The sequence below is a fragment of the Xylanibacter rodentium genome (genome assembly GCF_013166575.1).
Classification (GTDB): domain Bacteria; phylum Bacteroidota; class Bacteroidia; order Bacteroidales; family Bacteroidaceae; genus Prevotella; species Prevotella rodentium.
Genome location: NZ_JABKKE010000012.1, coordinates 57,672 through 103,754 on the forward strand (window position 1 = coordinate 57,672; position 46,083 = coordinate 103,754).

A 46,083-nucleotide genomic window follows, 5' to 3' on the forward strand; every position below is an offset into this window, starting at 1 on the left:
GGAAGCCGGTTTCATGACAGGAGACATGCTTATAAATCTGGACAGTGAGGACGAAGGACAATTCTTTGTATCGTGTGCCGGAGGACGCAGCACTACTGCCGAATTCATATTCGAGCGTGATGAGGCTCCTTCGGACTATTTTTTCATGCAGGGTTCTATAAAGGGGCTTACAGGTGGCCACTCTGGTGATGATATTGAGAAGAAGCGTGCCAATGCGATAAAGATTCTTGCACGTTTCCTTTATAAGGAAATGGAGAAGTGTGACGTGCGTCTGGTCAGGTTTGATTCTGGAAAGATGCATAATGCCATTCCACGTGACGGCAGGTTCACCATTGCCGTACCAAACGACAAGAAAGAAGACATAAAGGTAGACTGGAATGTGTTTGTGAGTGAGGTAGAAGACGAGTTTCATGTCACAGACACCAATATGGTGTTTGCCTTGGAGAGTGCCGATAGGGAGCCGGTGTTGCCGTCTGAGGTAGCGGTTAGTTTTGTTCGAGCCTTGCAGGGAGTGGACAACGGTGTGTTTGCAATGTGTCAGGACGAGGCGATTGCCGATATGGTAGAGACCTCAAGCAATATTGCAAGCATTGTGACTGAGGATAAAAGGATAATTGTAGTGTCGTCACAGCGCAGCAATGTGATGAGTAATCTGGACAATCAGTGCAACACGGTGAAAGCTGTTTTTGAACTCGCCGGTGCCAAGGTTATGCAGAATGACGGTTATCCGGCATGGAAGATGAATCCCGACAGTATGCTTACCAAAATAGTGGCGGACACATATCGCAAGCTGTTTGGGAAGGAACCTGTTGTCAAAGGCATACATGCGGGATTGGAGTGCGGACTGTTCTCGGAGCGTTATCCCAACCTTGACATGGTGTCGTTCGGGCCAACATTGCGTTATGTTCATACACCGGAGGAAAGACTTCTTATACCTACCGTAGAAATGGTATGGAATCATTTATTGGAAATACTCAAGAATATTCCGGCAAAATAATGAAAAGAAAACTATTTATAAATATAACGATGTGTATGGTTATGCTGTTGTCCGTATCGTGCGGACAACAGCATGACGCTGAACATATCGTGAAAGAGTTCATGAAGGAAAATATGAAGGATGCAGCTGCAATGTCATCTTTGGATTTTGACAGAATGGATTCGACAAGATTGATAAACGATTCGATAATCACAAGTATACGTGCCCATGCCGGCGAATCAGGTATTTATAAGACAGAAATAAGCTATGGGAATGGAAAATCAGGCAAAGGAAAGAAGTTGTTTATACTTCGTGCAAGGTATCGTGTGGATGATGTAGATTGGTGCGATACATATTATTTGGATGCCGATTTGAAACGGGTAGTGGCTTTTAAGACCAACTAAACAATGTTTTTTGCTGTTTATATGAAAAAACTTCATTGAAAATTTGCAGGAATAAAAAAAAGGAACTACCTTTGCACCGCATTTGAGAGAAAGTGCTGCGGTAAGAAACCGGAAAGGAAGTTTGGGTGAGTGGCTGAAACCAGCAGTTTGCTAAACTGCCGTGCGTGTAAACGTACCGGGGGTTCGAATCCCCCAGCTTCCGCAGGTTTTCTTCTAGAATGAGATGGTCGATTCATCTAATGGTTAGGATACAAGATTCTCAATCTTGGCATAGGGGTTCGATTCCCCTATCGACTACAGAAACGGTCTCGGTAATATTTACCGAGACTGTTTCTTTTTTATATGTTTTCAATAGAGTATGATTTTGAAAATCCAGTGGTTAATATTCATTTCTTTATGTGCCATAAAAGGCAGAGTGTTCAAAATAGGAAGAGAAAAGGTGAGGCTTTGATAATATGCTCCAAATATAGAGTATACTACTAAAGCCTCACTTTTTCTCCTGCTATTATGGACGATACTTCTAAAAGCCTTTGATATTGCTTACTAACTTATTTATTTATTCTTGAAATAGTATTGTCCTCTCTTTTCCGTCCGCTTGCCATAGTTGATGGCGTGTACCGGACAATGGTGGTAGCATGCCAGACAACACGTGCAGCTTTCGTCGTGCTGCCATTCCGGTTTTTTCCCTTTTCCTCCGACGATGTCTCCCGTGGGGCATACCTCCGCGCATATTCCGCATTCGATGCAGGCGTCGTCTACTCGGAACGGCTTGTCGGTTATCATCCGGCGGTTGAAGTATTGTCCTATTACATATGAGTATAGCCTTGGTGTCGCTCCCTTTACGAGAGTGTCCGCTACATTCCTGTGCCCTTCTACATCCTTGGCAATCTTCTCGATAATCCTTTCCGCAGCCGCAATCTTCTCCTTTTCCCGCTCTTCTGTGTCTGTGTACATGAACGGCAGGCATACGTACGACTCCGGCATCACGATAGAGAACAGCCCTGTTGCTTTCATTCCACGCCGTCCGAGTTCCCTGTTGAGTATGGTCATCGTGTCGCCAACGGTGTCTCCGCATGTGCAGAGGGCGAAACAGTAGTGTCCCGCGGCATTGCTTACGGACATCTTTCTGATGAATTTGCGCACAATCTGCGGCGGCTGCCATCCATGTACGGGAAAACAGAATCCAATACGTTCGCCCTCGGCCAGAGTATAGCGACATTCGCCTTTCAGCTCTTCTGGTATGAACATCAGCTCTTCACCGGTTTTCCTGCTGATGGTCTCGGCAGCCCATCGGGTGTTTCCTGTCCCTGAGAAATAAAAGATCATATGTTCCGTTCTTTAAAAATACACGTCGTCAACAGCCGTCTTCTTGTTTTCCGTCGCTTCACCTTGATGCCGGTCGGAATGGGCGGGTGGGGGAGTTGCATTATTGTTGTCGGTGGCATACGGTTCCCCGCCATCGTTCTTTATCGTTTCCATATCAGGTGTGGCAATACTGTCTGAGGCAATGCTGTCGCTGTCTCTCCTTTGATAATAGCTTGCGCATGTATACATACCGTAGTCGACGTCAGCTCCCGGTCCACTGAACTTGCCGTGATATTTCTTGAAATCAGGGTCTCCCAGTACCGACTCGAAGAAATATCCGCATATAGGCAGAGCTGTGCGGCTTCCCTGTCCGAGTTGTCCTGTGCGGAAATGTATCGAGCGGTATTCGCCGCCCACCCAGGCACCGGCCACGAGTTTGGGACTTACTCCTACGAACCATGCGTCGGAGTGGTTGTTCGACGTTCCCGTCTTTCCGCCGAACTCCGTGTCGTTGTACTTGCCGACATATCGCCACAGGTTCATGCTCGTGCCTCCCGGCTCGCGCATGCCTCCCATGAGGAGTTTCTGTACAAGGAATGCGCTTTTGGCCGACAGTGCCTGACGTTGTTCCGTGGGAGCCTTGTATATCTCGTTTCCGTTGCGGTCCACTATCCTTGTCACGAGTACCGGCTCATGCATCTTTCCGTCGTTTGCAGCCGTGGCATATGCGTTTACGAGCTCGAGCAGGTTGACATCGCTTGCTCCGAGCGTCAGCGACGGTGTGGCGTCGAGCTTGCTCTTTATGCCCATGGCCTTGGCGGTGGTGATGATGTTTTCTATGCCGACTTCCTGTCCGAGTTTCACGGCAACGGAATTTATGCTCTGTGCGAAAGCAGCTTTCAATGGCATGGAGTCACCGGTAAAGTATCCGTTGGCATTGGTCGGTGCCCATATCACCTCTTTCTTTTTTCTGCTGTCATACACTTTCATGCTGAAATATGAGTCAACTCTCCTGTCGCATGGTGTCAGTCCCTGATTCATGGCTTCGGCATAGACAAATAGTTTGAATGTAGATCCAGGCTGTCTCATGGCTGTCACTTTGTCATATTTCCACGTCTCAAAGTCAATGTCGCCAACCCATGCTTTCACGTGTCCTGTTTCGGACTCCATTGCCACGAATCCACAGTGCATGAAACGCTCCATGTACCGTATGGAGTCCATCGTGCTCATCTCTTTCTCTACCGTTCCGTTTTCGTAGTCGAACAGTTTCACTGTGTGCGTTTTGTTCAGATAGAAGTCTACGGAGTCCGGACTGTCGGGATATTTCTGCGTCAGATACTTGTATACAGGCAATTTCTTTGCAAGGTTTTCTATGAAATCAGGTATCTCAACGTGGTGCTCATCCTGCCATGGATTGGTCTTTCCCCAATGGTTGTCGAAGTTGCGTTGTACCACTTTCATCTGCTTGCGGGCTGCTTCTTCGGCATACTTTTGCATTCGTGTGTCGATGGTTGTGTATATCTTCAGTCCGTCCCTGTATAGATCTTTTCCGTTTTCCTTCAGCCATTCTCTAAGTTCTCCGGCCACAGCCTCGCGGAAGTAGAGTGCCTGCCCGTCATAGTTGTTCTCAACGCTATAGTCCAGCTTTATCGGTACAGACTTCATTGTGTCGTACTGCGCTTTCGTGATAAATCCGTGGGTCATCATGTTGTTGAGCACGGTGTTGCGTCGCCTGAGGCTGTTTTTGGGGTTTATCTTGGGGTTGTAGAATGTCGTAGCCTTGAGCATACCCACAAGTACGGCAGCCTGTTCGGTTGTCATTTCTTTGGGGGTGTTGCCAAAGTATGTCTTGCAGGCCGTTTTGATACCGAAAGCATTTGAGCCGAAATCCACGGTGTTGGCATACATCGTCAGTATCTCTTTCTTGTCGAAATATAGTTCAATCTTTACTGCAGTAATCCATTCTTTCGTCTTCATTATCAGCAGTTTGAGTCCAGGCACCTTGCCGAGTGGTCCCACCGGATAGTCGGTACGTGCCTTGAGCATGTTCTTCACGAGTTGCTGTGTAATGGTCGATGCTCCGCGTGCGTCACGGTGCACTATGTAATCCTTTCCTGCGGCGACAATTCCTTTCAGATCCACTCCGAAGTGGCTGTAGAACCGTTCGTCTTCGGTGGATATGAGAGCCTGCCAGAATACAGGATTCACGTCTTCATATGCCACGGGGGTCCTGTTCTCGCTGAAGTATTTTCCTATCAGCACCCCGTCGGCGCTGTACAGTTCAGATGCTTCGCTTGTCTCGGCGGTCTTGATGTCTTCTATTGTCGGCGACTTGCCGAAGAGCCACAGGAAGTTGTTGTCCACGGCAATAAGATACAGGATGAACAATATGAATATCGAGCAGACACCGGAAACAATCTTTATATACCACGGGCGTCCACGGAAAAGATTCTTGTACCATGTACCTATATTACGTATTTTCTTCAACAAAAGGGCCGCCAGGTCTCCGGCTTTCCCTTTCCTGTCTTTATTGTCTGAATTGTTGTTCATAAGTTTTGGGAAATATAATCCATTATTTCTGTTCTGTCATCGGGACAGAACCATGCGATATCCTTGTCACGTTTGAACCATGTCAACTGTTTGCGGGCATAGCGTCTTGTGTCAGACTTGATGCGTTCTATCGCCTCGTCGAGCATGTATTTGCCTTCGATATATTCGAATATCTCTTTATATCCCACTGTGTTCAGCGAGTTTAGTTCTTTCTGCGGGTATAGTGCCAGTGCCTCTTCAACGAGTCCTTCTTCGATCATGCGGTCCACTCTGTTGTTTATACGTTCGTAGAGTTCTTCACGAGGTCTGTTGAGAGCTATTTTCATGATGTTGTCAAACGGCCGTGCTTTTTTCTCCCTTTTGCGGAAATGCGTGTATGTCAGACCTGTCTGATAACAAATTTCCAGTCCGTGTATCACGCGGCGCGGATTCTTCTTGTCCACTATCGCGTAGTATTCGGGGTCCATGAGCCGCAGTTCTTCGCACAGTCTTTCAAAACCGTCGCTTTCCAGTCGTTCTTTCAGCATTTGGCGAGTTTCGTCATTTATGGTCGGAATGTCGTCTATGCCGTTGCACACACTGTCTATGTACATCATCGAGCCGCCGCTCATCAGAGCCATGCCGTGTCTGCTTTCTGCAAACAATTGCGGCAGCAGACACGTCACGTCCTGTTCAAACATCGACGCGTTGTAGTATTCGGACAGGTCCAGTGAACCTACAAAATAGTGTTTCACCTCTGTTTGCTGTTCCGTCGTTGGAGCCGCCGTACCGATTCTCAATCCCCGGTAAATCTGTCTCGAGTCGGCATTTATTATCGGTATTCCGTACTGTCGTGCAATGTCCATGCACAGTTCGGTCTTCCCGACGGCCGTAGGCCCTGTGACCACTACGAGCGTTCTTTTCATCAGCGTATTATTCCGCGCTTTGAGTTTTCAATGAACGAACAGATGTATTCCACTTCCTTCACGCCCGGATATTTGGCTCTTGCCTCCTGTATGCCATCCTTTATTATGCCATTGGCATAGATGGTACGGTACGTGTCGTGAATTATATCAATCGTCTCGTTGCTGAATCCTCTGCGGCGCAGTCCTACGATGTTTATTCCGCAATACCTTGTAGGCTCCTTACCTGCGATGATGTACGGTGGTATGTCCTGACTGAAGCGGCTTCCGCCCTGTATCATTACATATCCGCCGATGCGGCAGAACTGGTGTGACAGCACCACAGCGCTTATTATGGCGTTGTCGTCCACGGTCACCTCACCGGCGAACTTGGTGGAGTTGCCTATTATCAATCCGTTGCCCAATACACAGTCGTGTGCCACGTGCATGTTTTCCATCAGCAGGTTGTTCGATCCGACAATGGTCGTCCCCTTGCTTGCCGTGCCCCGGCTGATGGTCACGTTCTCCCGCACACTGTTGTTGTCGCCAATCTCGCATAGTGTGTCCTCGCCGCGATATTTCAGGTCTTGCGGCTTGGTGCTTATGCTTGCTCCCGGAAAAAACTCGTTGTTGTTGCCTATACGGGCTCCTGCATGTACGGTGACACTGTTATAGAATTTGTTGTTGTCTCCGATGACGGTGTTTTTGTCGATATAGCAGAAAGGGCCGATGATGTTGTTGTCACCGAGCTTTGCCTCCGGATCGACAAATGCCATGGGGCTTATTTGATTCATGTCTATTGTTTTTTTATTACTTGTTCTTTACGATTTGGGCTGTAAATGTAGCCTCCGATACAACGTGGTCGCCTACGAATACGTATCCGCGCATAGACGATATGCCGTGGCGTACCGGTGCGAGCAGGTCGACTTTGAATATGAGCGTGTCGCCGGGAACCACTTTCTGCCGGAATTTTACATCGTCTATCCTCATGAAATATGTAGACCATCGTTCGGGTTCCTCCACTGTGTTCAATACGAGCAGTCCGCCGCACTGTGCCATGGCCTCTATCTGCAATACGCCGGGCATTACCGGTTCCTGCGGGAAATGTCCTTGGAAGAACGGCTCGTTGCTCGTGATGTTCTTCACGCCGACAATGCTTGTCGCTCCCAAAGCTATCACTTTGTCTACCAGCTGCATGGGGTAGCGGTGGGGCAGGAGTTCGCGGATGCGGTTGACGTCCATTATAGGTGCTTCGTTGGGATCGTAGATAGGTGCCTGCACGTCGTGCTTGCGTATCTCTTTGCGCATTTGTCTTGCAAACTTGTTGTTGATGGTGTGGCCGGGTCGTGTGGCGATGATGCGTCCCTTGATGGGCTTGCCTATGAGGGCGAGGTCGCCGACGATGTCAAGCAGTTTGTGGCGCGTGCACTCGTTTTCCCATACGAGCGCCTTGTTCTGGATGTATCCCAGTTCCGACGCATCATGGTGCGGAGCCTGAATCATGTCGGCCAGCTTGTCAAGCTGTTCCTGCGAAATCTGCTTTTCGTAGATGACGATGGCGTTGTCCAGGTCGCCGCCTTTTATCAGGTTGGCTTTGAGCAGGGGTTCGATGTCCCTTACGAACACGAACGTGCGTGCCGGTGCAATCTCGGTGGTGAAATGTTCGGCTTTGTCAAGTGATGCGAACTGGCTGTTGATGAACTTCGAGTTGAAGGAGCACATGGCTGTCAGACTGAACTCTTCATCTGGAAGTATTGTGATGCACGACCCTGTAGTTTCGTCTCTTACCTCTATCTTCTTCCTTATTATATACCAGTCTTTGGGTGCGTTCTGTTCTTCTATGCCCACTTCCTTGATTCTTTCCACGTATTGTATCGCGCTGCCGTCCAATATCGGAAATTCGGGGCCGTTCACCTGAATCAGACAGTTGTCTATGCCGAGAGCGTAGAGGGCTGCCAGTCCGTGTTCGACTGTCGAGACTCTTATGTCGCCCTTGCCAAGCACGGTGCCGCGCTGTGTGTCCACCACGTTTTCCGCTATGGCGTCTATTACCGGCATCCCGTCCAGGTCGATTCTCTGTATCTTGTAGCCTGTATTTTCGCCGGCCGGGTTAAACGTCACCGTGAGGCTCAGTCCTGTATGCAGACCTTTTCCGCAGAGGGAGAAGCTGCCTTTCAGTGTCTTTTGTTTCATTGAATGGTAAATTATGTTGTTTTTCTTCTTGTTCGTTTTGTCTATTCCGCCGTTCCATTGTTTTTGGCGGTCAGCTCGTCTACTTTCTTTTGCAATTCGTTGATTTGCTTGTAAAGTTCGGGTAACTTGCGGAATATGGCTTGTGACTTGAAGTATGCTTTAGGCTCCATCGGCGGTGTGCCGATGAGGGTGGTGTCGCCCTTTATGTTTCCGGGCACTCCCGATTGGGCTCCGAGGAATGTCTTGTCGCCTATATGTATGTGTCCGGCCAGCCCCACCTGTCCGCCGAACATGCACCACGAGCCCACCTTTGTACTTCCGGCTATGCCCACCTGAGCCGACATGACAGTGTTCTCGCCAATCTCAACGTTGTGGGCCACTTGCACCAGATTGTCCAGCTTCACGCCTTTCCTTATCGTAGTGCTGCCCATCGTCGAACGGTCTATGCATGTGTTGGCACCTATCTCTACATTGTCCTCTATGGTTACAATGCCTATTTGAGGTATTTTGTCATATCCTCCGGCATTGGGGGCGAACCCGAATCCGTCGGCACCGATAACCGTGCCCGAGTGCACTGTCACGTTGTTGCCCAGACGGCACCCCTCGTAGACGGTCACATTGGGATATATCTTGCAGTTGCAGCCTATGCTCACTCCGTCGCCGACAACGGCTCCCGGATATATCTGCGTGCCGTCACCGATGTGTACACCGTCACCGATGCAGGCAAACGGACCGATATATACGTCGGTGCCGAGTGTCGCCGATGCCGATATGCTGGCGAGCGGGTCGGTTCCTTTCTTCTTTGGTCTGGCCGCTTCGTACATCTGCAACAGTTTTGCCACGCATTCATAGGCGTTTTTCACCCTGATGAGTGTAGTCTTGACCGGGGCGTCCAGTTTCACATCGTCGTTGACGAGCACTATGCTCGACTCCGTATTGTAAACGTATTGTGTGTATTTCGGGTTTGAAAGAAACGATATCGCCCCGCTTTTGCCTTCTTCTATCTTTGCAAAGGTGTGGACTGTTGCGTCAGGGTTGCCTTCCACTCTGCCGCCTATAAACTCAGCTATCTGTTTCGCCGTAAATTCCATTTCTTGTATTGTTTGTTCATATTAATTTTGCAAATATAGCAAAATTTATTCATTTGAGCGGTTGATGGGGATATTTTTTTATATTTTCATATATTCGGGCATGTCTGACATGCAGTGATCTGTCTATGGAATAGAATCGGGGGCTGTCACCGTGCGGCCAGTTCGGCGGCCATTTCCTGCTGCAATTCGTGTGCGGCCTTCGCTGCGGCTTCGGCAAAATCGTCGCCTTGCGAGGCGTAGATGATGCCGCGGCTGCTGTTGACGAGCAGTCCGCAGTCGTCCGTCATGCCGTATCTGCACACTTCGTGCAGGCTCCCTCCTTGCGCCCCCACTCCCGGCACGAGCAGGAAGTGGTCGGGTACTATACGCCTGATGTCGCTGAACATCTTGCCCTGGGTGGCTCCCACGACGTACATCATGTTGTCGGCGTCGCCCCATTGCCGGCTCACGCGCAGCACCTTCTCAAACAGACGCTCGCCGCCGGCGTCGGCCGTGAGCTGGAAGTCGTGGCTGCCTTTGTTGCTTGTGAGTGCAAGCAGCACCACCCATTTGCCGTCGTAAGTGAGAAACGGGCTCACGCTGTCCTCGCCCATGTAGGGTGCTACGGTAAGAGCGTCGATGTCGTATTCTCCGAAGAACGTACGTGCATACATGGCAGAGGTGTTGCCGATGTCGCCGCGTTTGGCGTCGGCGATGACGAAGTGGTCAGGGCAGTGGGCCTTGAGGTAGTCTACGGTTTTCTCGAAAGCGACCATCCCCTTTATTCCGAAAGCCTCGTAGAAGGCCAGGTTGGGTTTGTATGCCACGCAATAGGGTGCCGTGGCGTCGATGACGGCCTTGTTGAAAGTGAATATCGGATCTTCGTCGTCCAGCAGATGCTGCGGTATTTTTTTCAGATCGGTGTCGAGTCCCACGCATAGGAAGCTCTTCTTTGTCTTTATCTGTTCTATAAGCTGTTGTCTGTTCATAATATTTATTTGTTATTTTTTTACTTGAATGGGAGAGATGGGGAATATGAGAGAAACGGGGGCTATATTCAACCTATCAATCTCCGTGGTTACCCCCCCCTTGACTCATCACTCTTACCTCTTCACTTAAAAACTACAGTTCGCTCTCTTTCATTCTCTCTGCGTTCTCGGCCACTGTCAGTGCGTCTATCATGTCCTGTATGTCCCCGCCGAGAAAGCCCTGCAGGTCGTGGGTGGTGAATCCTATACGGTGGTCTGTGACGCGGCCTTGGGGGAAGTTGTACGTCCTGATTTTTGCACTTCTGTCGCCGGTGGATACGAGCGTCTTGCGGCGGTTGGCTATGTCGTCCACATATTTCTGGTGCTCCTTGTCGTAAATGAATGTTCGCAGGCGCGACAGGGCACGCTCCTTGTTCTTGGGCTGGTCGCGTGTCTCGGTACATTCTATGAGTATTTCCTCGGTCTCGCCCGTGTTGGGATTCTTCCACATGTAGCGCAGACGTACGCCCGACTCGACCTTGTTCACGTTCTGTCCGCCGGCGCCCGAACTGCGGAATGTGTCCCATTTAATCTCGCCTTCGTTTATGCTCACTTCAAACTTGTCGGCTTCGGGCAGTACGGCCACTGTGGCCGCCGATGTCTGCATGCGGCCGTTCGATTCCGTCACCGGCACGCGCTGCACGCGGTGTACGCCTGATTCGTATTTCATCGTGCCGTATACGTTGTCGCCGCTGACGGCGAAGTCTATCTCCTTGAATCCTCCCACGGCACCCTCGCTGACGCTTGTTATAGACAACGTCCATCCCTTCGAGTCGCAGAAGCGCTTGTACATCTGGAACAGGTCGCCGGCAAACAGGCATGCCTCGTCGCCGCCGGTTCCGGCACGTATCTCCATCTGTACGTTCTTGGCGTCTTCCGGGTCTTTAGGCACAAGGGCTATCTTGATCTCTTCTTCGAGTCTTGGCTGCAGGTCTTCGTTGAGCACAAGTTCCTCACGCGCCATGTCTTTCATTTCCGGGTCGCTCTCGTTGGCCAGGATGTCCTTGGCTTCTTTTATGGCGTTGAGACAGTCTATGTAGCGCTTCCGGGCGTCCATGATGTCGCCAAGGTCTTTGTATTCGCGTGTCAGTTTGACATATCTTTCCTGGTCGCTTATCACGCTCGGGTCGGTAATCAGTGTCGACACTTCCTCATAGCGGCTTTCCAGTCCGTCAAGTTTTTCCAGTATGCTGTTGTTCTCCGGCATATTTGTGTATTATTATAAATTGTTTTAAATCTGACTGCAAAATTACTAATTTTATTTCATAAAACGTAAGAACAGGTATTACTAAATGAAAATGATGTGTTAAAAATGGAGGGAAGACTGTATGCGGCCCCAGCCGCTTACAATATGTAACTTGCTGTCGGAAAATGCACTTTTGCATCTTTCGGACAGATTCTCCAAAAAGCGGGTTCTGTTCTCCAAAACGGAAAATCCGGTATGGAAAAGGCGGTTTGAATTCTCCGTTTTATCGGTTTAACATATGTTAATGCGTACATCGGGCCTGCCAATTCTCCGTTTTTTCAAGAATGGTGTTGTGTTTTCTGCTGCAGTGCCACGTTGTTTTATCTCCACTGCAACTGCATGGTACAGCCGTGGCATATCCCGTCTAAGCACAGCCTTCACGGATGATTCAATGTGTGCCCCTCATGCGTATGTTGCAGCATAGAGTATCGTTCATGTCAATATAATTGGTGTGATTTCAAAGACGGAGAATCCGGAGAATTGGAAAACAAGGTATACATCATATACGATTTCCGCATAGTATATTATAATCTGTTATATATTATATTAATATAATATATAACAGATTATAATATAAAAATTTTAATTACAATATATAAGAACTGTTGTATATCCTGTTTTCGGAGATTCTCCGTTTTCATTTCTCCGAAAAAAGAGTGTTTTGTAAGAAAATCCCCTTTCCTGTATTCCCAATCTTTTAATATTTTACAGGGTATGGCAGGGTGTCTGCCGCTTTGTTATGTAAACATATTACGCAGTATGCAAAACGGAGCAAACGGAGAATTGGCAGTCCCGATGTATGCATTAACATATGTTAAACCGATAAAACGGAGAATTCAAACACTCTTTTCGTACCAGAAACACCTTTTGGGGAATCCGTTCCGCCGTCTTTTTTTGCCAGTTTTTATCAGGTGTAGGCATGGTCGTGTCGCGCAGAAATATATAAAAAGCATTGCCAAAAGTGCAAAAAACGTCATTCGACAATGAGATATTGCACTCAAAGCGGCACTTCCGCATTCCCAAAGCGGCACTTCCGCATCCTCAAAGCGGCACTTTCGCATTCCCAAAGCGGCACTTCCGCATCCTCAAAGCGGCACTTTCGCATTCCCAAAGCGGCACTTCCGCAATGCAATATTGACAGTATGGCTTGCGTGTTTTTGTGTGATTCGAGTTGACGTTCTCTTCTTTGTTTAAGAAATATGGCTTTTCGGGTGTTTCGGGGGCCTGGGCATACTCGTGTCTTGGACGCTTCCTGCTCGGGACGGACAGCCATTGGGGCAAATCGGCTTTGCGGCCGCGGGAACTCCCTTATAAAAACTTATAAATTCATAAAAACCTGTCCGCTATATTTGGGTGTTACGATAAAAAATATTATCTTTGTACTGTCTTAAATGAATACGTATTATGACGCTTGTTATCATATTGATAATGCTTGTCGGTTTTTTGCTGATAGCGACGGGACATATCACCAACGTGAACAAGGCCGCTGTGGCGATGTTTATAGGCACTGTAGGGTGGGTGCTGTATGTATGTTTCGGTACGGATTTCGTCATGAGCGAACATCCGCACGGCTACAGCCTTTTTCTTGCCGGTGACGCTCCGACAAGCGAGGCCGTGAAATACTACATTTACGACAATATCTTTCTGAAATATGTAGGCAAGGCCGCAGGGGTGGTGCTGTTCCTCTTTGCTACAATGGCCATAATAGAGATTCTCAACAGCAACGGCTGTTTCGACTTCATCAGCGAATGGATACGGACCCGCAACAGCCGGCGGCTGCTGTGGACAATCACCATCGCCACATTCATCATCTCGGCCAATCTCGACAACCTGACCACCACCACGATGATGCTTATGATAATGCACGGTATCGTAAAGAGCCGGCGGCAACGTATGCTGATAGGCAGTGCCATCGTGCTGGCAGCCACTGCGGGCGGCTGTTTCACCGTGATAGGCGACCCGGCGGGCGTGGTGCTGTGGGGTGGCGGAGCTGTTACGGCGACCAACTTTTCGGCCTACTTGTTGCTTCCGGCGCTGACGGCATGGGTCGTTCCCACACTGCTGATAAGGATGGAGCTGCCCGACCGGCTCGATGTGGAGTGGCCGGCCACTCCCTACCGTGGTGACGATACCAATCTGAACCGCTGGCAGCGCATGGTGATGTTTGTCGTGGGCATAGGCGGGCTGTGGTTCATACCGACGTTTCACAGTATCACCAAACTGAGCCCGTTCCTCGGGGCGTTGTGCGTGCTGTCGGTGCTGTGGATTGTGAACGAGGTTTTCAACCGCCGTCTGATGAATGCCGACCGCATGATTCAGCGCCGTATACCGCTGTCGTTGCAATATGGCAGCATGCAGCTTATTCTTTTTGTGATGGGCATCATGCTTGCCACGGGGGTGGTGCAGGAAACCGGCGTGTTCGGCCGTATGGCCCTTTGGCTTGACACCCATGTCCACAATGTGTGGATTGTCGGGCTGTCCAGTGGGCTGCTGAGCGGTATCACGGACACATTCTCGGTAGCCATGGCCAACATATCGATGTATCCCGTACTCGACGGTTCGATGTATCCCATGCTGTATGGCGACGGTATGCAGCGTTGGGGCGACACGGGGTATATGGCGTGCTTCGTACAGAACGGAGCTTTCTGGAAGATAACGGCCTACAGTACTGCCGTGGGCGGCTGTCTTCTGTGCTTTGCCAATTCGTGCGGACTGGCTCTGATGAAGATGGAGCGCATGCGTGTGGGATGGTATATGCGCCATTGCACGCTGAAAGTGCTGGCCGGATGGCTGGCCGGCGTGGCGGTGCTCTGGGCCGAGATATATATGATGGGATAACATTTTGGGCCCACCATACAAGCAGTAACAGGGAACGGAGAAAGAGAGGCCGGAAACTTGGCTTTCTTATCTCTTACATTAAAATATAACAAAACTTATTATGGCTAAAATCAAGACAATAGGTGTACTTACTTCCGGCGGTGATGCTCCGGGAATGAACGCTGCAATACGTGCCGTGACACGTGCCGGAATCTGCAACGGATTTAATATCAAGGGTATCTACCGTGGGTACGAAGGACTTATCAACGGCGAGATAAAGCCGTTTACTACAGAAAATGTCAGCGGTATAATCATGCAGGGCGGAACAATACTGAAGACGGCCCGCAGCAAGGAGTTCACCACTCCCGAAGGCATGCTCAAAGCCTACGAGACGATGCAGAAGGAAGAGATAGACGCGCTTGTGGTCATAGGCGGCAACGGCTCGCTCACCGGAGCGAAGATATTCGCAGCGGAATACGACGTCTGCTGTATCGGTCTGCCGGGAACCATCGACAACGACCTGTACGGTACCGACTCGACAATAGGATACGACACCACGATGAACACCATCGTGGAGTGTGTCGACCGCATACGCGACACGGCTCAGAGCCATGAGCGCATATTCTTCATAGAGGTTATGGGACGTGACGCCGGATTCCTCGCCCAAAACAGTGCCATCGCCAGCGGTGCGGAGGCGGCCATCATCCCTGAGGAATCGCTTGAGTTTGACCAGTTGGCACGCTTTATGGAGCGTGGCATACGCAAGTCGAAGAAGAGTTGTATCGTCATCGTGTCGGAAAGTCCCAAGTGCGGTGCCCTGTATTATGCCGACCGTGTGCGCAACGAGTTTCCGGATTACGATGTCCGTGTGTCTATCCTCGGCCATCTGCAGCGTGGAGGTCGCCCCACGGCACGCGACCGCATACTTGCCAGCCGTACGGGCGTGGGTGCCATCGAAGCCATCCTTCAAGGTCAGCGTAACGTGATGGTCGGTGTGCGCAACAACGAAGTGGTATACGTTCCGTTCAGTGATGCCATACGTACTGATAAACCGTTGGATATGAAGCTGATAAAGGTGCTCGATGAACTGAGCATTTAACTATATTATGACAGCATACATGAGACGTACCGGTCGTTTCTTTACGTATTGGCTATGGTGTATGATGCGTTGGACGGAATTGTATTTTTTAATTCTTTAAGAATAAAATCGGTAAAATATTGTTTCGTTTGAAATAAAATTTGGTAACTTTGCGGAGAATAAAGATAAAGCAATAAAAAAAACAAAATAAAATAACAACAACAGATTATGTCACAAATTATCGGACACATATCCCAGATTATCGGACCGGTAATCGATGTCTTCTTCGAGACAGACGGCCAGGATGCTGAGAAAGTGTTGCCAAAGATTCATGAGGCATTGAGAATAACACGCCCCGATGGACGTACACTCATTGCCGAGGTGCAGCAGCACATCGGTGAGACGACAGTGCGCTGTGTGGCCATGGACAATACCGACGGACTGCAGCGCGGCCTGGAGGCTGTGTCGATAGGCTCGCCCATCCTTATGCCTGCGGGTGACCAGATCAAAGGCCGCATGCTCAATGTCATCGGACAGCCTATCGACGGCATGAAGGATTTTGATATGGGCGGAGCGTATCCCATACACCGCGAGGCTCCTGCTTTCGACGAACTCTCTACGCGCAAGGAGATGCTTGCCACGGGTATCAAGGTGATCGACCTGCTCGAACCTTATATGAAAGGCGGAAAGATCGGTCTTTTCGGCGGTGCCGGTGTGGGCAAGACGGTACTCATCATGGAGCTTATCAACAACATCGCCAAGGGACACAACGGATATTCGGTGTTTGCCGGAGTGGGAGAGCGTACGCGTGAGGGCAACGACCTGATACGCGAGATGATAGAGTCGGGCGTCATCCGCTATGGCGACAAGTTCCGCAAGGCCATGGACGAAGGCAAATGGGACCTCTCGCTCGTCGACCCCGAGGAGTTGAAGAAGAGTCAGGCCACGCTCGTCTACGGTCAGATGAACGAACCGCCGGGAGCACGTGCTTCGGTAGCGTTGTCCGGACTGACGGTGGCCGAAGAATTCCGCGACAACGGAGGCAAGGACGGCGCTGCCGCCGACATACTGTTCTTCATCGACAACATTTTCCGGTTCACACAGGCAGGTTCGGAGGTATCGGCCCTGCTCGGACGTATGCCTTCGGCGGTAGGTTATCAGCCTACACTGGCCAGCGAGATGGGAACGATGCAGGAGCGAATAACATCTACGAAGAAAGGCTCGATCACGTCGGTACAGGCTGTGTATGTGCCTGCCGACGACTTGACAGACCCGGCGCCTGCGACTACGTTCACTCATCTTGATGCAACTACGGAGCTGAGCCGAAAGATTGCCGAGCTCGGTATATACCCGGCTGTAGATCCGCTGGGAAGTACGTCGCGCATACTCGATCCGCTTATCGTGGGCAAGGAACACTACGAGTGCGCGCAGAGGGTGAAGGAGATACTGCAGCGCTACAAGGAGCTTCAGGACATCATAGCCATTCTCGGTATGGACGAACTTTCGGACGAGGACAAACTCACGGTGAACCGTGCGCGCCGCGTACAGAGATTCCTCTCGCAGCCGTTTGCCGTGGCGGAGCAGTTTACGGGTCTGCCGGGTGTGATGGTGTCTATCGAGGACACTATCAAGGGCTTCAATGCCATTCTCGACGGTGAGGTGGACGACCTGCCTGAGCAGGCTTTCCTCAACGTGGGTACTATTGAGGATGCCAAGACAAAAGCCAAGAAACTGCTTGAGGCAGCCAAAGCTAACTGATTGATAACAACTGTTTTAATATACAAGCATGAGTCTAAGACTGAAAATCGTCACACCGGAGAGGGTGGCCTACGACGGAGACATCGTGAGTGTGAGTGTGCCGGGATCGTCCGGCTCGTTCGAGATACTCGAAAACCATGCCCCCATCATATCTGCGCTCGACCCGGGAACGGTGGAATACACTACGGCAGGTGGCAAACAAGAAATCCATATATCCGGAGGCTTCGTCGAGGTGAAGAAGAACGAGGTGAGCTTGTGTGTGGAACTATAGTATATGATGTATGGGCGGACTTGCACATGACGACAAGGACAACAACGTAGCCATGCTGAGCAGGCGCTACCTCAGGCAGAGCGTATGGCTGACGGCAGGGATGTTCATAGCCGGACTGCTGGTGATGAATGTCTTGAGGCTCGATGCCATGCTGACACCGCTTGTGGTGAGCGCAGTGTTCTCGATGGTGACGGACACGGCCGACGCCATGATATGGCGAAGGGTGGCGGAGCGCAACCCCGAGGGACTCACAACGTTCTACACAGCCGTATCAGGATTCAGGATGTTGCTGGCACTGGGGGTTATGATGGTCTGCTATCTGGTTGTGGGCCGTGACGCAATGACAGTGTTCTTTCTGGTGTTCATGTCGTTCTATGTGATGTTGTTGGTCCATCATGCTGTGTTTTTCGGAAAGGTATCAAACCGCTCATGACAGATAAACAAACATATTGCATATAAATGAAACGGATAAAGTATATATTGCTTCTGGCTGTGGTAGCCTTGCTTCCGCTCCGGATGTCTGCATCGGGCGGACACGGTGACGGCGGGCAGCTCAACATCCCGGAGATAGTACTCGAGCACTTGGCTGATGCTTATGAGTGGCACATCGCCACGTACGATGACAGACATATCAGCATCCCGTTGCCCATAATAGTGCGCAGCGCAAATACCGGCGAGTGGCACTTCTGCACGGCACACACACTGCCGGAGGGGTTCTTCTTCGATGCCGGACATCATGGCAAGATATACGAGAAGATGGCCGACGGCACGGCGGTGAGGCCGATAGATCTCAGCATGACCAAGAATGTGGTGCAGATATGGATAGTGGTGGCTGTGCTCATCACGGTGTTCCTGTCGTGTGCACGGTGGTACAGGAAGCGCGACGCAAAAAGCGCAGCCCCGCGTGGTTTTGTGGGAATGATGGAGATGCTGGTGATGTCGATAAACGACGATGTCATAAAGGCTTCTATCGGCGAAAAGCATTACCGTCGGTATGCCCCTTATCTGCTTACGGTGTTCTTCTTTATCTTCACATGTAATCTGATAGGACTCATTCCGATATTCCCCGGCGGTGCGAATGTGACGGGAAACATCAACATAACGCTCTTCCTTGCCGTATGCACGATGCTGGCCATCAACCTGTTCGGCAACAAGGAATATTGGAAAGAGATTTTCTGGCCGGATGTGCCGCTGTTCCTTAAGGCTTATCCTGTGCCTATAATGCCGGTGATAGAGCTTTTCGGAGTATTTACCAAACCGTTTGCGCTGATGATTCGTCTCTTTGCCAACATGATGGCGGGACATGCCGTGATACTGAGTTTCACATGTGTCATCTTCCTTGGATGGTCTATGGGTGCAGGTTTCGGAATGGGGCTCAACGTGTTCAGTGTGCTGATGATGCTGTTCATGAATTGTCTTGAGGTGCTTGTGGCTTTCGTGCAGGCTTATGTCTTCACGATGCTAAGTTCGGTGTTTATCGGATTGGCACATCAGGAGGGGCATCATGGAAATTAAGAATTGAAGATTAGGAAATCGGGATGTTGGACATTCTGTATCTTATTGGACATTTAATATTTAACATAAAAGAAGTAATAACAAATAAAAAACATTAACGATTATGATTATTTCAACATTATTGGCCGCTGAAGGTCTGGCTCAGCTGGGTTGCGGTCTCGGAGCAGGTATCGCAACTATCGGAGCAGGTTTGGGAATAGGTAAGATCGGCGGCAGCGCCATGGACGCCATCGCACGCCAGCCGGAGGCAACGGGAAAGATTCAGACCAACATGATTCTTACATCAGCCTTTGTGGAGGGTTGTGCATTGTTTGCCATCGCAGCCTGTGCATTCCTTATCAAATAATAAAGAGATTTCTCTTATAAGCAACAGCAAGATAAAGCAAATAGCAAATGGAACTGAATTTACCGGCAATTCTGACGCCCGATCTCGGTCTCCTCTTCTGGATGGCCATTGCGTTTCTGGTGGTCTTCGGTGTGCTTGCCAAGTTTGGCTTTCCCGCCATCATCAAGATGGTGGACGAGCGCAAGCAGTACATCGACGACAGCCTGCGCAAGGCTCATGAGGCCAACGAGAAACTGGCCAATATACAGAAGGAAGGTGAATCCATCTTGCAGGAGGCACGCGAGAGGCAGGCCCAGATACTGAAAGAGGCTACGGCTACACGCGATGCCATCGTGGAGAAAGCTCAGGAGAAAGCCCGTGAAGAGGGCGCCCGGCTGCTCAGCGAGGCGAAAGCCGAGATTGAGAGCGAGAAGCAGGCTGCCATCAGCGATATCCGCAGGCAAGTGGCTACGCTCAGTGTGGAGATTGCAGAGAAAGTGCTGCGGGAAAAACTCTCCACAGACAAGGCCCAGATGGATTTGATAGACCGAATGCTGGATGACGTTTCTTCTTCTGATAAAAGGTAAAAGGCTATGGAGATAGGAGTAATATCTGTTAGATATGCACGTGCGCTGCTTAAAGGCGCGACCGACGCCCACATCGAGGATGCCGTGTACCGTGACATGCAGACACTGGCGGCAAGTTTTGCCGCAGTGCCGCAGCTCATGCAGACGCTGGTAGCCCCCATGCTGTCGAAGGACAGCAAGCTGGCTCTTCTCACGACGGCATCGGGAGAGACTCCGGCAAAACTCACGGTGTCGTTTCTCGGCATAGTGCTCGATAATGGCCGTGAGGATATTGTACAGTTCATGGCCAACTCGTATATCACTCTTTACAGAAAGCAGAAGAACATCATTCGTGGCAGGCTCACCACAGCAGCTGCCGTGCATCCTGCCACCGAGCGGAAGATGCGCAGCATGGTGGAGAGCAAGACCAACGGTACTGTGGAGTTTGAGACCGAGGTGAATCCTGACATCATAGGCGGATTCATCCTCGAGTATGACACTTACAGGATGGACGCGAGCGTAAGGAACAGGCTCAACACCATTCTCACAGCGCTGAGATAACTGAAAATGGAGAATCATGAATAAGACGGTTGCTGCAACGCACGATAAATTCGTGATTCGCAATTCACAACAAATAAAATAACTATGTCAGATAAAATAAAACCAAGCGAAGTGTCACAGGTGCTGCTCGAACAGCTCAAGGGCATCGGATGCGGCGAGAAGTTTGACGAAGTGGGCACTGTGTTGCAGGTGAGCGACGGTGTGGCCCGCATCTACGGACTGCGCAACGCCGAGGCTAACGAACTTCTTGAGTTCGAGAACGGGACGATGGCCATCGTGATGAACCTTGAGGAAGACAACGTCGGTTGTGTGCTTCTCGGAACGACATCGGGCATCAAGGAGGGCATGGTGGTGAAGCGCACAAGGCGTATTGCCTCGATACGTGTCAATGACAATATGCTCGGGCGTGTCATAAACCCGTTGGGACAACCCGTGGACGGCAAGGGAGACATCGATTTGGGCAGTTCGTTCGAGATGCCTCTCGACCGCAAGGCTCCCGGTGTGATTTACCGCCAGCCGGTGAAAGAGCCGTTGCAGACGGGAATCAAGGCCGTTGACTCGATGATTCCCATCGGACGCGGACAGCGCGAACTTATCATCGGTGACCGTCAGACGGGAAAGACGGCCATAGCCGTGGACACTATCATCAATCAGAAGAGTTTCTATGAAGCGGGCAAACCCGTATACTGCATATATGTGGCAATAGGCCAGAAGGCAAGTACGGTGGCGGCACTTGTGTCGACGTTAAAGGAGCGTGGCGCCCTGCCATATACCATCGTTGTGGCTGCAACGGCAGCCGACCCTGCTGCCATGCAGTATTATGCTCCGTTTGCCGGTGCAGCCATAGGAGAGTATTTCCGCGACCGCGGTCATTCGGCGCTTGTGGTATATGACGATTTGTCGAAGCAGGCTGTGGCTTACCGTGAGGTGTCGCTGATACTGCGTCGTCCGTCAGGACGCGAGGCATATCCGGGCGATGTGTTCTATCTGCACAGCCGTCTGCTGGAGCGTGCCGCTAAGATTAACGACCAGCAGGAGGTGGCAGAGAAGATGAACGACCTGCCGGAGTGCATGAAAGGGCATGTCAGGGGCGGCGGCTCGCTTACGGCCCTGCCAATCATCGAGACTCAGGCGGGCGACGTATCGGCTTATATCCCTACAAACGTGATTTCAATCACTGACGGACAGATATATCTGGAGTCGGATCTATTCAATCAAGGTTTCCGGCCGGCTATCAACGTGGGTATATCGGTATCCCGCGTGGGAGGTTCGGCACAGATCAAGAGTATGAAGAAAGTGGCAGGTACGCTGAAAATCGACCAGGCACAGTATCGTGAGTTGGAGAGCTTCTCGAAGTTCTCAAGCGATATGGATGCAGTGACGGCAATGACGCTTGACCGCGGCCGTAAGAACAACCAGCTGCTCATACAGCCGCAATACAGCCCCATGCCTGTGGGCGAACAGATTGCTATCATCTATTGTGGTACGCATGGCCTTATGCACGATGTGCCGGTAGAGAAGGTCCGTGAGTGTCAGGACGCTTTCCTTGAGAAGATGCGTTCGGCTCATGCCGAGATTATTGCGACATTGGCATCAGGAAAGATTGATGACGAAGTGACGAAGGTCATAGAGTCTGTCATGGCTGATACAGCCGGTGCATATAAAAGCTGATAGCCTATGCCGTCACTGAAAGAAATAAAGACCCGTATAGCCAGTGTCAACAGCACACGCAAGATAACGAGTGCGATGAAGATGGTGGCGTCGTCGAAGTTGCATCATGCACAGGTGATGATAGAGAACATGCTTCCGTATGAGACCATGCTGGAGCATATACTGAAGACTTTTCTCGCGTCAGAGGCCGATGCGACGACGGTGTTCAGTGTGGACAGGCCGGTGAAGAGGATCGCATTTGTAGTCTTTGCATCAAACAGCAGTCTGTGCGGAGGGTTCAATGCCAACATCCTGAAACTGATGCAGCAGGCTGTCGACGAGTATTCCGATCTTGGCAAGGACAACATCGTCATTTATCCGATAGGCCGGAAGGTGGCCGAAAAGGTGGCGAAGCTCGGGTTGGAGTCGGCGGGTGACTTCACGGAACTGGCAGACAAGCCTAATGTAAAGCAGTGTATAGAGATGGCCCGGGACTTGGGCGGGAAGTTCATGAAAGGTGAGATTGATCGTGTAGAACTGATTTATCATCATTTCAAGAGTGCAGGTTCGCAGGTGCTTACACGTAAGGTGTTTCTGCCGATAGATGTGACAAGCGAATTGGAGCGTGATCACGAGCGCGACCTTTCCACAATGATTGTAACCCGTGAGGCTCAGGAATATCTGAAGAGAAAGCATAAGGAAGAGGCTGCAAAAAAGTCGGTCGAGGCAAAACCGCTCAATGACAACTTCATAGTGGAACCGGACATGAATACCGTTCTCGGACTGCTGATACCGAAACTTGCACATCTGATGCTATATACGGCACTGCTTGACAGCAATGCCAGTGAGCATGCTGCACGCATGGTGGCCATGCAGACGGCAACGGACAATGCCGACGAACTGTTGCGCGACTTGAACTTGCAGTACAACAAGAGCCGCCAGCAGGCTATCACAAACGAACTGCTCGACATTGTAGGAGGTTCGGTGAACAACTGACGGAGCAACCGGACAAATATTGGAATAAAGGTTCATACCGAAAGGTGATGAGCCTTTTTTCTTTTTACCGGTTTAAAAATATTTAGATAATCTGATGTGTATGCGGTTTTTTGCGTATCTTTGCAGATAAATTATTGTAATATGGGAATTTTCGGCTTTTTTAATAAGAAGAAAAAAGAGACGCTCGACAAAGGGTTGGAAAAGACCAAAGTGAGCGTATTTGACAAATTAGCCCGTGCTGTGGCCGGTAAGTCGAAGGTGGATGATGATGTGCTTGACAATCTGGAGGAAGTTCTTATAACGAGTGATGTCGGTGTAGATACTACGCTGAAGATTATACAGCGCATAGAGGAACGTGTGGCTCGCGACAAGTATGTGAGCACTTCGGAACTGAACGGCATACTGTGTGACGAGATAGCATCGTTGCTTGCAGAGAACAATGGCGACGACAACGACAATTGGGATTTGCCGTCGGGCCACAAGCCGTATGTCATACTCATAGTGGGTGTGAACGGAGTTGGCAAGACCACGACCATAGGCAAGTTGGCATATCAGTTCAAAAAAGCCGGAAAGAAAGTTTATCTCGGCGCGGCAGACACATTCCGTGCGGCAGCCGTGGAGCAACTTTGCATATGGGGTGAGAGAGTCGGGGTGCCCGTAGTCAAGCAGCAGATGGGCAGTGACCCCGCATCGGTGGCTTTCGACACGCTTAGCAGTGCTAAGGCTAACGGAGCTGATGTAGTGATAATAGACACGGCAGGACGTCTGCACAACAAGGTGGGACTGATGAACGAATTGAAGAAAGTGAAGGACGTGATGAAGAAGGTCCTGCCGGATGCTCCCGACGAGGTGATGCTTGTGCTCGACGGAAGCACGGGACAGAACGCTTTCGAACAGGCCAAACAGTTCTCTGCCGTGACGCAGATAACGTCACTGGCCATAACGAAGCTCGACGGTACGGCCAAAGGCGGCGTAGTGATAGGGATAAGCGACCAACTGCAGGTGCCGGTGAAGTACATCGGTCTTGGCGAAGGCATGGAAGATCTGCAGTTGTTCAACAAGCGTCAGTTTGTTGACTCTCTTTTCAATACAGACAAGAAATAAGCTTATACGCAGTGAAGAAGAATACGATAGACATCATAACTATGGGATGCTCAAAGAATCTCGTGGACAGCGAGAGGCTTATGGGACGGCTTGAGGCATGCGGATATCATTGCGTACACGACAGCAAGAATCCTCAGGGAGAAATAGCTGTGATAAACACTTGCGGATTTATACAGGATGCAAAGCAGGAGAGCATAGACACGATACTTGAGTTTGCACAGGCCAAGGAGGAAGGGCGGCTGAAGAAACTGTACGTGATGGGCTGTCTGTCACAACGTTACCGTGAAGAGTTGGAGACAGAGATACCGCAGGTAGACAAGTATTACGGTAAGTTCGATTTCAATCAGTTGATTGCAGATCTCGGAAAGGCGGACATGATATCATGCGAAGGCAGGCGGCATATCACAACACCGCGTCATTATGCCTATCTCAAAATAAGCGAAGGTTGCGACAGGCATTGCGCATATTGTGCCATACCAATAATGACGGGCGGGCATGTGAGCCGGCCGATGGATGAGATTCTCGATGAGGTACGTCAGCTGGTGGCAGAAGGAACAACGGAGTTTCAGGTGATTGCACAGGAACTGACGTATTACGGAGTGGACATGGACGGCAGGCAGCATATTGCAGAGCTTGTGTCGCGAATGGCCGATATCCACGGTGTGAAGTGGATCCGACTGCATTATGCCTATCCGGCTCATTTCCCATGGCAGCTGCTTGATGTAATGCGTGAGAAGCCCAATGTATGCAAGTATATGGACATAGCGCTTCAGCATATATCGGACAATGTGCTTATGCGGATGAAACGCAACGTCACGAAGACCGAGACGATGGCCTTGATAGAACGCATGCGCCGTGAGGTGCCGGGCATACACATACGTACAACGCTGATGGTGGGTTTCCCCGGTGAGACAGACGAGGACTTCGAGGAACTGATGGATTTTGTGCGTTGGGCGCGTTTTGAGCGTATGGGGGCATTTGCCTATTCCGAGGAAGACGACACATATTCGGCCACCCACTATGAAGACGATGTGCCGGAAAATGTCAAGAATGGACGTCTGGGCCGCCTGATGGCATTGCAGCAACAGATCAGTGCGGAGATAGAAGCCGAGAAAGTGGGACGGACAATGGAAGTGGTGATAGACCGCAAGGAGGGAGACTACTATGTTGGCCGCACGGAATTCTGTTCGCCAGAAGTCGATCCGGAGGTACTCATACCGGCAGCAGAGCGCAGTCTTTGCACAGGACATTTCTATGACGTTCTGATTACGGGGGCAGAGGAGTTTGATTTGTACGGAACGACTTTGTCATAATAATTCTGAAAATCCGATGAACAACAAAGACTTTATTTCAGAGTTGTCACGGCGTGTGGGATACAGTATGTCTGATACTCAGCGTCTGGTGAACAACGTTATAAGTGCCATGGGCGACAGCTTTCAGGATGATGATGCGGTACAAGTGCCGAATTTCGGACAGTTTGAAGTCAAGAAGAAGCTGGAGCGTATAATGGTTAATCCGTCAACACAGCAGCGTATGCTCGTGCCGCCCAAGCTCGTGCTTTGCTTTAAGCCGCATGCAGCATGGAAGGAAAGATTGAAGACAAGTAACCGGTAAAGACATACATGAGCAAAATATCCATATACGACATAGCAAAAATCCTTGTAGAGAAGAACGGACTTACCAAAAGTGAGTCAGAGCAGTTTGTTGCTGCGATTTTCGATGTCATTCAGGAAGGTCTGGACAACGACAACCTTGTCAAGGTAAAAGGGCTCGGGACGTTCAAGATAATAGGGGTTGAGGCACGTGAAAGCGTGAATGTGAACACCGGTGAGCGTGTGGTGATAGAGAGTCACGGCAAGGTTACGTTTACGCCGGATGCGGTTATGAAGGAACTGGTGAACAAACCGTTTTCGCAGTTTGAGACCGTGATACTGAATGACGGTATAGAATTTGACGATATACAGGATGACAAGCTGCTGTTTCCTGTCAATGATGAGGTTTTGGGAACAGATGTCATTAATGATACGGAAGAGGATATTAGGGCAGAAGGAAAGGCTGATATACCACGTAAAGAACAATATGTCGTATCAGGAGTATCATCCGGACAAGACGGATATTACCGTGAAGATAAAGAACAACACGTACAGGAAAACGACCGGGACTATCCCAATCCTTCGGAAAGTGCTTTTGATACATCCGGTGAAACTATGACAGAGGATGAGTCGGGTGATGTCCAATCCGAAGAAGCAGCAACAACAGTTACGGAAGACAATACGGTAACAACAGAAGAGACTTCTTCTGAAACACAAGCGGATATTCCCGTAACGACGGAAACAACAGCCTCCGCCACGGAAGAAACCAAAGATGAAGAACCTGTTGCAGAAGGTGCGGACATAGGAACACGCAAAGACAACAGCCGTATTATGAACAATATCATATTTGCAATAGTATCGGTTGTTCTAATATTGTTGTCATTCTATGTCGGATATAGACTTGGTATGGATACTTCTACACATACAGAAGTCAAGCCTAAAGTAATTATAAAAAGGGTTATTGTACGTGTGTCCGACTTTCGACAGAATAATAAAGCGGACAGTATATCATTGCGTGAGGACAGTGCGGCAGCAGGTTCAAGTAATGACAAGAGCATGATGCCGACCGAAGAAAAAGCGGAAAGGGCTGCGACAGACAGAGAACAGGAAGTTGATTACAAGAAATATGCAGCCAAAGACATACGTGTACGCACAGGAGCATATAATATAGTCGGAACCGATCGAGTTTGGACGGTACGCAAGGGAGAGACTCTTGGAAGCATAACCCGCAGAACCCTTGGTGATGGGATGTCGTGTTATATTGAGGTTTATAACGACCTGACGGACAAGTCAGAGCTTGAAGAGGGCCAAAAGATAAAAATACCAAAACTAAAATTGAAGCGAAAGATCAGAAAATGAAAGTTACGTCAACTGTAATCTGATATGAAAACGAGTTGCAGGGTGTATGCGTATCATATATTTCATAGACTGTGCCGGAATACCGTTTGTAGTGCAATCGCATGAAACTGTGTTCCGTCACAACTTTTTACAATGAAATGAAGCACGGAAACATTATAAATGAAGTATGAAGCTATTCTGAAATAAAGTATCGGAAATGTGGTATGTTTAATTACAATATACCGATATATCCCTGCTAAAACTTGTTTTTACGTACTAAATTACCGGAAATCGAACGATTGTCCTGTAATTATAATAACCTGTTTGCATATCTTTGCCACCAAATAATTATAATAACAACTAAAACACTTATAACCTATGAAGAGATTTACAATTGGGCTTGTCATGGCCGGAATGCTCTTGTCGGGTTCTGCTCAAGCTCAGCGCATACAGCAGAAAATGGGGCGTTCGGTTGTGGCTGTATCAGGCAATGGCAGTCAGAATGTGCTAATTACGTGGCGCAAGCTGGCACAAGAGCCGGAAAACTGCACATATAACCTTTATAAACGGCCACAAGGAGCAACGGAGTTTACACGTGTAAACACCACACCGATAGCCAAAACCAACTATCAGGCTACACGTACGGCAATACCTTATGGTACGGAGATAGCCGTGACAACAGTGACAAACGGAGTAGAAAGTGCCAAGAGCAATACATTTCTATTCAAGCAACAAGCTTATGGCAATGTATTTTTTGATTTCGACTTTGAGACTGCCGTACTCAATCCCAATGATTACAAATGTAAATATGCCTGGCCAATGGATCTCGACGGCAATGGCGAGATAGATGCCATACTGGCCGACCGTATTTATTCAGGCACAAATGGGCAGAGCCACAAACTTCAGGCTTACCGTCTTGACGGAACCTGTCTTTGGACGATAGACATGGGTCCTAATGTCGATATTTGTGCCGGACAGAACGATATGGTGACAGTATACGATATTAATTGTGACGGACGTTGCGAGGTCATCGTACGCAGTAGCGACGCAACTCGCTTTTGGGATGCATCAGCAGGTACTTGGGGAAAGTATGCCAACGGTAGTTCAACAGCTGATACTGACGGTGACGGCATCATAAACTACCGGAAGCAGACCAAGCGCAACCCGCCGTATTATGTATCGGTGGTCGATGGGGCTACCGGAGCTGAGATAGAGTGCAGCGAACTTAAGTATAGTGAGTTGAGCGACGATACCGACCAATATGGACGTGACAATCGTTCCGACTACTATGATGATGCCGAAGGTACGGAGTATGCTTTCCTGCAATCAAAGTTCGTGGTGTGCTATTTTGACGGCATACATCCGTCATTGGCTGTCGAAACATATAACCGACGCAAGTCTGACGGTCATCATTATTACATGCTGGCATGGGGGTATGACTGGGCCGGCGGACGTCCCGCAGGATGGGGGCATCGTTATACATGGAGCCGCAATGACAAAAAGCCTCATGCTGCCGAGTTTCATCAGCTGCGCGTAGCGGATACCGATGGCGACGGAATAGATGAAATGCTTGAGGGCGGATTTGGAGTAAATCCTGTCAAAGGAATGGTCTACAGTGCCGGTATAGAGCATGGCGACCGTTTCGACGTGGCCGACATAGACCCCGAACGTCCGGGAATGGAAGTCTTTGCCATACAGCAGAGCAATTTGCTCGGTCAGGTACTTTACGATGCCCGCACGGGTGAGCACATCAAAGAGTGGTATTTGCCCTCGGTATATGATGTGGGCCGTGGTCGCTGTATCGATGTCGATCCGGAACATAAAGGCTACGAGATATTCTCACTGTTGCCCAATCTGTACGACTGTAAGGGAAATGTAATCAAAGAAGGAACCACATCCTATCCCCATGAAGCATTGTGGTGGGATGGCGATTTGCAGCGTGAGATGCTCGGCTCTCCGGGCGGAAGTGGCTATGGGACCAATGCCATGATGGTGAAGTATGACGGTACACGTCTCATCGAGTTCTCCAAGCAGAGCGATTGGGCAGTTCATACAGGCTGGGCCAACCGTCCTGCCTTCATGGGAGATATCACCGGCGACTGGCGTGAAGAGGTTATACTGATGAAGCAGAACGCCGATACGAGTACAGGACTGGTAGGCTACTCAACCGACATCGCTACCAACTACAGTATGTACACCCTTATGGAAGATCCCCATTACCGTCTCGATTGTACCGGACGTGGATATTATCAGATGCCATGTACAAGTTTCTACCTCGGCGGGGATATGCCTTATCCGCCGTTGCCCCCCACAATGACGACCGATTTGCGTTGGGTCGGTGGAGGCACATGGTCACAGGACGGTGCCGGATTCAGCTCTTTCGACCTGACTTCGTCTCAGTCATATGCCGACGGCAAGAGTGTAATATTTGACATCAGCGGTACTTCATCCTCACCGGTAACCGTCAGCGGAACACTGTGTCCACGGTCAATATATCTGATGAATCCTGTCGGTCACGACTATACTTTCATTATAGAAGGGGCGCTTGCCGGAGAAATGAACCTATATAAGTCCATGGAAGGTACGGCAACATTCAACGGCAATCTCGGATATACCGGAACTACAGAAATCAGTGAGGGGGTGCTCCGTGTAAACGGCAGCATAGCCGGTCCTGTCAACTTGCGTGCCAAAGGCTCTCTCGGCGGAAACGCCATTCTTTCCGGTGGAATAACGTTTGAGGGCGCTCTCAATTACGAAGGGTGCAGACTGATGCCTTCTGGTGTTGACGGAGTCATTACTTTCAACAGCGACCTGACCATTCCCGGCAACGTATATATAGAAGTGGATGCTGCCGAAGGACGCTGCGGCCGTATATCAGTAGCGGGCAATCTCACGTTTGACGGTGAAAACACATTCACTGTCAATCAGACAGACATTGCCGAAGGTGAATATGTATTGGCAGAATGTACCGGCACACTCAAAGCTGATGTTGCGCGCTTGAAGCTGCGTGGCATGACCGGAATCAACTACAACCTTCGTGTCGAGGCTCAGCGTATAGTGCTTTGTGTCACGTCAACCCGTGCTCCGATGAAAGATGTAGTATGGACAGGCAGTGTCAATGGCATTTGGGACTATAAGACAGACAACTTCACTGCCGGTGGTATGGTAACATCTTTTGTCACAGGCGATGAAGTGGTGTTCGATGACGGCTCGGACGTGCGCAATATTACCGTTGACGAGACCGTTGTGGCAGGCAGTGTGAGATTCGATGTAAACAGCGGTCAATACACAATCAGTGGTGCTGGCGGTATCAGTGGTACAGGCGGAGTTATCAAGACTGGCGACGGCGAAGTGCGGATGGATTTGAAAAACAGTGACTACACAGGTCCTACCATTATCGAAGGCGGTACCCTCACGGTCACAAATATGTTTGACGGAGGTCAAAATAGTGCTATCGGAGCATCATCATCTGCCGATGGTAACCTACAGATAGGTCGCGGCACACTCAAGCTCGATGCCGACAACATGGCCACAGACCGCATTGTCACGCTTAGCGACACAGCAACCATTAATGTTGCCAACGCCAAAGGCTCGTTGTCACTTAAAGGCCGTGTGCGCGGCACAGGCTATCTTGTGAAAGACGGTCCGGGGCAACTCAACTTCACTTATGGCGGTGAGAATCCCTTTGCCGGTCTCATCCTGCGCAATGGTATTGTGTCTCAGGGAGCGTGGAACTCTTCGTTCGGTCGTACTGGTTCGCCGATGGTCCTGGCAGGTGGTGAGCTGCACCTCATCAACATGAACAACTCTTCCACACGGCCTATATTCAACTATGCCGCAACCGTGGAAGATGGCACGTCAAGCATCATTAAGGGCACTACGCGCGGAGCCGTCAACGGTAGTTTCAGGGGTACAGGCAATCTTACCATCATATCCACAGGTGTGCGCAGTGACATTGGAGCAGACTTCTCTGCTTTTGAGGGACAGCTCACGGCACAAGGCGAGAACTTCCGTCTGATGGACAATGTTAAAGATATGTCACGCACAAATGTTGTTTTGGCTTCCGGTTCAAAGATGTCCCACTACAAGTCGAATAGCGGCAATACGAGTGCCATTACAACCAAGATAGGCTCACTTGCAACCACAGCCAAGGACAGCGAGTTGGGCAATGGAGCCGACAGCTACGAAGTTGGATACAACGGAACCGACGCTACATATGCGGGAGTGCTCAAGGCAAAGACCGTAACCAAGCAGGGTGCCGGAATATGGACAATTACCAATGGTGGCAGCACGTCGGCTGTCACTGTGTCAGGCGGAACATTGCAATTGTACAACAGCCCTTACAGCTCGTCACCGACAGCGTTCACAAGTGGCTCACTGGTGGTAAATGCCGGCGGAACTCTTACTGGAATAGGATGTGCCGGAGCGGTGACCGTTAACAAGGGAGGAGTGATTGCAGCCGGATATATGGATGGTTTCGGCACACTGAAAGCCACTGGCCGTGTGACTATGCAAGGCGGAAGCACGATTGTCGTGAAAGTAGGCAACAGTATTAACGGTACTCTTACTTACGATAAGTTCAAGTTCTCCGGAGCATCCACGCACAACGGCGACACCATACTTGTGAAAGTAGATGACGTATGCGAATTGGCCGCAGGTGACGAACTGACCATATTCACTGGAAGCGGAGCCATGACAGGTGAGTATCTGCTGAGGACTGAAAGCATCGGACGCACCATTACATGGGACGATTCGGAGTTGCTCACGCGTGGTATACTGCGTGTTGCTTCTGTAACGACAGGCATTTCCGGCATAGTTACATCCGATGGAACAAAGGTTGATGTATATACTTCTGACGGTGTACTGTTGCGTTCTGGAGCTACTAATGCCAATGCACTTGAAGGTCTTGGCCGCGGTGTATATATTGTTGGTGGACGTAAAGTTGTCAAGAACTGAACAAATACCAAAATTTGGTTTGATATTGCAGTATCATTATTATAAAGTGAGGTAGACTGCATTGCCAAACGGCCCAAATCGCGTTGCAATATATGCCATATTGCAACGCGATTTGGGCCGTTTGAGGAATCAAGATGATAGTTCTATTCAATTCGGAAACTGACATATGCCCTGTCGTCAAACGAGTTGTTGCCGTCGATGTATGCCTTGGTTGCTTTGAAATGGCTGATGTTGAGCGGGTCGGTGGAAAGTTGCGATGCTAATCTTTTTTCGGATGCGGCAAGGGTGGTCTCAAGAAACGGATAGCCGTCGCTGGCCATTATGATGTCATGGCGGCCAGGGTTGAGTGATACGATGCGTACTTTGTCCATTGGTATAGGGAATCCGTCGGCAACAGCATAGGTAATGTTCTGTCCGTGCATGGCCTCTATCAATTCAGGAATGATGGCCTTGCGTGCCTTATCGTCGTGGCGCAGACTGGCGACGGTGGCTTCGCCGCTTTGAAGCATGTGGAGGGCTATTTCAGCACGCCTGCCGGCAATGATAGCTTCTGAGGGTTTGGGATTGTCGTGCAACTGTCCGTCTACAAGACATTGACAGTCGCCTATCATCCATATTTGTCGCCGTGTATGGCTGTATATGATGCAACTTGCGGTAAGTCTTTCTTCCGGATGTTCGGTCAGGCGGGCAATATCTGAGCCTGCATATTTACGGGCTATGTGCCGGGTGAGTCCGTCGCAGAAATCTGCGGCGGAGGATTGGGGCGATGCCAGCCTGATATATTCGGATATGAGTAGCATGCAGAGTCGCCCGTTCGACATGGATGGGTCCAGTCGGACGGGCGATTTGCTTGTACTTCCGTCTATCACTGCGATGAAATTTTCAGTCACGACGATGCCGTCTTCCGGTTCTACCGTACGGCTTTTGGGTGTTATACTTTGTTCTTTTATCTCCATTTGCTATGTTGTTACCGGCATGTTTGACGGACCCATGACTGGATTTGAACGAGGCATTGTCCCATAGCTCCTTTATCAGTTCGGCGCGGCCTATCCTTCTGAGCGACTGTTCTATGCCACGGCGTTCCTCAGGTTTGTACCAGAAGAAATATTGTCTTTGTGCAAGTTTCTCAGCTTGTGTCTTGGCACTGAATATCGGTTCAAGTGTGTAAGGGTCGTATCCGGTATACCATGTTTCCGTGCTTACTGTCATCGGAGTGGGGGTAAAGTCCTGCACCTGCTCGAGATGAAAGTCAAGGCGTTTTGTCTGCACGGCCAGTTCGGCCATGTCTGCTTCGTGACATCCGGGATGGCTGCTGATGAAATATGGTATAATCTGTTGGTTGAGTCCTTCTTCGCGGTTGATGCGGTCAAAGATGTGCTTGAAGGCATTGAACTGACTGAACGACGGTTTGCGCATCAGTCGCAACACATTGTCGTTGGTATGTTCCGGAGCCACCTTCAGTCGTCCGCTTACATGACGGCATATCAGTTCACGGGTATATTCGGCGGCGGCCCTGTTCACGGCCTCATCCTTGCTGCGGTGCAACAGCAGATCGTAGCGAACGCCGCTCCCTATGAAACTCTTTTTTATGCCCGGCATGGCGTCGACGGCATGGTATATGTCAAGCAGTCTGCTATGGTCAGTGTTTAGATTGGGACATATCTGCGGGTTGATGCAACTCGGACGTTTGCATTTTTCACAAGCGCTGATGTTGTGTCCTGCCATGCCGTACATGTTGGCCGACGGTCCGCCGAGATCAGACAGATAACCCTTGAAATCGGGCATTTCCGTTATCTGTCTTACTTCGCGGAGTATGCTTTCTTTTGAACGGCATGTTATGAATTTACCCTGATGTGCCGATATTGTGCAGAAAGCGCATCCGCCGAAACATCCGCGATGGATATTGACCGAGAACTTTATCATCTCGTATGCAGGTATGCGCTTGTTCTTGTACTTGGGATGGGGCAGGCGTGTGTATGGCAAATCGAATGATGCATCAAGTTCGGCAGTTGTCATGGGCGGGTAGGGGGGATTGACTACTACACAATGTCCGTCGACTTCCTGAATCAGCCTGCAGGCATGCATTTTGTTCGACTCTTCCTCTATATGTCTGAAGTTGTCAGCCTGTGCTTTTTTGTCGCTCAGGCATGTCTCATGACTGTGCAGTACAATGTCATCGTTACCGATTCCTCCCGGCACGTCTCCCTTGTCATGTGCTATGTATACCGTTTGCGGAATGTCTCTGACAGTGCCAATCGGTGAGCCTGCGGCCAGACGGTTGCATATTTCCACTACAGACTTTTCACCCATACCGTATATTATCATGTCTGCACCGCTGTCGCATAGTATACATTTGCGCAGCGAATCCTGCCAATAATCATAATGGGTGAGGCGTCTCATCGATGCTTCGATGCCCCCTAGGATTATCGGGACATCGGGAAACAGCCGGCGGAGTATCTGTGAATATACTATTGTGGGGTATTCGGGACGCATGTCGTGCCGGCCGTCGGGGCTGTAGGCATCCTCAGAACGTAGGCGACGGTTGGCGGTATACTTATTGACCATGGAGTCCATACATCCAGGTGCAATGCCGAAGAACAGGCGAGGGCGGCCGAGTTTCTTGAAATCCCGGAAGTCACCGTGCCAGTCTGGTTGTGGCACTATAGCCACGCGATAGCCTGCGGCTTCAATGGTGCGGCCGATAACGGCTGCGCCGAATGACGGATGATCGACATAGGCATCGGCGGAAAAGAGTATCACATCGATCTCGTCCCATCCGCGCATCTCAAGTTCTTTCTTGGTTGTGGGCAGGAAGTCTGAAAGTCTGTATTCCATATAAATTCGTATAATCGGCTCTGCCGGTCATTGAGCCTCGGCCTCTGTTTCCGGTTCAGCAGTCTCTGCATTACGTTCGTTCCATTCTATGTATAGCCTGACAAGTTTCTGCAAACCGAATGCTTTCATGTTTGAATGGTAGATGACGTCGAGACATAGGTCAAGCAGAGCCTTGTTGTCGTCTGTTTCCGACTCTAATATGGCACGGACATTGAGTTTCAGCTTGTCCAATACCGTCTCGTCAACATATCCGTTGCTGTCGATAAGGTCGCGGAAAAGCTGATGTCTTCTTATTGTCTGCAAATGCTCGTCCGATATATCAATGCTTCGGGTGCCGGATTGGTTTGTTTGAATCTTATACATGGATGTTCTGTTGTTTTTATATTATTAATATTTTGTTTTATTGCCGTCCTTATTTCAAAAGGAAGTTTATAAGTCCTTTTATTATAGAAGTCTGCTTCTGCTTGCTTCTTATACACTCTAACGGGAAGCCTGTTGTGATTACACGGTAGTCGTCGCCCTTGTATGCCACACACGCGTTGGGACCGTCGGAGTAGCGCATGGCTGCGTACGCCGGTGGTATCGGATTCAGGACGTCGGCCGACGTTGCCGCATAGTGTTTCTCGTTGATGGTATTATAGAATTGAATGGTTGTTCCCAAACCCTCAGCAAGGCCTCCTGATGTGCGGTTGCGACCTCCGAAACGACATTTCAGTACGTTTGCAAGAAATGACTGCTCGTCAGGACTAGTCATGTCGCTACCTGTGTATGCACCGCTGACGAGCAATGAGCCTCCTCTGCTGACATAGGCTTCAAGCCGTTCGCGCATGGCCGGTGTGAATGTCTTGTAATATTCGAGACTATGGGTGTCGTTCCGTTCAAGCCCCAATACAATATCGGCAAGTTGGTAATGTGCAAGGTCAACCTTACCGTTCTCTATGGCCTCAGACGAACAACTTATAATGTTGTATCGGCCGGCCTCCTTTATTGCCTCGGCATGTGTGCGTACGTGATTGCGGTCGTTTCCGGCAACGAATATGCCGGTCATGTCGTCGGCAGACCATCCAAGTCCGTCTTCACCATCTATGCCCATGCTTCCAGTGTCGTAGCAAAGCTGTCGTCCGACCCACCCAGCAGTCGGACCGAGTGTAACTCCGGGGTCTTCATCGATGTCGAATCCCTGTTCAAACTGTGTGTTGCGCACAGCCGGAGATGACAGGCGATGGAAGCCGTCCACTATCAATATGTCTTTTGTGGCCCCCGGATTATATAGTGCGCATAGCACTTCCGACGGGAAACTGCATCCACCGGCATTGACCGCAGCAACGCGAAAACTATATAATACGCCCGGTTCCAGTTTAATCCGATGACTGTTGTCGGCTCGTATATACGTTCCGTTGTCAAAGCCTGAGGACCCTGTGCTTGTATAAACAATGTAACCGGTGGGTTTTGATGTCGCTTCCTGAGGGTCGTTCACGGCTCTCCAGTTAAGGCGCACTTCATCTACATCCGTAAATTCGATATGGAAATTGTCGGGAGTAAGAGGAGTGACCACACTTTGACGACCGTGCTGGTCATTGACATATCTCAATATTGTTTTGTATAAAGAGCGTGCAAGTGTAAAACGGAAGTTGGGATCCTGTCCGTACATCATGTCAGGAAAATTCTGATGGGACATTGTTTCGATGATGGCACTCGGAACTTCCGGTATCCGTGTTTCCGAATAGTTGCGGTCGAAAAGTTCACGTTTGTTCCACTTTCCGTATTTGTAAATGATGTCGCGGGCAGCGTTGGACAGCAGGGCATCGGCAAAGTCGCGTGATGCCATGCGTGACATTCCGGTATTGAAATGTCCGTTGTTGAATCCTGTAGTGCATATCCCGAGCGAGCCTATAAGCCCGGTTCCGTCTTTACTGTATCCGGCATCACTATGTACGGCAAGCGAAAGTTCTATCGGTACGTTGAGTCCCGCTTGCGAAGGTACATAGCAGGATCCGCCTGCCAGATGGTTTGTCATGAGTGACCGGGTATTTATGTCATCGCCATAGTCGTCTGTTCCGTTTTTCGAACTGTATACCTTGTATGGCATTCCGGCCCATTGGGCATAATAACGTGCTCCTTCAAGACACCTTGGCAGACCGCTGGTAAGTCCTCCGCGCTCGATGTTTCCCATTCCGCCGCCGAATCTTACGGCATCAGCCGTAACTACGCCATTATGCCGGGCGCTTCTGTTTGTCAGTATTACACGGTTGTACTGGCTGCTGCCTTTGTCAAAGTCGAACGTGCCGAGATACACCCACGTGCCGCCCCCCATTTGCTGGTTTACGCGAAATTCTGTCTTTTCACCTTTGTGCCACACTGTATATGAAGCGTCGTCCACGCTGTTTTCCAGTGTGCTATAGCTCACATATACGGCATAACGCCCTTCTTCCGGAAACTTGGGCATATATGATATGAGACTGTAGTTGTTCTTTTTGCTCGTTGTCTTGGCCATTCTCGCTGTACCGGCTTCGAATGGATTTTCGCCATCCTTATATGTTCCTCTATGGCTGGCAAAACCTTTTGTGCCGGCATCGGTCCATTCGTGTTTGGCATATACCTCGATATAGCTTGTTCCGGAAGCCTTGTCGTCGTTGTCAACAATCAGTTCATGTTTTTGCCAATCACGTTCGCGGGGAGTGAAAACCACGGCTCCGGCATTTTCAAGCATTGGAATAAGATAGGGCACAACGATAGTCTGTGTGAACAAATCTTCGGTTGTGCCGAACAGTTTGGGGCGTTGCCATTTCCACGTACCGCGGTTTACATCGTAATATCTGCCATGACTTGCCCATAGCGAAACGTGCCTGTTGTTAAGTCCGTGCGTGGTCTTTGCCGGATACGAAAGGTTCTGTGTCCACGGATTCCCGTCGTACTCGACATCTCCCCACATACGCGACTTGTCTATGTCTTTTGACAGACGGTTGGGTATAAGCGCGTCTATGGACATGCCGTTTGTGACAATTGTAATCTCGTATTTCCTGTATGGTTTGGGCAGTTCTTTCCTTATTCTTTTATATATATCTGCATTTAGCTCAGGAGAAAACTCCTGAGCGGCAAAAAACTCGTCGGCGGTTATTGTTATCTTTTGGCTTTTGTTGTCGAGTTTATAATCCAGCATCTGTGGCGCTTGAGTGAGCACTTGGTCCTTAGGCTTGTATTTTGCAAAGAATTTCCGTAAATCCTTGACCATTTTAGATTCTTGAGCTCTATTTTGGGCCATTGATGCCATAGGATAAGACAGCAGCAATATGTATAAAAGATATTTCATGTCAGATTTCGCCTATAGTGAATTTCTCCGGTTTTTTACCTGTAAAATCCTTGAAATATAGTTTTATTTCACGCATCTGACTGTCTATATTACCATCAGGAATGATAGTGCGTGTACACTGTATACGGCGCTTCTTGTAGTCTACACCGTACAGCAATATTGGTATACCGGCTTTCAGGGATATATAATAGAATCCTTTTTTCCATTCCGGGTTGCGCGAGCGTGTGCCCTCCGGAGTGATACACAGATGAAATGTATCGGCCTGACGGGCTGTTTCCGCAAGATTGTCCGTCATGCTTGTATGCTTTGAACGCCATACCGGCACACCACCCATATATCGGAATACAGGACCAAGCGGCCAGAAGAACCACTCCTTCTTCATGAGGAAATTGCTGTTTATCCCTTCGGCACCGGCATATAACTGGCCTATAACGAAGTCCCAATTGCTGGTGTGTGGTGCAAGACATATGATATATTTTGCGGGATGGGCTTCCGTCACGTCGGCAGTCCATCCCATGCGACTATATAGAAGCCAGCGGCAGAATGATTTCCACATAATGTCAAAAACTATATTATGATGTTTTTATCTGTGAATGTTCTTATCCTGAAATATGAAAATCAATATAGATTATTGATTTGTTCTGCAAGCTCCTCTATTCCGGCATTGAATTTGTCTGTCAAATCCTTGAAATAAACCTTTGCATCTATTCCCGGTTCCGGATGAGACACTCTGTGTGTGAAATCGTTGCCGAGTTTTATTATAGCATAGATGATGGCATCTGCACTTTCCTGAGTTTCTTTTGTTCCATACAACGATGCAGCCATACATTCTGCCAAAAGTTCCTCACATACGAGGTTGATGTTGCGTTTAAGATTTCTTTTGTTTGCCATAGTGATGACCTCCTATTGTTTTATTAGTGTTTACAACGCCAAAGATACTGAAAAATAATCGAATATATAAGGATTTTCATAAAAAATATGTTCAGAAAACGTTTTTATGTTGTTTCTTTCTGTTTTCTGTTTCAAAATGTTTATTTTTGCATTCCGAAAGGATAATGAAGACTTTTTGGTTTTCATATTTTTTTGTTTTGACTGAAGAATAGAATTTTAATTCATTATTCATAAAGTTATATAGATACAAACATGGAAAAAAGTGCTTTGCAGATATCAAGATCTGCTTATCAGCCGAAGTTGCCCAAAGCCCTTCAGGGTGCAGTAAAGATTAAGGAGGGCAACCCTACACAGAGTGTGGATGATCAGGAAGACATCAAGAAATTGTTCCCCAACACCTACGGTATGCCTGTAGTGGAATTTGTTCCGAGCGAAGAAGCCTGCAACACAAAGATGAACGTGGGTATCATTCTCAGCGGCGGACAGGCTCCCGGCGGCCATAATGTGATAACAGGTCTTTTCGATCAGGTAAAGAAGTTGAATCCCGAAAACCGGCTTTATGGTTTCATTCTCGGCCCCGGCGGACTCGTAGACCATAATTATATGGAGCTGACCAAGGACATTATAGATGAATACCGTAATACAGGCGGTTTCGATATGATAGGTTCGGGCCGTACAAAGCTGGAGCAGGTGGAACAGTTTGAGAAAGGGCTTGAGATTATCCGCGAACTGGATATCAAAGCCATTGTCATCATCGGTGGTGACGACTCTAACACAAATGCTTGTGTATTGGCTGAATATTATGCAGCCAAGAATTATGGTGTGCAGGTGATAGGATGCCCGAAGACAATTGACGGTGATCTGAAGAATGCACAGATAGAGACGAGCTTTGGTTTCGATACGGCAACAAAGACATATGCAGAACTCATCGGAAACATCGAGCGCGACTGCAATTCAGCCCGTAAGTACTGGCACTTCATCAAAGTGATGGGACGTTCGGCCAGCCATATCGCCCTTGAATGTGCCCTGCAATGCCAGCCCAATATCTGTATCGTGTCAGAGGAGGTGGAGCAGAAGGATATGACACTCAACCAGATTGTCGACCAGCTTTGCGAGGCTATCGCATACCGCGCGGCTCAGGGCAACAACTTCGGTACGGTGATAATCCCCGAGGGACTTATCGAGTTTATCCCCGCCATAGGCCGTCTGATTCAGGAACTCAACGATCTGTTGGCCGCTCATGGCGCCGATTATAAGGACCTTGACAAGACAGCACAGCGTGAGTACATCATTTCACATCTGTCAAAAGAGAATGCCGCCACATTCGAGACTCTGCCCGAAGGTGTTGCCCGACAATTGTCACTCGACAGAGATCCTCATGGAAATGTCCAGGTATCTCTCATTGAGACAGAGAAACTGCTTTCGGAAATGTGTGAGGCACGCCTTGCCCAGTGGAAGAAAGAAGGAAAGTATGTAGGCAAATTTGCGGCTCTGCACCATTTCTTCGGTTATGAAGGACGTTGCGCAGCTCCTTCAAACTTCGATGCCGACTATTGCTATGCACTCGGAACAAGTGCGGCACAGCTTATCGCCAACGGCAAGACCGGATATATGGCTATCGTACAGAACACTACGGCGCCTGCCGACGAATGGGTCGCAGGTGGTGTGCCTATAACGATGATGATGAACATGGAGCGTCGTAACGGTGAGATGAAGCCTGTTATCCGTAAGGCACTTGTCGAGCTTGAAGGAAAACCGTTCAAGGCCTTTGCTGCCGTGCGTGACCGTTGGGCAAAGGAAACATGTTACGTTTATCCCGGTCCGATACAGTATTGGGGACCAAGCGAGGTTTGCGACCAGCCTACAAAAACATTGTCACTCGAACAGAGCAAATAAATCTCTTGGTCACGGACTATACGCGGATGCAATACAGCAGCGTCCCGTGTAGTCCGTGACTGACTTATATAGATATGCCAAATACAACCACAAATCGCAGTCAGACGAGAAAAAGAAGCGTAAGAAAAGTCTATCATAGTCCAGTAAAGCGCAAGAAACCGGGATTTATAATACGCATACTGCGACATTTGCCCGGTTGGGCATGGTGGCTTGGCAGCGGACTTGTTGTTGCAGGCTATATTTGGGCTTTCTATTATTTCTTTGTCGGGCCTTTCGGTTTTCGTTGGCGTGCCCTGTACGGTGATGCCTCTTATCCTGAAGGATATGAAATACATGGCATCGACATAAGCCATTATCAAGGCACCATCGACTGGGAAAAACTACGCAACAACGGTATGATAGAGAAATGTCCCGTGCGTTTTGTCATGATAAAGGCGACAGAAGGGGCCAGCAGGCTGGACCACCGCTTTGCAGACAATTTCTATCAGGCTCGTGAATACGGGTTCATACGCGGTGCATATCACTTTTGGAGCACCCGCTCTACCAGTGAGGCACAGGCTGCATATTTTATCAAGAATGTGAATCTGGAAGAGGGCGATTTGCCTCCTGTTCTTGATATTGAGCATAAAGGCAAAGAGCAGACCGCCGAAGACTTCAAGAAGAGTGTGAAGAAATGGCTTGACATAGTGGAAGAGCATTACAAGGTAAAGCCTATCATATACACTTATTATAAGTTTAAAATGGCATATCTTAGCGATTCGATATTCGACGAATATCCGTATTGGATAGCACATTATTATGTTGACAAGGTTGAATATACCGGCAAATGGAAGTTCTGGCAGCACACCGATTGCGGCCGTCTGCCAGGTATTGAAGGCTATGTGGACTTCAATATCTATAACGGCAGTTTCTACGACTTGCGCCGTCTTACCATAGGATATCGGGACAATGACGACGACACCTATTGACAGTCGTTTTCATAATGCCATATAATCCGGCTGTCTTGACATGATTCTAAGCCAGTCTTAATGCCATACAAGCCCAGTTGTTGTCATTTTCGTATCTTTCAAACTGTAGTCCGTGTTCTTCGGCCTTTTCCTTCAGTACGTCTATGTCCTCAATATAGAATCCGCTCAGCAGCAGTCGTGCTTTTTCCGCCATCATATTTCTGAATTTGGGCATGTCCGCCAATAGTATGTTGCGGTTGATATTTGCTGTTACAACGTCATATTTTCTTGTAATGCCGTCCAATACCGATGCGTCTCCGAGCAATGCTTCATATCTGTCGTCCACCATATTTATTATTGCGTTATGACGGGCGTTGTCCACGCTCCATTCGTCGATGTCGTATCCCGTCGCCATGGCTGCTCCTCTTTTCAGCGCCACAATCCCGAGTATACCGGTGCCACATCCGCAGTCGAGCACGCTCTTGCCCGCAAGTTCCGTTTCCGTCAGTGCCTGCACCATCATCCGTGTCGTTTCGTGTGTTCCGGTGCCGAATGCAAATCTGGCATCTATTTCCACCGATGTCTCATAATCCGTCTTCTCAGGCAGATGCCGCCCGTCATGTATTATGCACATGCCATTTACGATGATTGGCTCGAAACCTTCCTTTTCCCATTGCTCGTTCCAGTCCTTGTCCTCAGCTTCCCTCACGTCATAAGTGACGGAAATGTTCCCGAACGGCAAGTCTTCCATGGATTGTGCCAAGGCGCCGGCGTCAAACATATCAGTCCGGACATACCCCTTGATACCATCGTCAGTGTCTTCAAAAGTTTCAAAACCCGTTTCCCCGGCGTTTGCGGCTATTATGTCACGCACGTCCTGTAAAAGCATACCGCAATCCGGTCCGCACCCTTCCGGCTCGTTCAGGGTCTTTATATGTATGTGAAAATCAACTTCGTAGTACTTCATATGATGTGAATTTTGATGCAAAAATACAAAAAATAGGGAAAAACCTATCAGAGTTTAGGGTTTTTCCGTATTTTTGTATACGGAATACTGATATTTTTGTAACGTGAAATAATAAACAATAAAGGATTGACTATGAGAAAGTGTTTTTTTATATCTGTCATCACGATGGCCGTTCCTCTTGTGTCATTGGCGCAGGACGACATGTATTTTGTGCCTAAAAAGGCAGACAAGATAAAGAGTACGCTTGAATACGTGTCGCCACGTGACACGTATTATTCCGGTAGCGACCGTAATATAGACGAGTACAACCGCCATGGAAGCACGGTTACGGAAATTGATTCTACAGGAAACGACGTCATCGATTTCGACGGACTGTCAGGAGTGTACCCCGATTCCGTTACCGCATATCAGGACGATGACTATACATACACCCGTCGTATGAGCCGTTTTGACGATTATGTATGGGCCGATTCTTATTGGGCAGGATACTATGCAGGCCGTTCGGCACGTTGTGGATGGTACGATCCGTGGTACTATGGCGGATGGTATTACGACCCATGGCATTACGGATGGTACGACCCTTGGTATTACGGATACTACGGATATCACGGATGGTATGGCCATTGGTGGGGGCATCCCGGCTATGTAGTGAACTACAATCCGAGATCTGCCGGCACGTTCAGACACATAACCGGTACCGGTCGCCGCCCGTTGGCAGGCTTGCGGGGTACAACCACCGTAACAGGAGGCATAGCCAACCGTGACAGGATACGTACGGGCAATCTGCGCAACAAGACATTCAGCGCAACAGACCGTTTCGGAGTGAACCGCAATACGAATACATCCAACCGCATTCAGAACAACATCAACCGTAACAACAACAGGCGCAACGATATCAACACCGCAACGCCAACACGCCCGTCGGGGTCTTTCGGTAGCGGCAGCGGATTTGGAGGAAGCCGTTCCGGAGGTGGTTTCGGTGGTGGCAGCCGCTCTTCCGGTGGCGGTGGCAGCAGATTCGGAGGTCGCAGATAAAGTTTTTGTTTAACATAAAAAGAATATTGAATATGAAAAGAAGATACTGTTTCATGTCTCTACTGCTTACAGGAACCGTCGCCATGACTGCTCAGGAGACATATACGAACGCCGAATTGGCAACAAAAGATCTAAACGGCACGGCACGGTATGTCGGCATGGGGGGGGCTATGGACGCTCTGGGAGCCGATATATCCACCATCGGCACCAATCCCGCAGGTATAGGATTGTTCCGTCATTCCACGGCGAACATATCTTTCGGATTTGTGTCACAGGAAGGAGCGAAACGTTTTGCCAATGGCAACAAGACAAATATGAGTTTCGATCAGGCCGGATTTGTATATTCAAACCGTCTCAGCCGGAGTTCGTTTCTCAATTTCGGATTCAATTATCACAAGAGCCGCAACTTCGACTACATCCTCAATGCTGCCGGACGCACCCTGAACGGAGGCTCGCAGAACAGGTTGTCCTACAACAAGGGTGACGCCGGAATGGACTTGTACATCGAGAACGATGAGATTCTTTCAAATGACTATGCTTACAGCCAACTGGATTATTTGTATTACAACACCATCATATACAACCCTCTCATCGATCCGAATCCCGATCCTGACGAGAAGAACTACTTTTATAATTACGGAGCCGAACGCTATATGATGGACCGTGTACAGACCGGCTACATCGGTGAATACGACTTCAATATCAGCGGAAACATCAACGATCGTGTATATCTCGGTGTCACGCTCGGCATACACGACGTCCGTTACAAGAGTTATTCTGAATATGCGGAATTGTTCGAAAGCAACGAAGAGGGGATCGGAGGAGTGCTTGCGGAAGACACGCGCGAGATTACCGGAACCGGTTTCGATGTCAAGGCCGGTGTCATTTTCCGTCCGATAGAGGATTCTCCGTTCCGTATCGGTCTGTCGGTGGCCACCCCCACATGGTACGACCTCACCACCCGCAACTATACGGCACTGTATGTCGATGCGGAGAACGCCACACCGACATTCAACGGGATAGAAGGCTGGGACATTGACAACAGCTACGACTTCAAGTTGCATACCCCATGGAAGTTCGGACTCAGTCTCGGCCATACCATAGACAACTTCATAGCCCTTGGCGCATCGTATGAGTTTGCCGACTACGGAAGTCTTGACTGCCGCGAGATCGACGGATACGACTGGGACGGAAACACCACATCATCGACCGACATACCGATGAAGCGCCATACTGAGCAGACCCTCAAGGGCGTGTCGACCTTAAAGCTCGGAGCGGAAATCAAGGCCGATGCCAATCTGGCAGTGCGTGTCGGTTTCAACTATGTCTCGCCGATGTACAACAAGAACGGCTTCAAGGACGGAACACTGGCTTCATACGGTGTCACCGACCAGTCTGCCACCGACTACACCAACTGGAAAGATACATATCGGCTGACGGCCGGTGTGGGATACCGGTTTGACAAGTTTTCGCTCGATCTTGCCTATCAGTATAGTCAGACCGACGGTACGTTCACTCCGTTCAGCGATGTTCTCGATGCCACCAACGCCGCAGAGTCTGTAGACGTGAGCAACAAGCGTCATCAGCTTCTGTTTACATTAGGTTATTCATTCTGACACTATAGGGATGGCCCTTGCATACATTGTTGGCTTCATTCCAGCGTATGTTAGCAAATCAAACGCATGCTGTCAATTCCAATGATGCTGTCAATTCCAATGATGCTGTCAATTCCAATGATGCTGTCAATTCCAATGATGTGTCGTCAATTCCAATGATGTCGTCAATTCCAATGATGTCGTCAATTCCAATGATGTCGTCAATTCCAATGTATATTGATAAAAACAATGTTTGTTATCAATTCCAACATTGTATGATTAATAGACACACATACTTGAATGATTTGTAAAAAAATGTAACATCATGAACGGGTGCGCCCTGCTTTCTATGTAAAAATCCAAATATTTTTCCGATTATTTTTATTTTATATTGAAATTTTGTATTGTATGTCGTACTTGGTGTTTT

Annotated in this window: 38 protein-coding genes and 2 tRNA genes (1 of these 40 cut by a window edge); 24 read left to right on the plus strand and 16 right to left on the minus strand. The window is 49.2% G+C overall.

The window, feature by feature from the left end:
- The 4 genes from HPS55_RS08310 to HPS55_RS08325 all read left to right on the plus strand — a co-directional run.
- Positions 1 to 997: the 3' portion of an aminoacyl-histidine dipeptidase gene (locus HPS55_RS08310; protein WP_172175617.1), read on the plus strand. The gene continues 461 nt to the left of window position 1, outside the view; only the last 997 of its 1,458 coding nucleotides appear in the window; its start codon lies beyond the left edge, outside the window; the stop codon is at positions 995 to 997.
- A complete protein-coding gene (locus HPS55_RS08315) occupies positions 997 to 1,380 on the plus strand; it encodes a hypothetical protein (protein WP_172175619.1) in 384 nt (127 codons plus the stop codon). Before HPS55_RS08310 ends, HPS55_RS08315 begins: the two co-directional genes overlap by 1 nt.
- A gap of 115 nt (positions 1,381 to 1,495) precedes the next feature.
- A tRNA-Ser gene (locus HPS55_RS08320) sits at positions 1,496 to 1,582 on the plus strand.
- A gap of 23 nt (positions 1,583 to 1,605) precedes the next feature.
- Positions 1,606 to 1,677: transfer RNA gene (locus HPS55_RS08325), tRNA-Glu, on the plus strand.
- A 255-nt stretch (positions 1,678 to 1,932) separates the two neighbouring features.
- Here HPS55_RS08325 and HPS55_RS08330 read toward each other — a convergent pair.
- From HPS55_RS08330 to prfA, 8 genes are all read right to left on the minus strand, one after another.
- Entirely contained in the window at positions 1,933 to 2,706 is a 774-nt protein-coding gene (locus HPS55_RS08330; RefSeq protein ID WP_172175621.1) for an EFR1 family ferrodoxin, read from the minus strand.
- 12 nt (positions 2,707 to 2,718) lie between these two features.
- Positions 2,719 to 5,235 (minus strand): transglycosylase domain-containing protein, encoded by a 2,517-nt coding sequence (locus HPS55_RS08335; protein WP_172175623.1) that lies wholly within the window; start codon positions 5,233 to 5,235, stop codon positions 2,719 to 2,721.
- Complete coding sequence (gene miaA / locus HPS55_RS08340; protein WP_172175625.1) at positions 5,232 to 6,140, minus strand: tRNA (adenosine(37)-N6)-dimethylallyltransferase MiaA; 909 nt, start codon at positions 6,138 to 6,140, stop codon at positions 5,232 to 5,234. The genes HPS55_RS08335 and miaA overlap by 4 nt, the downstream gene beginning before the upstream one ends.
- A complete protein-coding gene (lpxA, locus tag HPS55_RS08345; protein WP_172175627.1) occupies positions 6,140 to 6,910 on the minus strand; it encodes an acyl-ACP--UDP-N-acetylglucosamine O-acyltransferase in 771 nt (256 codons plus the stop codon). The genes miaA and lpxA overlap by 1 nt, the downstream gene beginning before the upstream one ends.
- A 16-nt stretch (positions 6,911 to 6,926) precedes the next feature.
- Entirely contained in the window at positions 6,927 to 8,309 is a 1,383-nt protein-coding gene (locus HPS55_RS08350) for a bifunctional UDP-3-O-[3-hydroxymyristoyl] N-acetylglucosamine deacetylase/3-hydroxyacyl-ACP dehydratase (protein ID WP_172175629.1), read from the minus strand.
- Positions 8,310 to 8,350: 41 nt separating this feature from the next.
- Positions 8,351 to 9,400 (minus strand): UDP-3-O-(3-hydroxymyristoyl)glucosamine N-acyltransferase, encoded by a 1,050-nt coding sequence (gene lpxD, locus HPS55_RS08355; RefSeq protein WP_172324901.1) that lies wholly within the window; start codon positions 9,398 to 9,400, stop codon positions 8,351 to 8,353.
- A 146-nt stretch (positions 9,401 to 9,546) separates the two neighbouring features.
- Entirely contained in the window at positions 9,547 to 10,368 is an 822-nt protein-coding gene (pyrF, locus tag HPS55_RS08360) for an orotidine-5'-phosphate decarboxylase (protein ID WP_172175633.1), read from the minus strand.
- 133 nt (positions 10,369 to 10,501) lie between these two features.
- The gene (prfA, locus tag HPS55_RS08365; protein WP_172175635.1) at positions 10,502 to 11,614 is read right to left on the minus strand and encodes a peptide chain release factor 1; all 1,113 of its coding nucleotides are present in this window, start codon (positions 11,612 to 11,614) and stop codon (positions 10,502 to 10,504) included.
- A 1,443-nt stretch (positions 11,615 to 13,057) separates the two neighbouring features.
- Between prfA and HPS55_RS08370 the strand changes: the two genes are divergently transcribed.
- The 16 genes from HPS55_RS08370 (at position 13,058) to HPS55_RS08445 (ending at position 32,180) form a co-directional block, all read left to right on the plus strand.
- A complete protein-coding gene (locus HPS55_RS08370) occupies positions 13,058 to 14,491 on the plus strand; it encodes an SLC13 family permease (RefSeq protein WP_172175637.1) in 1,434 nt (477 codons plus the stop codon).
- Positions 14,492 to 14,591: 100 nt separating this feature from the next.
- On the plus strand, positions 14,592 to 15,569 hold the full coding sequence (gene pfkA, locus HPS55_RS08375; RefSeq protein WP_172175639.1) for a 6-phosphofructokinase: 978 nt from the start codon (positions 14,592 to 14,594) through the stop codon (positions 15,567 to 15,569).
- Between the two features lie 207 nt (positions 15,570 to 15,776).
- Positions 15,777 to 17,306, plus strand: a complete 1,530-nt coding sequence (atpD, locus tag HPS55_RS08380; protein WP_172175641.1) for a F0F1 ATP synthase subunit beta — start codon at positions 15,777 to 15,779, stop codon at positions 17,304 to 17,306.
- Positions 17,307 to 17,334: 28 nt separating this feature from the next.
- A complete protein-coding gene (gene atpC, locus HPS55_RS08385; protein WP_172175643.1) occupies positions 17,335 to 17,577 on the plus strand; it encodes an ATP synthase F1 subunit epsilon in 243 nt (80 codons plus the stop codon).
- Between the two features lie 10 nt (positions 17,578 to 17,587).
- Positions 17,588 to 18,010: a hypothetical protein gene (locus HPS55_RS08390; protein WP_253945802.1), complete on the plus strand. Its 423-nt coding sequence runs from the start codon at positions 17,588 to 17,590 to the stop codon at positions 18,008 to 18,010.
- A 26-nt stretch (positions 18,011 to 18,036) separates the two neighbouring features.
- Entirely contained in the window at positions 18,037 to 19,092 is a 1,056-nt protein-coding gene (atpB, locus tag HPS55_RS08395; protein WP_172175645.1) for a F0F1 ATP synthase subunit A, read from the plus strand.
- A gap of 103 nt (positions 19,093 to 19,195) precedes the next feature.
- Entirely contained in the window at positions 19,196 to 19,438 is a 243-nt protein-coding gene (atpE, locus tag HPS55_RS08400; RefSeq protein ID WP_094380635.1) for an ATP synthase F0 subunit C, read from the plus strand.
- Between the two features lie 47 nt (positions 19,439 to 19,485).
- Entirely contained in the window at positions 19,486 to 20,004 is a 519-nt protein-coding gene (gene atpF, locus HPS55_RS08405; protein ID WP_172175647.1) for a F0F1 ATP synthase subunit B, read from the plus strand.
- A gap of 6 nt (positions 20,005 to 20,010) precedes the next feature.
- Positions 20,011 to 20,544: a F0F1 ATP synthase subunit delta gene (locus tag HPS55_RS08410; RefSeq protein ID WP_172175649.1), complete on the plus strand. Its 534-nt coding sequence runs from the start codon at positions 20,011 to 20,013 to the stop codon at positions 20,542 to 20,544.
- An 84-nt stretch (positions 20,545 to 20,628) separates the two neighbouring features.
- Positions 20,629 to 22,215, plus strand: coding sequence for a F0F1 ATP synthase subunit alpha (atpA, locus tag HPS55_RS08415; protein ID WP_172175651.1), 1,587 nt, complete (start codon positions 20,629 to 20,631; stop codon positions 22,213 to 22,215).
- Positions 22,216 to 22,221: 6 nt separating this feature from the next.
- Positions 22,222 to 23,190 (plus strand): F0F1 ATP synthase subunit gamma, encoded by a 969-nt coding sequence (locus tag HPS55_RS08420; RefSeq protein WP_172175653.1) that lies wholly within the window; start codon positions 22,222 to 22,224, stop codon positions 23,188 to 23,190.
- A gap of 141 nt (positions 23,191 to 23,331) precedes the next feature.
- Entirely contained in the window at positions 23,332 to 24,294 is a 963-nt protein-coding gene (ftsY, locus tag HPS55_RS08425; RefSeq protein ID WP_172175655.1) for a signal recognition particle-docking protein FtsY, read from the plus strand.
- Between the two features lie 11 nt (positions 24,295 to 24,305).
- On the plus strand, positions 24,306 to 25,607 hold the full coding sequence (gene rimO, locus HPS55_RS08430; RefSeq protein ID WP_172175657.1) for a 30S ribosomal protein S12 methylthiotransferase RimO: 1,302 nt from the start codon (positions 24,306 to 24,308) through the stop codon (positions 25,605 to 25,607).
- Between the two features lie 16 nt (positions 25,608 to 25,623).
- A complete protein-coding gene (locus tag HPS55_RS08435; RefSeq protein ID WP_172175659.1) occupies positions 25,624 to 25,908 on the plus strand; it encodes an HU family DNA-binding protein in 285 nt (94 codons plus the stop codon).
- Positions 25,909 to 25,916: 8 nt separating this feature from the next.
- The gene (locus HPS55_RS08440) at positions 25,917 to 27,245 is read left to right on the plus strand and encodes an HU family DNA-binding protein (RefSeq protein WP_172175661.1); all 1,329 of its coding nucleotides are present in this window, start codon (positions 25,917 to 25,919) and stop codon (positions 27,243 to 27,245) included.
- Positions 27,246 to 27,602: 357 nt separating this feature from the next.
- Entirely contained in the window at positions 27,603 to 32,180 is a 4,578-nt protein-coding gene (locus tag HPS55_RS08445) for a rhamnogalacturonan lyase family protein (protein ID WP_172175663.1), read from the plus strand.
- 143 nt (positions 32,181 to 32,323) lie between these two features.
- Here the strand turns inward: HPS55_RS08445 and HPS55_RS08450 are convergent, their stop codons facing one another.
- From HPS55_RS08450 to HPS55_RS08475, 6 genes are all read right to left on the minus strand, one after another.
- Positions 32,324 to 33,136, minus strand: coding sequence for a hypothetical protein (locus HPS55_RS08450; protein WP_172175665.1), 813 nt, complete (start codon positions 33,134 to 33,136; stop codon positions 32,324 to 32,326).
- A complete protein-coding gene (locus HPS55_RS08455) occupies positions 33,063 to 35,015 on the minus strand; it encodes a YgiQ family radical SAM protein (RefSeq protein WP_172175667.1) in 1,953 nt (650 codons plus the stop codon). Before HPS55_RS08455 ends, HPS55_RS08450 begins: the two co-directional genes overlap by 74 nt.
- 27 nt (positions 35,016 to 35,042) lie before the next feature.
- Positions 35,043 to 35,378 (minus strand): hypothetical protein, encoded by a 336-nt coding sequence (locus HPS55_RS08460; RefSeq protein WP_172175669.1) that lies wholly within the window; start codon positions 35,376 to 35,378, stop codon positions 35,043 to 35,045.
- A 49-nt stretch (positions 35,379 to 35,427) separates the two neighbouring features.
- Positions 35,428 to 38,247: a golvesin C-terminal-like domain-containing protein gene (locus HPS55_RS08465; RefSeq protein ID WP_253945803.1), complete on the minus strand. Its 2,820-nt coding sequence runs from the start codon at positions 38,245 to 38,247 to the stop codon at positions 35,428 to 35,430.
- A gap of 79 nt (positions 38,248 to 38,326) precedes the next feature.
- Positions 38,327 to 38,881: a 1-acyl-sn-glycerol-3-phosphate acyltransferase gene (locus tag HPS55_RS08470; RefSeq protein ID WP_172175673.1), complete on the minus strand. Its 555-nt coding sequence runs from the start codon at positions 38,879 to 38,881 to the stop codon at positions 38,327 to 38,329.
- 62 nt (positions 38,882 to 38,943) lie between these two features.
- Positions 38,944 to 39,216, minus strand: a complete 273-nt coding sequence (locus HPS55_RS08475; protein WP_172175675.1) for a hypothetical protein — start codon at positions 39,214 to 39,216, stop codon at positions 38,944 to 38,946.
- Positions 39,217 to 39,468: 252 nt separating this feature from the next.
- Between HPS55_RS08475 and HPS55_RS08480 the strand changes: the two genes are divergently transcribed.
- A complete protein-coding gene (locus HPS55_RS08480) occupies positions 39,469 to 41,112 on the plus strand; it encodes a diphosphate--fructose-6-phosphate 1-phosphotransferase (protein ID WP_172175677.1) in 1,644 nt (547 codons plus the stop codon).
- Positions 41,113 to 41,186: 74 nt separating this feature from the next.
- Positions 41,187 to 42,080 carry a glycoside hydrolase family 25 protein gene (locus HPS55_RS08485; protein WP_172175679.1) on the plus strand — a complete coding sequence of 298 codons (894 nt, stop codon included), beginning with the start codon at positions 41,187 to 41,189 and terminating at the stop codon, positions 42,078 to 42,080.
- Positions 42,081 to 42,126: 46 nt separating this feature from the next.
- On the opposite strand, the gene prmA is transcribed toward HPS55_RS08485, so the two are convergent.
- Positions 42,127 to 43,026, minus strand: coding sequence for a 50S ribosomal protein L11 methyltransferase (gene prmA / locus HPS55_RS08490; protein ID WP_172175681.1), 900 nt, complete (start codon positions 43,024 to 43,026; stop codon positions 42,127 to 42,129).
- Positions 43,027 to 43,158: 132 nt separating this feature from the next.
- Between prmA and HPS55_RS08495 the strand changes: the two genes are divergently transcribed.
- Both HPS55_RS08495 and HPS55_RS08500 read left to right on the plus strand, forming a co-directional pair.
- Positions 43,159 to 44,061 (plus strand): hypothetical protein, encoded by a 903-nt coding sequence (locus HPS55_RS08495; protein WP_172175683.1) that lies wholly within the window; start codon positions 43,159 to 43,161, stop codon positions 44,059 to 44,061.
- Positions 44,062 to 44,093: 32 nt separating this feature from the next.
- Positions 44,094 to 45,677 (plus strand): OmpP1/FadL family transporter, encoded by a 1,584-nt coding sequence (locus HPS55_RS08500; protein WP_172324903.1) that lies wholly within the window; start codon positions 44,094 to 44,096, stop codon positions 45,675 to 45,677.
- Positions 45,678 to 45,735: 58 nt separating this feature from the next.
- Here HPS55_RS08500 and HPS55_RS08505 read toward each other — a convergent pair whose 3' ends face one another.
- A complete protein-coding gene (locus HPS55_RS08505) occupies positions 45,736 to 45,906 on the minus strand; it encodes a hypothetical protein (protein ID WP_172175687.1) in 171 nt (56 codons plus the stop codon).
- Positions 45,907 to 46,083: the final 177 nt, after the last annotated feature.

Excerpts from the sequence above, each read along its gene's own strand:
- HPS55_RS08410 (WP_172175649.1), top strand. The coding sequence starts at position 20,011 with ATGGAGATAGGAGTAATATCTGTTAGATATGCACGTGCGCTGCTTAAA.
- HPS55_RS08440 (WP_172175661.1), top strand. The coding sequence starts at position 25,917 with ATGAGCAAAATATCCATATACGACATAGCAAAAATCCTTGTAGAGAAG.
- HPS55_RS08485 (WP_172175679.1), top strand. The coding sequence starts at position 41,187 with ATGCCAAATACAACCACAAATCGCAGTCAGACGAGAAAAAGAAGCGTA.
- HPS55_RS08455 (WP_172175667.1), bottom strand. The coding sequence starts at position 35,015 with ATGGAATACAGACTTTCAGACTTCCTGCCCACAACCAAGAAAGAACTT.
- HPS55_RS08435 (WP_172175659.1), top strand. The coding sequence starts at position 25,624 with ATGAACAACAAAGACTTTATTTCAGAGTTGTCACGGCGTGTGGGATAC.
- atpD (WP_172175641.1), top strand. The coding sequence starts at position 15,777 with ATGTCACAAATTATCGGACACATATCCCAGATTATCGGACCGGTAATC.
- HPS55_RS08500 (WP_172324903.1), top strand. The coding sequence starts at position 44,094 with ATGAAAAGAAGATACTGTTTCATGTCTCTACTGCTTACAGGAACCGTC.
- atpB (WP_172175645.1), top strand. The coding sequence starts at position 18,037 with ATGAAACGGATAAAGTATATATTGCTTCTGGCTGTGGTAGCCTTGCTT.
- prmA (WP_172175681.1), bottom strand. The coding sequence starts at position 43,026 with ATGAAGTACTACGAAGTTGATTTTCACATACATATAAAGACCCTGAAC.
- HPS55_RS08460 (WP_172175669.1), bottom strand. The coding sequence starts at position 35,378 with ATGTATAAGATTCAAACAAACCAATCCGGCACCCGAAGCATTGATATA.
- atpE (WP_094380635.1), top strand. The coding sequence starts at position 19,196 with ATGATTATTTCAACATTATTGGCCGCTGAAGGTCTGGCTCAGCTGGGT.
- HPS55_RS08330 (WP_172175621.1), bottom strand. The coding sequence starts at position 2,706 with ATGATCTTTTATTTCTCAGGGACAGGAAACACCCGATGGGCTGCCGAG.
- lpxA (WP_172175627.1), bottom strand. The coding sequence starts at position 6,910 with ATGAATCAAATAAGCCCCATGGCATTTGTCGATCCGGAGGCAAAGCTC.
- atpF (WP_172175647.1), top strand. The coding sequence starts at position 19,486 with ATGGAACTGAATTTACCGGCAATTCTGACGCCCGATCTCGGTCTCCTC.
- ftsY (WP_172175655.1), top strand. The coding sequence starts at position 23,332 with ATGGGAATTTTCGGCTTTTTTAATAAGAAGAAAAAAGAGACGCTCGAC.
- HPS55_RS08445 (WP_172175663.1), top strand. The coding sequence starts at position 27,603 with ATGAAGAGATTTACAATTGGGCTTGTCATGGCCGGAATGCTCTTGTCG.
- pfkA (WP_172175639.1), top strand. The coding sequence starts at position 14,592 with ATGGCTAAAATCAAGACAATAGGTGTACTTACTTCCGGCGGTGATGCT.
- HPS55_RS08390 (WP_253945802.1), top strand. The coding sequence starts at position 17,588 with ATGGGCGGACTTGCACATGACGACAAGGACAACAACGTAGCCATGCTG.
- miaA (WP_172175625.1), bottom strand. The coding sequence starts at position 6,140 with ATGAAAAGAACGCTCGTAGTGGTCACAGGGCCTACGGCCGTCGGGAAG.
- atpC (WP_172175643.1), top strand. The coding sequence starts at position 17,335 with ATGAGTCTAAGACTGAAAATCGTCACACCGGAGAGGGTGGCCTACGAC.
- lpxD (WP_172324901.1), bottom strand. The coding sequence starts at position 9,400 with ATGGAATTTACGGCGAAACAGATAGCTGAGTTTATAGGCGGCAGAGTG.
- HPS55_RS08475 (WP_172175675.1), bottom strand. The coding sequence starts at position 39,216 with ATGGCAAACAAAAGAAATCTTAAACGCAACATCAACCTCGTATGTGAG.
- HPS55_RS08495 (WP_172175683.1), top strand. The coding sequence starts at position 43,159 with ATGAGAAAGTGTTTTTTTATATCTGTCATCACGATGGCCGTTCCTCTT.
- pyrF (WP_172175633.1), bottom strand. The coding sequence starts at position 10,368 with ATGAACAGACAACAGCTTATAGAACAGATAAAGACAAAGAAGAGCTTC.
- prfA (WP_172175635.1), bottom strand. The coding sequence starts at position 11,614 with ATGCCGGAGAACAACAGCATACTGGAAAAACTTGACGGACTGGAAAGC.
- HPS55_RS08450 (WP_172175665.1), bottom strand. The coding sequence starts at position 33,136 with ATGGAGATAAAAGAACAAAGTATAACACCCAAAAGCCGTACGGTAGAA.
- HPS55_RS08470 (WP_172175673.1), bottom strand. The coding sequence starts at position 38,881 with ATGTGGAAATCATTCTGCCGCTGGCTTCTATATAGTCGCATGGGATGG.
- HPS55_RS08315 (WP_172175619.1), top strand. The coding sequence starts at position 997 with ATGAAAAGAAAACTATTTATAAATATAACGATGTGTATGGTTATGCTG.
- HPS55_RS08350 (WP_172175629.1), bottom strand. The coding sequence starts at position 8,309 with ATGAAACAAAAGACACTGAAAGGCAGCTTCTCCCTCTGCGGAAAAGGT.
- atpA (WP_172175651.1), top strand. The coding sequence starts at position 20,629 with ATGTCAGATAAAATAAAACCAAGCGAAGTGTCACAGGTGCTGCTCGAA.
- HPS55_RS08370 (WP_172175637.1), top strand. The coding sequence starts at position 13,058 with ATGACGCTTGTTATCATATTGATAATGCTTGTCGGTTTTTTGCTGATA.
- HPS55_RS08465 (WP_253945803.1), bottom strand. The coding sequence starts at position 38,247 with ATGGTCAAGGATTTACGGAAATTCTTTGCAAAATACAAGCCTAAGGAC.
- HPS55_RS08420 (WP_172175653.1), top strand. The coding sequence starts at position 22,222 with ATGCCGTCACTGAAAGAAATAAAGACCCGTATAGCCAGTGTCAACAGC.
- HPS55_RS08480 (WP_172175677.1), top strand. The coding sequence starts at position 39,469 with ATGGAAAAAAGTGCTTTGCAGATATCAAGATCTGCTTATCAGCCGAAG.
- HPS55_RS08335 (WP_172175623.1), bottom strand. The coding sequence starts at position 5,235 with ATGAACAACAATTCAGACAATAAAGACAGGAAAGGGAAAGCCGGAGAC.